The sequence below is a fragment of the Citrobacter sp. Awk 4 genome, assembly GCF_028069725.1.
GTDB lineage: Bacteria > Pseudomonadota > Gammaproteobacteria > Enterobacterales > Enterobacteriaceae > Citrobacter_D.
The window spans coordinates 57672-115342 of the sequence record NZ_JANEWG010000007.1; the positions used below are offsets into that span (position 1 = coordinate 57672).

The 57671-nt window shown below is 51.3% G+C and carries 56 protein-coding genes and 7 tRNA genes (1 of these 63 only partly in view); 51 read left to right on the forward strand and 12 right to left on the reverse strand.

Annotated features, from left to right (window positions below; genetic code table 11):
- Positions 1 to 174: 174 nt before the first annotated feature.
- The 12 genes from nagB (at position 175) to NNO04_RS04460 (ending at position 7101) form a co-directional block, all read left to right on the forward strand.
- Positions 175 to 975: a glucosamine-6-phosphate deaminase gene (gene nagB / locus NNO04_RS04405; protein WP_271443647.1), complete on the forward strand. Its 801-nt coding sequence runs from the start codon at positions 175 to 177 to the stop codon at positions 973 to 975.
- A gap of 60 nt (positions 976 to 1035) precedes the next feature.
- Positions 1036 to 2184, forward strand: coding sequence for an N-acetylglucosamine-6-phosphate deacetylase (gene nagA / locus NNO04_RS04410; protein WP_271443648.1), 1149 nt, complete (start codon positions 1036 to 1038; stop codon positions 2182 to 2184).
- 8 nt (positions 2185 to 2192) lie between these two features.
- Positions 2193 to 3413 (forward strand): DNA-binding transcriptional regulator NagC, encoded by a 1221-nt coding sequence (gene nagC, locus NNO04_RS04415; RefSeq protein WP_271443649.1) that lies wholly within the window; start codon positions 2193 to 2195, stop codon positions 3411 to 3413.
- A gap of 46 nt (positions 3414 to 3459) precedes the next feature.
- Complete coding sequence (gene nagD / locus NNO04_RS04420; protein ID WP_192611555.1) at positions 3460 to 4212, forward strand: ribonucleotide monophosphatase NagD; 753 nt, start codon at positions 3460 to 3462, stop codon at positions 4210 to 4212.
- Between the two features lie 298 nt (positions 4213 to 4510).
- Positions 4511 to 6175, forward strand: coding sequence for an asparagine synthase B (gene asnB / locus NNO04_RS04425; protein WP_271443650.1), 1665 nt, complete (start codon positions 4511 to 4513; stop codon positions 6173 to 6175).
- A gap of 223 nt (positions 6176 to 6398) precedes the next feature.
- Positions 6399 to 6475, forward strand: a tRNA-Met gene (locus NNO04_RS04430).
- A 9-nt stretch (positions 6476 to 6484) separates the two neighbouring features.
- Positions 6485 to 6569, forward strand: a tRNA-Leu gene (locus NNO04_RS04435).
- 23 nt (positions 6570 to 6592) lie between these two features.
- A tRNA-Gln gene (locus NNO04_RS04440) sits at positions 6593 to 6667 on the forward strand.
- 37 nt (positions 6668 to 6704) lie between these two features.
- A tRNA-Gln gene (locus NNO04_RS04445) sits at positions 6705 to 6779 on the forward strand.
- 16 nt (positions 6780 to 6795) lie between these two features.
- Positions 6796 to 6872, forward strand: a tRNA-Met gene (locus NNO04_RS04450).
- Positions 6873 to 6916: 44 nt separating this feature from the next.
- A tRNA-Gln gene (locus tag NNO04_RS04455) sits at positions 6917 to 6991 on the forward strand.
- 35 nt (positions 6992 to 7026) lie between these two features.
- Positions 7027 to 7101 (forward strand) — tRNA-Gln (locus tag NNO04_RS04460).
- 103 nt (positions 7102 to 7204) lie between these two features.
- Here the strand turns inward: NNO04_RS04460 and ubiF are convergent.
- Positions 7205 to 8380 carry a 3-demethoxyubiquinol 3-hydroxylase gene (ubiF, locus tag NNO04_RS04465; RefSeq protein ID WP_271443651.1) on the reverse strand — a complete coding sequence of 392 codons (1176 nt, stop codon included), beginning with the start codon at positions 8378 to 8380 and terminating at the stop codon, positions 7205 to 7207.
- Between the two features lie 146 nt (positions 8381 to 8526).
- Between ubiF and miaB the strand changes: the two genes are divergently transcribed.
- The 9 genes from miaB (at position 8527) to gltL (ending at position 17721) form a co-directional block, all read left to right on the forward strand.
- On the forward strand, positions 8527 to 9951 hold the full coding sequence (gene miaB, locus NNO04_RS04470; protein ID WP_271443652.1) for a tRNA (N6-isopentenyl adenosine(37)-C2)-methylthiotransferase MiaB: 1425 nt from the start codon (positions 8527 to 8529) through the stop codon (positions 9949 to 9951).
- A gap of 151 nt (positions 9952 to 10102) precedes the next feature.
- Entirely contained in the window at positions 10103 to 11149 is a 1047-nt protein-coding gene (locus NNO04_RS04475; RefSeq protein WP_271443653.1) for a PhoH family protein, read from the forward strand.
- Positions 11146 to 11613 (forward strand): rRNA maturation RNase YbeY, encoded by a 468-nt coding sequence (gene ybeY / locus NNO04_RS04480; protein ID WP_192611550.1) that lies wholly within the window; start codon positions 11146 to 11148, stop codon positions 11611 to 11613. The genes NNO04_RS04475 and ybeY overlap by 4 nt, the downstream gene beginning before the upstream one ends.
- A 98-nt stretch (positions 11614 to 11711) precedes the next feature.
- Positions 11712 to 12590, forward strand: a complete 879-nt coding sequence (gene corC, locus NNO04_RS04485; RefSeq protein ID WP_162382563.1) for a CNNM family magnesium/cobalt transport protein CorC — start codon at positions 11712 to 11714, stop codon at positions 12588 to 12590.
- Between the two features lie 19 nt (positions 12591 to 12609).
- Positions 12610 to 14148 (forward strand): apolipoprotein N-acyltransferase, encoded by a 1539-nt coding sequence (gene lnt, locus NNO04_RS04490; protein WP_271443654.1) that lies wholly within the window; start codon positions 12610 to 12612, stop codon positions 14146 to 14148.
- Between the two features lie 365 nt (positions 14149 to 14513).
- Positions 14514 to 15422 (forward strand): amino acid ABC transporter substrate-binding protein, encoded by a 909-nt coding sequence (locus NNO04_RS04495; RefSeq protein WP_271443655.1) that lies wholly within the window; start codon positions 14514 to 14516, stop codon positions 15420 to 15422.
- 159 nt (positions 15423 to 15581) lie between these two features.
- Positions 15582 to 16322, forward strand: a complete 741-nt coding sequence (gene gltJ, locus NNO04_RS04500; protein ID WP_271443656.1) for a glutamate/aspartate ABC transporter permease GltJ — start codon at positions 15582 to 15584, stop codon at positions 16320 to 16322.
- On the forward strand, positions 16322 to 16996 hold the full coding sequence (gltK, locus tag NNO04_RS04505; RefSeq protein ID WP_271443657.1) for a glutamate/aspartate ABC transporter permease GltK: 675 nt from the start codon (positions 16322 to 16324) through the stop codon (positions 16994 to 16996). Before gltJ ends, gltK begins: the two co-directional genes overlap by 1 nt.
- The gene (gltL, locus tag NNO04_RS04510) at positions 16996 to 17721 is read left to right on the forward strand and encodes a glutamate/aspartate ABC transporter ATP-binding protein GltL (RefSeq protein ID WP_162382568.1); all 726 of its coding nucleotides are present in this window, start codon (positions 16996 to 16998) and stop codon (positions 17719 to 17721) included. Before gltK ends, gltL begins: the two co-directional genes overlap by 1 nt.
- Before the next feature lie 130 nt (positions 17722 to 17851).
- On the opposite strand, the gene NNO04_RS04515 is transcribed toward gltL, so the two are convergent.
- Entirely contained in the window at positions 17852 to 18334 is a 483-nt protein-coding gene (locus NNO04_RS04515; RefSeq protein WP_162382569.1) for a zinc ribbon-containing protein, read from the reverse strand.
- Positions 18335 to 18569: 235 nt separating this feature from the next.
- Between NNO04_RS04515 and leuS the strand changes: the two genes are divergently transcribed.
- From leuS to nadD, 4 genes are read left to right on the forward strand one after another with little or no spacing between them, the layout of a single operon-like run.
- Positions 18570 to 21152 (forward strand): leucine--tRNA ligase, encoded by a 2583-nt coding sequence (gene leuS / locus NNO04_RS04520; protein WP_271443658.1) that lies wholly within the window; start codon positions 18570 to 18572, stop codon positions 21150 to 21152.
- A 14-nt stretch (positions 21153 to 21166) separates the two neighbouring features.
- A complete protein-coding gene (lptE, locus tag NNO04_RS04525; RefSeq protein WP_271443659.1) occupies positions 21167 to 21760 on the forward strand; it encodes an LPS assembly lipoprotein LptE in 594 nt (197 codons plus the stop codon).
- The gene (gene holA, locus NNO04_RS04530; RefSeq protein ID WP_271443660.1) at positions 21760 to 22791 is read left to right on the forward strand and encodes a DNA polymerase III subunit delta; all 1032 of its coding nucleotides are present in this window, start codon (positions 21760 to 21762) and stop codon (positions 22789 to 22791) included. The genes lptE and holA overlap by 1 nt, the downstream gene beginning before the upstream one ends.
- 1 nt (position 22792) lies before the next feature.
- Positions 22793 to 23434 (forward strand): nicotinate-nucleotide adenylyltransferase, encoded by a 642-nt coding sequence (gene nadD / locus NNO04_RS04535; protein WP_271443661.1) that lies wholly within the window; start codon positions 22793 to 22795, stop codon positions 23432 to 23434.
- Here nadD and cobD read toward each other — a convergent pair.
- Entirely contained in the window at positions 23409 to 24503 is a 1095-nt protein-coding gene (cobD, locus tag NNO04_RS04540; protein ID WP_271443662.1) for a threonine-phosphate decarboxylase CobD, read from the reverse strand. The genes nadD and cobD overlap by 26 nt on opposite strands.
- Before the next feature lie 99 nt (positions 24504 to 24602).
- Here cobD and NNO04_RS04545 point away from each other — a divergent pair, with 99 nt between their 5' ends.
- The 11 genes from NNO04_RS04545 (at position 24603) to lipA (ending at position 35310) form a co-directional block, all read left to right on the forward strand.
- The gene (locus NNO04_RS04545) at positions 24603 to 25214 is read left to right on the forward strand and encodes an adenosylcobalamin/alpha-ribazole phosphatase (protein WP_271443663.1); all 612 of its coding nucleotides are present in this window, start codon (positions 24603 to 24605) and stop codon (positions 25212 to 25214) included.
- Positions 25215 to 25472: 258 nt separating this feature from the next.
- Positions 25473 to 25790: a ribosome silencing factor gene (rsfS, locus tag NNO04_RS04550; protein WP_162382576.1), complete on the forward strand. Its 318-nt coding sequence runs from the start codon at positions 25473 to 25475 to the stop codon at positions 25788 to 25790.
- A 3-nt stretch (positions 25791 to 25793) separates the two neighbouring features.
- On the forward strand, positions 25794 to 26261 hold the full coding sequence (rlmH, locus tag NNO04_RS04555) for a 23S rRNA (pseudouridine(1915)-N(3))-methyltransferase RlmH (protein WP_003022725.1): 468 nt from the start codon (positions 25794 to 25796) through the stop codon (positions 26259 to 26261).
- A 31-nt stretch (positions 26262 to 26292) separates the two neighbouring features.
- Positions 26293 to 28194 (forward strand): peptidoglycan DD-transpeptidase MrdA, encoded by a 1902-nt coding sequence (gene mrdA / locus NNO04_RS04560; protein WP_271443664.1) that lies wholly within the window; start codon positions 26293 to 26295, stop codon positions 28192 to 28194.
- 2 nt (positions 28195 to 28196) lie between these two features.
- A complete protein-coding gene (mrdB, locus tag NNO04_RS04565) occupies positions 28197 to 29309 on the forward strand; it encodes a peptidoglycan glycosyltransferase MrdB (protein WP_162382578.1) in 1113 nt (370 codons plus the stop codon).
- Positions 29310 to 29319: 10 nt separating this feature from the next.
- Complete coding sequence (gene rlpA / locus NNO04_RS04570; protein ID WP_271443665.1) at positions 29320 to 30420, forward strand: endolytic peptidoglycan transglycosylase RlpA; 1101 nt, start codon at positions 29320 to 29322, stop codon at positions 30418 to 30420.
- Positions 30421 to 30561: 141 nt separating this feature from the next.
- A complete protein-coding gene (gene dacA / locus NNO04_RS04575; protein WP_192611535.1) occupies positions 30562 to 31773 on the forward strand; it encodes a D-alanyl-D-alanine carboxypeptidase DacA in 1212 nt (403 codons plus the stop codon).
- Positions 31774 to 31880: 107 nt separating this feature from the next.
- Positions 31881 to 32144 carry a DUF493 family protein YbeD gene (gene ybeD, locus NNO04_RS04580; protein ID WP_000850547.1) on the forward strand — a complete coding sequence of 88 codons (264 nt, stop codon included), beginning with the start codon at positions 31881 to 31883 and terminating at the stop codon, positions 32142 to 32144.
- A gap of 100 nt (positions 32145 to 32244) precedes the next feature.
- On the forward strand, positions 32245 to 32886 hold the full coding sequence (gene lipB, locus NNO04_RS04585; RefSeq protein WP_271443666.1) for a lipoyl(octanoyl) transferase LipB: 642 nt from the start codon (positions 32245 to 32247) through the stop codon (positions 32884 to 32886).
- 296 nt (positions 32887 to 33182) lie between these two features.
- The gene (locus NNO04_RS04590; protein ID WP_271443667.1) at positions 33183 to 34157 is read left to right on the forward strand and encodes a YbeF family transcriptional regulator; all 975 of its coding nucleotides are present in this window, start codon (positions 33183 to 33185) and stop codon (positions 34155 to 34157) included.
- Positions 34158 to 34344: 187 nt separating this feature from the next.
- Positions 34345 to 35310, forward strand: coding sequence for a lipoyl synthase (gene lipA, locus NNO04_RS04595; RefSeq protein WP_271443668.1), 966 nt, complete (start codon positions 34345 to 34347; stop codon positions 35308 to 35310).
- Positions 35311 to 35407: 97 nt separating this feature from the next.
- On the opposite strand, the gene tatE is transcribed toward lipA, so the two are convergent.
- Positions 35408 to 35611 (reverse strand): twin-arginine translocase subunit TatE, encoded by a 204-nt coding sequence (tatE, locus tag NNO04_RS04600; protein ID WP_271443669.1) that lies wholly within the window; start codon positions 35609 to 35611, stop codon positions 35408 to 35410.
- Positions 35612 to 35739: 128 nt separating this feature from the next.
- Entirely contained in the window at positions 35740 to 36528 is a 789-nt protein-coding gene (locus tag NNO04_RS04605) for a deaminated glutathione amidase (RefSeq protein ID WP_271443670.1), read from the reverse strand.
- Between the two features lie 90 nt (positions 36529 to 36618).
- Here NNO04_RS04605 and crcB point away from each other — a divergent pair, with 90 nt between their 5' ends.
- Positions 36619 to 37002, forward strand: a complete 384-nt coding sequence (gene crcB / locus NNO04_RS04610) for a fluoride efflux transporter CrcB (RefSeq protein WP_271443671.1) — start codon at positions 36619 to 36621, stop codon at positions 37000 to 37002.
- 53 nt (positions 37003 to 37055) lie between these two features.
- Here crcB and cspE read toward each other — a convergent pair whose 3' ends face one another.
- Complete coding sequence (gene cspE, locus NNO04_RS04615) at positions 37056 to 37265, reverse strand: transcription antiterminator/RNA stability regulator CspE (RefSeq protein WP_000034826.1); 210 nt, start codon at positions 37263 to 37265, stop codon at positions 37056 to 37058.
- Between the two features lie 187 nt (positions 37266 to 37452).
- Complete coding sequence (pagP, locus tag NNO04_RS04620) at positions 37453 to 38016, reverse strand: lipid IV(A) palmitoyltransferase PagP (protein WP_442870727.1); 564 nt, start codon at positions 38014 to 38016, stop codon at positions 37453 to 37455.
- Positions 38017 to 38425: 409 nt separating this feature from the next.
- Between pagP and dcuC the strand changes: the two genes are divergently transcribed.
- Positions 38426 to 39808: an anaerobic C4-dicarboxylate transporter DcuC gene (gene dcuC / locus NNO04_RS04625; RefSeq protein WP_271443672.1), complete on the forward strand. Its 1383-nt coding sequence runs from the start codon at positions 38426 to 38428 to the stop codon at positions 39806 to 39808.
- A gap of 53 nt (positions 39809 to 39861) precedes the next feature.
- On the opposite strand, the gene dpiA is transcribed toward dcuC, so the two are convergent.
- Both dpiA and dpiB read right to left on the reverse strand, forming a co-directional pair.
- Positions 39862 to 40542 carry a two-component response regulator DpiA gene (gene dpiA, locus NNO04_RS04630; protein ID WP_271443673.1) on the reverse strand — a complete coding sequence of 227 codons (681 nt, stop codon included), beginning with the start codon at positions 40540 to 40542 and terminating at the stop codon, positions 39862 to 39864.
- The gene (gene dpiB, locus NNO04_RS04635) at positions 40511 to 42172 is read right to left on the reverse strand and encodes a sensor histidine kinase DpiB (protein ID WP_271443674.1); all 1662 of its coding nucleotides are present in this window, start codon (positions 42170 to 42172) and stop codon (positions 40511 to 40513) included. The genes dpiA and dpiB overlap by 32 nt, the downstream gene beginning before the upstream one ends.
- Before the next feature lie 388 nt (positions 42173 to 42560).
- Here dpiB and citC point away from each other — a divergent pair, with 388 nt between their 5' ends.
- From citC to rna, 8 genes are all read left to right on the forward strand, one after another.
- Positions 42561 to 43637, forward strand: coding sequence for a [citrate (pro-3S)-lyase] ligase (citC, locus tag NNO04_RS04640; protein ID WP_271443675.1), 1077 nt, complete (start codon positions 42561 to 42563; stop codon positions 43635 to 43637).
- Entirely contained in the window at positions 43634 to 43930 is a 297-nt protein-coding gene (gene citD / locus NNO04_RS04645; protein ID WP_271443676.1) for a citrate lyase acyl carrier protein, read from the forward strand. Before citC ends, citD begins: the two co-directional genes overlap by 4 nt.
- The gene (gene citE / locus NNO04_RS04650) at positions 43927 to 44835 is read left to right on the forward strand and encodes a citrate (pro-3S)-lyase subunit beta (protein ID WP_271443677.1); all 909 of its coding nucleotides are present in this window, start codon (positions 43927 to 43929) and stop codon (positions 44833 to 44835) included. The genes citD and citE overlap by 4 nt, the downstream gene beginning before the upstream one ends.
- 10 nt (positions 44836 to 44845) lie before the next feature.
- A complete protein-coding gene (gene citF / locus NNO04_RS04655; protein ID WP_271443678.1) occupies positions 44846 to 46378 on the forward strand; it encodes a citrate lyase subunit alpha in 1533 nt (510 codons plus the stop codon).
- 3 nt (positions 46379 to 46381) lie between these two features.
- Complete coding sequence (gene citX, locus NNO04_RS04660; RefSeq protein ID WP_271443679.1) at positions 46382 to 46918, forward strand: citrate lyase holo-[acyl-carrier protein] synthase; 537 nt, start codon at positions 46382 to 46384, stop codon at positions 46916 to 46918.
- Positions 46905 to 47801, forward strand: a complete 897-nt coding sequence (gene citG, locus NNO04_RS04665; RefSeq protein ID WP_442870728.1) for a triphosphoribosyl-dephospho-CoA synthase CitG — start codon at positions 46905 to 46907, stop codon at positions 47799 to 47801. The genes citX and citG overlap by 14 nt, the downstream gene beginning before the upstream one ends.
- Before the next feature lie 37 nt (positions 47802 to 47838).
- Positions 47839 to 49302, forward strand: coding sequence for a citrate/succinate antiporter CitT (gene citT, locus NNO04_RS04670; RefSeq protein WP_271443680.1), 1464 nt, complete (start codon positions 47839 to 47841; stop codon positions 49300 to 49302).
- A gap of 108 nt (positions 49303 to 49410) precedes the next feature.
- A complete protein-coding gene (gene rna, locus NNO04_RS04675; RefSeq protein WP_271443681.1) occupies positions 49411 to 50217 on the forward strand; it encodes a ribonuclease I in 807 nt (268 codons plus the stop codon).
- A 103-nt stretch (positions 50218 to 50320) separates the two neighbouring features.
- Here the strand turns inward: rna and NNO04_RS04680 are convergent, their stop codons facing one another.
- A complete protein-coding gene (locus tag NNO04_RS04680; RefSeq protein WP_271443682.1) occupies positions 50321 to 51151 on the reverse strand; it encodes an alpha/beta fold hydrolase in 831 nt (276 codons plus the stop codon).
- Between the two features lie 285 nt (positions 51152 to 51436).
- Between NNO04_RS04680 and rnk the strand changes: the two genes are divergently transcribed.
- The 3 genes from rnk (at position 51437) to uspG (ending at position 52632) form a co-directional block, all read left to right on the forward strand.
- A complete protein-coding gene (rnk, locus tag NNO04_RS04685; protein ID WP_271443683.1) occupies positions 51437 to 51847 on the forward strand; it encodes a nucleoside diphosphate kinase regulator in 411 nt (136 codons plus the stop codon).
- A 143-nt stretch (positions 51848 to 51990) separates the two neighbouring features.
- The gene (gene yldA / locus NNO04_RS04690) at positions 51991 to 52080 is read left to right on the forward strand and encodes a small membrane protein YldA (RefSeq protein WP_271443684.1); all 90 of its coding nucleotides are present in this window, start codon (positions 51991 to 51993) and stop codon (positions 52078 to 52080) included.
- Between the two features lie 123 nt (positions 52081 to 52203).
- A complete protein-coding gene (uspG, locus tag NNO04_RS04695; protein WP_271443685.1) occupies positions 52204 to 52632 on the forward strand; it encodes a universal stress protein UspG in 429 nt (142 codons plus the stop codon).
- 139 nt (positions 52633 to 52771) lie between these two features.
- On the opposite strand, the gene ahpF is transcribed toward uspG, so the two are convergent.
- Together ahpF and ahpC are read right to left on the reverse strand one after the other, a co-directional pair.
- Complete coding sequence (gene ahpF, locus NNO04_RS04700) at positions 52772 to 54337, reverse strand: alkyl hydroperoxide reductase subunit F (protein WP_271443686.1); 1566 nt, start codon at positions 54335 to 54337, stop codon at positions 52772 to 52774.
- Between the two features lie 210 nt (positions 54338 to 54547).
- Positions 54548 to 55111: an alkyl hydroperoxide reductase subunit C gene (gene ahpC, locus NNO04_RS04705; protein ID WP_008501015.1), complete on the reverse strand. Its 564-nt coding sequence runs from the start codon at positions 55109 to 55111 to the stop codon at positions 54548 to 54550.
- Positions 55112 to 55497: 386 nt separating this feature from the next.
- Here ahpC and dsbG point away from each other — a divergent pair, with 386 nt between their 5' ends.
- On the forward strand, positions 55498 to 56244 hold the full coding sequence (gene dsbG, locus NNO04_RS04710) for a thiol:disulfide interchange protein DsbG (protein WP_271443687.1): 747 nt from the start codon (positions 55498 to 55500) through the stop codon (positions 56242 to 56244).
- A 353-nt stretch (positions 56245 to 56597) separates the two neighbouring features.
- Positions 56598 to 57671, forward strand: the 5' portion of a protein-coding gene (locus NNO04_RS04715) for a phosphoadenosine phosphosulfate reductase (RefSeq protein WP_271443688.1). It continues 150 nt past the right edge of the window; 1074 of the gene's 1224 nt are visible here — the first part of the coding sequence; the start codon lies at positions 56598 to 56600; its stop codon lies beyond the right edge, outside the window.

A 57671-nucleotide genomic window follows, 5' to 3' on the forward strand; every position in this document is an offset into this window, starting at 1 on the left:
TTTGTGAGTCCAGTCACCAAATATCGCTATAACCACTCCCTTTTACTGGCTAACTGCGAAAACTTATTTTATCATTCAAAAAATCAAGACGGATTGCCTCTTGCTGATACAAAACGCTTGTCTATGTACCCATGTTCAATCCGCCAACGTCTACATAAACTTTTGAGGTGAAGAATGAGACTGATCCCCCTGAATACCGCTGAACAAGTCGGCAAATGGGCTGCTCGCCATATCGTGAACCGTATTAACGCATTCAAGCCGACGGCGGATCGTCCGTTTGTTCTGGGTCTGCCTACTGGCGGCACACCATTAACCGCCTACAAAGCATTAGTTGAAATGCACAAAGCGGGCCAGGTCAGCTTCAAACATGTTGTGACGTTCAATATGGACGAATATGTTGGCCTTCCGAAAGAGCATCCAGAAAGCTATCATAGCTTCATGCACCGTAATTTCTTTGATCACGTTGATATTCCAGCAGAAAATATCAACCTTCTCAATGGCAACGCTGCGGATATTGATGCTGAATGTCGTCAGTATGAAGAAAAAATTCGCGCTTACGGTAAAATCCACCTGTTTATGGGCGGCGTAGGCAACGACGGTCATATCGCGTTTAACGAACCGGCCTCTTCTCTGGCTTCCCGCACACGTATCAAAACATTGACCCATGACACTCGCGTGGCAAACTCTCGCTTCTTTGATGGCGACGTAAACCAAGTGCCTAAATACGCGCTGACGGTAGGTGTGGGTACGCTGCTTGACGCAGAAGAAGTGATGATTCTGGTGCTGGGCCATCAGAAAGCGCAGGCGCTCCAGGCGGCGGTAGAAGGCAACGTTAACCACATGTGGACCATCAGCTGTCTGCAACTGCACCCGAAAGCCGTTGTGGTGTGCGATGAGCCTTCCACCATGGAGCTGAAAGTTAAGACGCTGAAATACTTCAACGAGTTAGAAGCCGAAAATATTAAAGGTCTGTAATAGTATCCCCGCCCTGGCGAGCGTGTTGCAGGGCGGTATTTTTTGAAATCGGGGGTCGGAATGTATGCTTTAACCCAGGGCCGGATTTTTACCGGTCACGAAATTCTTGATGACCATGCGATTGTTGTCGCCAATGGCCTGATTGAAAGAGTCTGTCCAGTGGCTGAACTGCCGCCGGAAATCGAGCAACGCTCGCTGAATGGGGCCATTCTCTCCCCCGGTTTTATCGACGTACAGTTAAATGGTTGTGGTGGCGTGCAGTTCAACGATACCGCAGAAGCGGTGACCGTTGAAACGCTGGAAATAATGCAAAAAGCCAATGAACGTTCTGGCTGCACCAGCTATCTGCCAACGCTTATCACCACCAGTGATGATCTGATGAAACAGGGCGTTCGCGTCATGCGTGAATACCTGGCGAAATATCCGCATCAGGCATTAGGTCTGCATCTTGAAGGCCCGTGGTTGAACCTGGTCAAAAAAGGGACGCATAATCCGGGTTTTGTCCGCAAGCCTGACGCTGCGCTGGTTGATTTCCTGTGCGATAATGCCGACGTCATCACCAAAGTCACCCTGGCGCCAGAAATGGTTCCTGCAGACGTGATCACAAAACTAGCAGACGCGGGGATTGTGGTTTCTGCCGGGCATTCCAACGCAACGTTAAAAGAAGCGAAAGCCGGTTTCCGCGCTGGAATTACCTTCGCCACTCATCTGTTTAACGCCATGCCGTACATTACCGGTCGTGAACCAGGACTGGCGGGTGCGATTCTGGATGAAGCCGACATTTTTTGTGGCGTGATCGCCGATGGCTTGCATGTTGATTATGCCAATATCCGTAATGCCAAACGCCTGAAAGGCGACAAGCTTTGTCTGGTCACCGATGCAACAGCACCGGCAGGCGCAAACATTGAGCAGTTCATTTTTGCTGGTAAAACAATATACTACCGCAATGGACTCTGTGTGGATGAGAACGGTACGCTGAGCGGTTCATCTTTAACCATGATTGAAGGTGTCCGTAATCTGGTCGAACATTGCGGTATCGCGCTGGATGAAGTACTGCGCATGGCGACCCTCTACCCTGCCCGCGCGATTGGCGTCGACCAACAGCTCGGGAGCATTGCACCGGGTAAAGTGGCTAACCTGACCGCATTCACACACGACTTTAAAATCATCAAGACCATCGTTAATGGCAACGAGGTCGTTACAGAGTAAGAACAAGTATGACACCTGGCGGACAAGCTCAAATCGGTAATGTTGATCTCGTAAAACAGCTTAATAGTGCGGCCGTTTACCGCCTGATTGATCAACATGGCCCCATCTCGCGAATTCAGATTGCCGAGCAAAGCCAGCTTGCCCCCGCCAGCGTAACGAAAATTACGCGTCAACTTATTGAACGCGGGCTGATCAAAGAAGTTGATCAGCAGGCCTCCACCGGGGGCCGCCGCGCCATCTCTATCATCACGGAAACCCGTAACTTTCATGCGATCGGCGTACGCCTGGGTCGTCACGACACTACGCTAACGCTCTACGACCTGAGCAGTAAAGTCGTGGCGGAAGAGCATTACCCTCTCCCTGAACGTACTCAGGAAACGCTGGAATATGCCCTGCTCAATACCATTGAGACTTTTATTGAAAGCTGCCAGCGTAAAATCCGCGAACTGATCGCTATTTCGGTGATCCTGCCGGGGCTTGTCGACCCCGAAAGCGGCGTCATCCGTTACATGCCACATATTCAGGTCGAAAACTGGGGACTGGTTGAAGCGCTGGAAAAACGTTTTCACGTCACCTGTTTTGTCGGCCATGACATCCGTAGCCTGGCTCTGGCTGAGCACTATTTTGGCGCAAGCCAGGATTGTGAAGACTCCATTCTGGTGCGCGTACACCGGGGCACCGGGGCGGGTATCATCTCCAATGGCCGAATTTTTATAGGCCGCAATGGGAATGTTGGCGAGATCGGCCACATTCAGGTCGAACCGCTCGGCGAGCGCTGCCACTGCGGCAACTTTGGTTGCCTGGAAACCATCGCCGCCAACGCCGCCATTGAACATCGCGTGCATAATTTGCTCAAACAAGGCTATCAGAGCCGCGTTCCGCTGGATGACTGCACCATCAAAACCATCTGCAAGGCTGCCAATAAAGGTGATAGCCTGGCCGCAGAGGTGATCGAGCACGTGGGTCGCCATCTGGGAAAAACCATCGCCATTGCGATAAACTTGTTTAATCCGCAAAAAATTGTCATTGCCGGTGAGATAACCGAAGCCGACAAAGTTCTGCTGCCGGCGATTGAAAGCTGCATTAACACTCAGGCATTGAAAGCATTTCGTAAGAATCTGCCGGTTGTGCGTTCGACGCTGGATCACCGCTCCGCCATTGGCGCATTTGCGCTGGTAAAACGCGCCATGCTGAACGGCATTTTGCTTCAACATTTGCTGGAAAATTAATGCGCTTTTATAGTATCGGATTCATAACCATTTCCCTGGGTAGTTCATGACCATCAAAAATGTCATTTGTGATATTGACGGCGTGCTAATGCACGACAACATTGCCGTACCCGGTGCGGCAGAATTTTTGACGGGTATTCTGGAAAAAGGCCTGCCGCTGGTGCTCCTGACCAATTACCCCTCCCAAACCGGACAAGACCTGGCGAACCGCTTTGCCACTGCGGGTGTGAATGTCCCTGACAGCGTCTTTTATACCTCCGCAATGGCAACGGCTGATTTCCTGCGTCGTCAGGAAGGCAAGAAAGCCTACGTAGTGGGTGAAGGCGCGCTGATTCACGAATTGTATAAAGCGGGCTTTACCATCACCGACGTTAACCCGGACTTCGTGATCGTCGGTGAAACCCGTTCCTATAACTGGGAAATGATGCATAAAGCGGCCTTCTTTGTTGCCAATGGCGCCCGCTTTATCGCCACCAATCCGGACACCCACGGTCGCGGCTTCTACCCTGCCTGTGGCGCGCTCTGCGCAGGCATTGAGAAAATTTCGGGTCGCAAGCCGTTTTATGTGGGCAAACCCAGCCCGTGGATCATCCGTGCCGCGTTAAACAAAATGCAGGCACATTCCGAAGAAACGGTCATTGTCGGCGATAATCTGCGTACCGATATCCTTGCCGGTTTCCAGGCGGGGCTCGAAACGATTCTGGTGTTATCTGGCGTCTCCACGCTTGACGATATCGACAGCATGCCGTTCAGACCAAGCTGGATCTACCCTTCTGTGGCAGAGATCGACGTTATCTGAAAACGACGCCATTCCTGATGGCACTTTGCATATCCGGCCTACGGTCCGCACCTCGCAGTAGGCCAGATAAAGCAGTTTATGCAGCAATCCGGCAGGGCTCCATTTAATAAAATGGCTATAAAATTGCTGATTCATCAATAAAGACGCCCTGTACGTAATCTTTTTTCACTAATCCACAACGCCTATTGCATTTTTTCTTTTCTGACCGGCAATTCACTTGCGCCCTCTCCTGCTTTGCGGCATTTTCTTTATCAAGCAAACACAACAAGCACCACGCAACAGATTAACGGAGAAGGTTATGTGTTCTATTTTCGGCGTATTCGATATCAAAACAGACGCGGTTGAACTGCGTAAAAAAGCCCTTGAACTGTCACGTCTGATGCGTCACCGCGGGCCGGACTGGTCCGGCATTTACGCCTGTGACAACGCGATCCTGGCGCATGAACGTCTGTCAATTGTTGACGTAAACGCCGGTGCCCAGCCGCTGTATAACGAGAAGAAAACGCACATCCTGGCGGTAAACGGTGAAATTTATAACCATCAGGCGTTGCGTGCGGAATATGGCGATCGCTATACCTTCCAGACCGGTTCCGACTGTGAAGTGATCCTCGCTCTGTATCAGGAGAAAGGGGCGCAATTCCTCGACTCCCTGCAGGGCATGTTTGCCTTTGCGCTGTACGATAGCGAGAAAGATGCCTACCTAATTGGTCGTGACCATCTTGGCATCATCCCCCTCTATATGGGGTACGACGAACACGGCAACCTGTACGTCGCCTCCGAAATGAAAGCGCTGGTTCCGGTATGCCGTACCATCAAAGAGTTCCCGGCGGGCAGCTATCTGTGGAGCCAGGACGGCGAAATTCGTTCTTATTACCAGCGTGACTGGTTTGAATATGACGCGGTGAAAGACAACGTCACCGACAAAGCGGAACTGCGCCAGGCACTGGAAGATGCCGTCAAAAGCCATCTGATGTCAGACGTACCTTATGGCGTACTGCTCTCCGGTGGTCTGGATTCATCGGTCATTTCCGCTATCACCAAGAAATATGCCGCGCGTCGTGTGGAAGATCAGGAGCGTTCCGAAGCCTGGTGGCCACAGCTGCACTCATTTGCAGTCGGTCTCGAAGGCTCTCCGGACCTGAAAGCCGCGCAGGAAGTGGCGAATCATCTGGGGACTGTACACCACGAAATCCACTTCACGGTACAGGAAGGACTGGATGCGATCCGCGATGTGATTTACCACATCGAAACTTACGATGTCACCACCATTCGCGCTTCGACGCCGATGTATTTAATGTCGCGTAAAATCAAAGCGATGGGAATTAAGATGGTGCTGTCTGGTGAAGGGTCTGACGAAGTATTCGGCGGCTATCTCTACTTCCATAAAGCGCCGAATGCCAAAGAATTGCATGAAGAGACGGTTCGCAAACTGCAAGCGTTGCATATGTTTGACTGCGCGCGAGCCAACAAAGCGATGTCAGCATGGGGCGTAGAAGCGCGTGTCCCGTTCCTGGATAAGAAATTCCTTGATGTGGCAATGCGCATCAACCCACAGGATAAAATGTGCGGCAACGGTAAAATGGAAAAACATGTCCTGCGCGAATGTTTTGAGTCTTACTTACCGGCAAGCGTCGCGTGGCGTCAGAAAGAGCAATTCTCTGATGGCGTCGGTTATAGCTGGATCGACACGCTGAAAGAAGTGGCCGCCGAACAGGTTTCTGATCAACAACTGGAAACAGCCCGCTTCCGTTTCCCGTACAACACGCCGTCCTCTAAAGAAGCGTACTTGTACCGCGAGATCTTTGAAGAGCTGTTCCCGGTTCCCAGCGCCGCAGAATGTGTGCCTGGCGGCCCGTCCGTCGCCTGTTCCTCTGCGAAAGCTATCGAGTGGGATGAAGCGTTTAAAACCATGAACGATCCCTCCGGTCGTGCGGTTGGCGTCCACCAGTCCGCCTATAAATAAGCGAAAAGTGGAAAAAGGGCCCTCCGGGGCTCTTTTTTATATTGTAATAATCCTTACAAAAACGATTAATAACCAATAATTGCCTAATATTGCGTCACGCTGTTCGCAACCTAACCAAACAGTCACATTCCGGCCATTTTCAATGAAAAAGGGGTTGACGCTTCAAGGCTCAATACGCATAATGCGCCCCGCAACGCCGATAAGGTAACGCGAAAAAAAAGATGGCTACGTAGCTCAGTTGGTTAGAGCACATCACTCATAATGATGGGGTCACAGGTTCGAATCCCGTCGTAGCCACCATCTTTTTTTGCGGGAGTGGCGAAATTGGTAGACGCACCAGATTTAGGTTCTGGCGCCGCAAGGTGTGCGAGTTCAAGTCTCGCCTCCCGCACCATTCACCAGTAAGCGTTGCACGGATGGGGTATCGCCAAGCGGTAAGGCACCGGTTTTTGATACCGGCATTCCCTGGTTCGAATCCAGGTACCCCAGCCATTTTTTCTTCGATATCGCGGTTCACCGCAACGGTCATTGGGGTATCGCCAAGCGGTAAGGCACCGGTTTTTGATACCGGCATTCCCTGGTTCGAATCCAGGTACCCCAGCCATCGAAGAAAAAAATCTGGCTACGTAGCTCAGTTGGTTAGAGCACATCACTCATAATGATGGGGTCACAGGTTCGAATCCCGTCGTAGCCACCATATTAAAGATGTACTGATTCAGTTCGGTAAATCAAAAAAATTGTTGGGGTATCGCCAAGCGGTAAGGCTCTGGTTTCTGATACCAGCATTCCGAGGTTCGAATCCTCGTACCCCAGCCAATTTCGAAAGACGTTTACGTTGTAGACGCACCTGTTGGGGTATCGCCAAGCGGTAAGGCTCTGGTTTCTGATACCAGCATTCCGAGGTTCGAATCCTCGTACCCCAGCCACATAAAAAAGCTCGCTTCGGCGAGCTTTTTGCTTTCTGCGCTTATTGCCTGATGGCGCTACGCTTATCAGGCCTACGGCGAGTCGCGCAGGCCTGCATTAAAATTACAACCCTAACGCATATTTCAGCGCCTGGCGCTTAAGTATTCCGGCACGCTCTGCCGCCATCAGCCCAATATTGCGCATGATCCTCAGCGGTTGCAGATTATTGCTGAACCCGGCATAGAAGAGATCCATCCCACTCTGCATGACGAAGTTATCGGTCATGCGGCGCGTCTGATAGCGTTTCAGCACCTGATGGCTGGACCAGGATTCACCGTAGCTACGCGCATTCGCCAGTACGTCGATCAACGCATCAACGTCCCGATAACCTAAATTCACCCCCTGCCCTGCAAGCGGATGAATGGTGTGCGCCGCATCCCCTACCAGCGCCAGTCCTGGCTGAACGTACTGCAAAGCATGTCGGCGCGTGAGCGGAAATGCCCCTGCCGCTATCGGTGTGACGCTGCCCAAACGCGAAGGGAAATGTTTTTCAATCTCGACCTGCAACTGCGGCATACTCAGGCTCTGCAACTGGCGAATTCGGGCTGGCGTGTCATACCACACCAGCGACGCCCAATTATCGAACAAGGGCAGAAATGCGCGCGGGCCGTCTGGCGTAAATTGCTGCCAGGTGCTGTCACCGGGATCGCTGTCACATTGCACGCTGATCAGCATGCAGGATTGATCATATTGCCAGGCGTGAATACCAATGCCCGCCATTTGCCGAATACGCGAGTTAGCGCCATCTGCGCCCACAACCAGTTTTGCCGTGATTATCTCGCCATCGGTCAGTTCCAGTTCGTGACGGTCATTATTTCGATGCAAAGCAATGAGGGAAGCGGGAACTCGTAGCGTCACTTTCGGATGCGCTTCCAGCGCCTGCCAGAGTGCGCGTTGCAGAACGTTGTTCTCCACCATATATCCCAGCAGTGGTAATTTAAGCTCGGCAGCATCGAACATCACATGAGCATTTTCCCACTCCCAGGTTTCCAGACGGCGGTAAGGGTGGCTACGCATCCCTTGTACGGTATCCCAGACGCCCAAACCTTTGAGTAACGACACTGATGCAGCGCTTATCGCCGAGATACGCACATCAGGTTGGCTGTCAGTAACAAATGGCGCAGGAACGGCATGTTCTATCACCGTCACCGAAAATCCTTGTTGCGCCAGCCCCAGCGCCAGCGCGCCGCCGACCATCCCAGCGCCGACAATGGCTACTTCCGTTGGTTGATTTGTCATGGTCAATCATCCTGTTATCAATATGCTTTAAGTTTACAGGATTTTTTACCCCTTGAGGCTGATAACGGTCATACTGGTCACAACCGCGCCAAAGCATTACACTATGCGCCCTGCATTCCTGGCTACTATTTCGCAAGAGCAAGTCGATGACCAAAAAACTCCATATTAAAACCTGGGGCTGTCAGATGAACGAGTACGATTCATCGAAGATGGCCGATCTGCTGGACGCTACCCACGGGTATCAACTGACCGATGTGGCGGAAGAAGCGGATGTGCTGCTGCTGAATACCTGCTCAATCCGCGAGAAGGCTCAGGAAAAAGTCTTCCATCAATTAGGCCGCTGGAAGCTCTTAAAAGAGAAAAACCCGGAGCTGATTATCGGCGTCGGCGGTTGCGTAGCGTCCCAGGAAGGCGATCATATTCGTCAACGTGCGCACTATGTCGACATCATTTTTGGGCCGCAGACACTGCATCGCCTGCCTGAAATGATCAACTCCGTACGCGGCAACCGTAGTCCGGTCGTCGATATCAGCTTCCCGGAGATCGAAAAGTTTGACCGTCTGCCGGAGCCGCGTGCCGAAGGTCCAACAGCATTCGTCTCCATCATGGAAGGCTGCAACAAATATTGTACTTACTGCGTGGTGCCCTACACCCGTGGTGAAGAAGTCAGCCGTCCGTCTGATGACATTCTGTTTGAAATCGCCCAGCTGGCTGCCCAGGGCGTCCGCGAAGTGAATCTGCTCGGTCAGAACGTTAACGCGTGGCGTGGCGAGAACTATGACGGCACCACCGGTTCATTCGCCGATTTGCTGCGTCTGGTCGCTGCGATCGATGGCATTGACCGCATTCGTTTTACCACCAGCCATCCGATCGAGTTCACCGATGATATCGTGGAAGTCTACCGTGATACCCCTGAACTGGTGAGTTTCCTGCATCTGCCAGTACAAAGTGGGTCAGATCGCATACTGAATTTGATGGGACGTACCCACACTGCGCTGGAGTACAAAGCGATCATCCGTAAACTGCGCGCAGCGCGTCCGGACATTCAGATAAGTTCCGATTTCATCGTCGGCTTCCCAGGCGAAACAACGCAAGATTTCGAGCAGACTATGAAGTTGATTGCCGACGTGAACTTCGACATGAGCTATAGCTTTATCTTCTCCGCCCGCCCGGGTACACCCGCTGCCGATATGGTTGACGACGTCCCGGAAGCCGATAAAAAACAGCGTTTGTATATCCTGCAAGAGCGTATCAATCAGCAGGCGACAGCCTGGAGCCGCCGTATGCTCGGCACCACGCAGCGTATTCTGGTAGAAGGAACATCGCGCAAGAGCATTATGGAGCTGTCAGGTCGCACCGAAAATAACCGGGTTGTGAACTTTGAAGGAACCCCGGACATGATCGGTAAGTTTGTCGATGTGGAAATCACTGACGTCTGGACAAACTCCCTGCGCGGTAAAGTTATCCGCACAGAAGACGAAATGGGCCTGCGTATTGCAGAAACCCCGGAATCAGTCATTGCCCGTACCCGTAAAGAGAACGACTCTGGCGTTGGTTTCTACCAGCCTTAATCCTCAAGGCCTGCCATCGGGCAGGCCTTGTAATTCCCCTCTTTGTCCCCATCTTCATTGCAATGCTTGCGCCTTTATCCTGTGGCGTGAATAATTTCCTTACAGGCCGGGAATGTTCATCTTCCGGCGCCCTATGCATAAGAGGAACAGTTTGAACATAGACACTCGCGAAATCACCCTTGAACCTGCAGACAATGCCCGTCTGCTGAGTCTTTGCGGCCCGTTTGATGACAACATTAAACAGCTGGAGCGCCGTCTCGGCATCGAGATTAACCGTCGTGACAACCACTTTAAACTGACCGGTCGCCCAATTTGCGTAACGGCTGCGGCAGATATTTTGCGCAGTCTGTATGTCGATACCGCGGTGGTGCGTGGTCAAACGCAGGATATTGAGCCGGAACAGATCCACCTCGCCATCAAAGAAGCGCGGGTGCTGGAACAGAGCGCGGAGAGCGTGCCGGAGTACGGCAAAGCGGTAAATATCAAAACCAAACGCGGTGTGATTAAGCCACGTACGCCAAACCAGGCGCAATACATCGCCAATATACTTGATCACGATATCACCTTTGGGGTTGGCCCCGCCGGTACAGGCAAAACATACCTTGCCGTCGCCGCTGCCGTCGATGCCCTTGAGCGTCAGGAAATTCGCCGTATTCTGCTGACCCGCCCAGCGGTGGAAGCCGGTGAAAAACTGGGATTCCTGCCAGGCGACCTGAGCCAAAAAGTCGATCCGTATTTGCGCCCCTTGTATGACGCCCTGTTCGAAATGTTAGGTTTTGAAAAGGTCGAAAAACTGATTGAACGCAACGTGATTGAAGTCGCACCGCTGGCCTATATGCGTGGTCGTACCCTGAACGACGCCTTTATCATTCTCGATGAAAGCCAGAACACCACCATCGAACAGATGAAAATGTTCCTGACACGTATCGGTTTTAATTCAAAAGCCGTAATCACCGGCGATATCACGCAGATTGACCTGCCGCGTAGTACCAAGTCAGGGTTGCGCCACGCCATCGAAGTGCTCTCTGAAGTCGATGAGATCAGTTTTAATTTCTTCCACAGTGAAGACGTTGTACGCCACCCGGTGGTCGCGCGGATCGTTACCGCCTATGAGGCCTGGGAAGAAGCAGAACAAAAACGAAAAGCAGAACTGGCTGCCGTTCGTAAGCATGAAGCCCAGGAGCAAGGACAAAAATGAGTCAGGTTATTCTCGATTTACAGCTCGCCTGTGAAAACAACACGGGCTTACCGGAAGAAAGTCAGTTTCAGACATGGCTAAATGCGGTGATCCCACAGTTTCAGGAAGAGTCAGAAGTCACCATTCGTCTGGTGGATGAAGCCGAAAGCCACGATCTTAACCTGACATACCGTGGCAAAGATAAGCCGACTAACGTGCTCTCTTTCCCCTTTGAAGCGCCACCGGGTATTGAGATGCCGCTGCTGGGAGATTTGATAATCTGCCGTCAGGTGGTTGAGCAAGAAGCGAAAGAACAGGGCAAACCGCTGGATGCCCACTGGGCGCATATGGTGGTGCACGGTAGCCTGCATTTATTGGGCTACGATCATATCGAAGATGACGAAGCGGAAGAGATGGAATCCCTTGAAACAGAGATTATGCTTGCTCTGGGCTATGAGGATCCGTACATTGCCGAGAAGGAATAAGCGTCCGGGCTGATGCCCGGTCGTTTCCCGCAATGCCGTACGCTGAAGATACGCGTGACGGGCGCCCCATTAACTCACATGAGAACCCATACGACGCCATGAGCGACGACAATTCACACAGTAGTGACACATTAAACAGCAAAAAGGGATTTTTCTCCCTGTTACTGAGCCAACTGTTCCACGGTGAACCGAAAAACCGTGACGAACTGCTGGCGCTGATCCGTGATTCCGGGCAGAACGAGCTTATCGATGAAGATACGCGCGACATGCTCGAAGGGGTGATGGACATTGCGGACCAACGCGTTCGTGACATCATGATCCCCCGTTCCCAGATGATTACCCTGAAACGCAACCAAACCCTGGACGAGTGCCTTGATGTCATCATCGAGTCTGCTCACTCGCGTTTTCCGGTAATTAGCGAAGACAAAGATCACATTGAAGGGATTCTGATGGCGAAGGATTTGCTGCCATTTATGCGCAGCGATGCCGACGCGTTCAGCATGGAAAAAGTGTTACGCCAGGCAGTTGTCGTACCTGAGAGTAAGCGTGTTGACCGCATGCTGAAGGAGTTTCGCTCTCAGCGTTACCATATGGCGATCGTCATTGACGAATTCGGTGGTGTTTCGGGTCTGGTGACCATTGAAGATATTCTCGAACTGATTGTCGGTGAAATTGAAGACGAGTACGACGAAGAAGACGATATCGACTTCCGTCAACTCAGTCGCCACACCTGGACCATTCGCGCGCTGGCGCCAATTGAAGACTTCAACGAGGCCTTCGGCACCCACTTTAGCGATGAAGAGGTCGACACCATTGGTGGACTGGTCATGCAGGCGTTTGGTCATCTGCCAGCGCGTGGTGAAACCATCGACATTGATGGTTACCAGTTCAAAGTGGCGATGGCCGATAGCCGTCGTATTATTCAGGTTCATGTCAGAATTCCGGATGACTCACCTCAGCCGAAACTGGACGAATAAAACCAGGATTGGACTTAACATGGCATTTGCCTCATTGATTGAACGCCAGCGCATTCGCCTGCTGCTGGCGTTATTATTCGGCGTCTGCGGGACGCTGGCCTTTTCTCCGTATGACCTCTGGCCTGCCGCGATAGTATCGCTCATGGGTTTGCAGGCTCTAACCTTAAATCGCCGCCCGCTTCAGTCTGCCGCCGTAGGGTATTTCTGGGGACTGGGGCTCTTCGGCTCCGGTATCAACTGGGTTTACGTTAGCATTGCGCAGTTTGGCGGCATGCCCGGTCCAGTCAACGTCTTTCTCGTGGTGCTGCTGGCCGCTTATCTCTCGCTTTATACAGGGCTTTTTGCCGGCGTACTATCACGCTTGTGGCCAAAAACCACCTGGCTGCGCGTGGCGATTGCCGCCCCCGTTGTCTGGCAAATAACGGAATTCCTGCGCGGCTGGGTATTAACCGGCTTCCCGTGGCTGCAGTTCGGTTATAGCCAGATTGACGGTCCGCTGAAAGGGCTGGCGCCGGTCATGGGTGTGGAAGCCATTAACTTCCTGTTGATGATGGTTAGCGGTCTGTTGGTACTGGCTATCGCCACTCGCCACTGGCGTCCCTTTGTCGTGGCTGCGGTGCTTTTCGCCCTTCCCTTCCCACTGCGCTATATCCAGTGGTATACCCCTGAGCCGGAAAAAACCATTCAGGTTTCCATGGTTCAGGGCGATATCCCTCAATCGCTGAAGTGGGATGAGAATCAGTTGGTCAACACGCTAAAAATCTATCTTGATGCCACACAGCCAGAGCTAGGGAAATCACAGTTGATTATCTGGCCAGAGTCCGCCATTCCGGATCTGGAAATGAATCAGCAGCGTTTTCTTGGCATGATGGATGACCTGCTGAAATCGAAAAACAGTACGCTGATTACCGGTATTGTTGATGCGCGTCTGAACAACAAAAACCGTTACGATACGTACAACACCATCATCACGCTGGGCAAAGACAGTCCGTATAGCTACGACTCCACCAATCGCTATAACAAAAACCACCTTGTCCCGTTTGGCGAGTTTGTGCCGCTGGAATCTATTCTGCGCCCGCTTGCACCGTTCTTTGACCTGCCGATGTCGTCATTCAGTCGTGGGCCATATGTGCAGCCACAGCTGCATGCGCACGGCTTCAAACTGACTGCCGCCATTTGCTACGAAATTATTCTCGGCGAACAGGTTCGTGACAACTTCCGCCCTGATACCGATTACCTGCTGACCATCTCGAATGACGCCTGGTTTGGTAAATCGATTGGTCCGTGGCAGCACTTCCAGATGGCGCGGATGCGTTCACTGGAGCTGGCGCGTCCGCTGCTGCGCAGTACCAATAACGGTATTACGGCAGTCATTGGGCCGCAGGGTGATATCCAGGCGATGATCCCGCAGTTTACCCGTCAGGTATTGACCACCAGCGTCACGCCAACGACGGGCCTGACGCCATACGCCCGCACTGGCAACTGGCCGCTGTGGATAATCACCGCATTGTTGGGTTTTGGTGCTGTGGTAATGAGTCTGCGCCAGCGTCGTAAGTAATCCCCATCCCCTATTGCCCGGTGGCGCTTCGCCTACCGGGCCTACAACTCTCCTCCCACATTCCATTCTGGCACGCCTATTGCTTTGTTATGCAAAGCAAATGCGTTTTTGGCCGATTGTGCAACCCGGTCGCACCAACTTCATTCTCTGGTAGCGCCAAAATAGTGCAATGACAAATTTTTGCCTCTAAACGGTGCGGCGCACTTCGCAAAAATAAACAATAACGCAGCAATATCTTTACATTAAGCCAGACTAAATGTTAACAAACAATCATAACACTGCACATTAAAGTTGCAGGTGATAACAACACAGACACTCACAATGGGTATCAATGCGTTTTTGACGCAGACGATAAGGAGTTGGATATGCAATTACGTAAGCTGGCCACAGCAATGCTGGTGATGGGAATGTCTGCCGGTCTGGCGCATGCAGAAGATGCAGCACCCGCCGCAGGTAGCACGCTGGAAAAAATCGCGAAAAACGATGTCATTGTCGTCGGTCATCGCGAATCTTCTGTTCCGTTCTCTTATTACGATAACCAGCAGAAAGTGGTGGGTTATTCACAGGATTACTCCAACGCTATCGTTGAAGCCGTGAAGAAAAAGCTCAACAAGCCTGACCTGCAGGTGAAGCTGATCCCAATCACCTCTCAGAACCGTATTCCGCTACTGCAAAACGGCACATTCGACTTTGAATGTGGCTCCACCACCAACAACCTTGAGCGTCAGAAACAAGCGGCCTTCTCCGATACCATTTTCGTAGTCGGTACCCGTCTGCTGGCGAAAAAAGGCGGTGATATTAAAGATTTCCCGGACCTGAAAGGGAAAGCGGTCGTCGTCACCTCCGGTACAACCTCCGAAGTGCTGCTGCATAAACTGAACGAAGAACAAAAAATGGATATGCGCATCATCAGCGCGAAGGACCATGGCGACTCCTTCCGTACCCTGGAAAGCGGTCGCGCGGTTGCCTTTATGATGGATGACGCGTTGTTGGCAGGCGAACGCGCGAAAGCGAAGAAACCGGACAACTGGGAAATCGTCGGCAAGCCGCAATCTCAGGAAGCTTACGGCTGTATGCTGCGTAAAGACGATCCCGAGTTTAAAAAGCTGATGGATGAGACGATCGCTAAGGCACAGACCTCAGGTGAAGCGGAGAAATGGTTTGCCAAATGGTTTAAAAACCCGATCCCACCGAAGAACCTGAATATGAATTTTGAACTGTCTGAGCAGATGAAAGCTCTGTTCAAAGAACCGAATGATAAAGCGCTTAACTAACTAAAATAAATGGGAGGTTTTCCCTCCCTCTCGATTGCTGCTCAGCACGGACAGACTATATGTCAGGTGGTCGTTCCCCACCTGGCCTGAAAACCGCAAATCGCTGAGCAACAATCTTCGAGGGTAGCGCTGCTACCCTTTTTTTTCAGGAGTAGATTTATGTCTATAGACTGGAACTGGGGAATTTTTTTACAACAAGCCCCGTTCGGCAACACCACCTATCTCGGCTGGCTCTGGAGCGGCTTTCAGGTCACCGTCGCGTTATCCATTAGCGCCTGGATTATTGCTTTCCTGGTCGGATCCTTATTCGGTATCCTGCGCACCGTTCCTAACCGCTTCCTCTCCAGCCTCGGCACGCTGTATGTAGAACTGTTTCGTAACGTTCCGCTGATTGTTCAATTTTTTACCTGGTATCTGGTGATCCCTGAACTGCTGCCCGAAAATATCGGCATGTGGTTCAAGTCTGAGCTGGACCCCAACATTCAATTCTTTCTCTCTTCCCTGTTTTGCCTGGGGTTGTTTACTGCCGCACGTGTTTGCGAACAGGTTCGTGCCGCTATCCAGTCACTGCCGCGCGGGCAAAAAAATGCTGCGCTGGCCATGGGCCTGACACTGCCGCAGGCGTATCGCTATGTTTTGCTGCCGAATGCGTATCGCGTGATTGTGCCGCCAATGACGTCAGAAATGATGAACCTGGTGAAAAACTCAGCCATCGCCTCCACGATTGGTCTGGTGGATATGGCCGCCCAGGCGGGTAAACTGCTGGATTACTCCGCTCACGCCTGGGAATCGTTTACCGCCATTACGCTGGCGTATGTATTGATTAACGCCTTCATCATGCTGGTGATGAATCTGGTGGAACGCAAAATCCGCCTGCCTGGCAATATAGGAGGCAAATAATGTACGAGTTTGACTGGAGTTCCATTGTTCCCTCCATGCCTTATCTGCTGGAAGGACTGGTCATTACCCTGAAAATTACCGTGACTGCCGTTATCATCGGGATTGTCTGGGGAACCGTGCTCGCGGTAATGCGACTTTCCAGCTTTGCGCCTGTTGCCTGGTTTGCCAAAGCCTACGTCAACGTATTCCGCTCCATCCCACTGGTGATGGTTCTGCTGTGGTTTTACCTGATTGTACCGGGGCTGCTACAGGATGTTCTTGGGCTCTCGCCGAAAGCCGATATTCGGCTGATTTCAGCGATGGTCGCGTTTTCCATGTTTGAAGCGGCATATTATTCAGAGATTATCCGTGCTGGTATCCAGAGTATTTCACGCGGTCAGTCCAGTGCGGCACTGGCATTAGGAATGACGCACTGGCAGTCGATGAAACTGATCATACTGCCGCAGGCGTTTCGCGCGATGGTGCCATTGCTGCTCACCCAGGGGATTGTGCTCTTCCAGGATACCTCCCTGGTCTACGTATTGAGTCTGGCGGACTTCTTCCGTACCGCCTCTACCATTGGCGAACGCGACGGTACGCAGGTCGAAATGATCCTGTTCGCGGGCGCCGTCTATTTTGTGATTAGCCTGAGCGCGTCGTTGTTGGTCAGCTATCTGAAGAAAAGGACAGTTTAATGATTACCCTGAAAAATGTTTCTAAATGGTATGGTCACTTTCAGGTGCTGACCGACTGCTCTACCGAAGTGCAAAAAGGGGAAGTGGTGGTCGTGTGCGGCCCTTCGGGTTCCGGCAAATCGACGCTGATCAAAACGGTAAATGGGCTGGAGCCTGTTCAACAGGGGGAAATTACCGTAGACGGCACCGTCGTTAACGATAAAAAAACGGATCTGGCGAAACTACGCTCTCGTGTAGGGATGGTTTTCCAGCACTTTGAACTGTTCCCGCACCTGTCCATCATTGAAAACCTGACGCTGGCGCAAGTCAAAGTCCTCAAGCGCGAGAAAGAACCGGCCCGCAAAAAGGCGCTGAAACTACTTGAACGTGTGGGTCTTTCTGCACATGCCGATAAGTTTCCGGCGCAGCTTTCCGGGGGGCAGCAGCAGCGTGTGGCGATCGCCCGTGCCTTGTGTATGGATCCCATCGCGATGTTGTTTGATGAGCCGACTTCCGCACTCGATCCGGAAATGATCAATGAAGTGCTGGATGTCATGGTAGAGCTGGCACATGAAGGCATGACCATGATGGTGGTGACTCACGAGATGGGATTTGCCCGCAAAGTGGCCAATCGGGTCATCTTTATGGATGAAGGCAAAATCGTCGAAGACTCGGAAAAAGAGGCCTTCTTCGCCAACCCGAAATCAGAACGCGCCAAAGATTTCCTCGCCAAAATCCTGCATTAATCTTGCTGGCAGAGAGGTTCACTTTTTACGCCTGAACGATGCCGGATGGCGCTAACGCTTATCCGGCCTACGCAACAGTTCATTTGTAGGCCGGATAAGACGCGTCAGCGTCGCCATCCGGCACAATGCATTACGGCTCAAACGGTCTACGCTGGAACTGGTCGTGACCACATTTCGGACACAGCGGCAGCACATCCGGGGTGTAGACCGCTAAATGGAAATGGCATTTTTCACAGACCAGATTGCCAAGCCCCACCACCTCTCCGCTGTGATAGACGCCGTGGTGACTCAAATCCTGAAAAACTTCACGCCATTCAAGCTGCGTTTTGTCGGTAATATCGGCCAGTTCCTGCCAGATGCTCTCTTTGATAACCCGCATAAAAACGCTGTCGGTTTCCTCGCTCTGGCTCTCCTCGTAACTCATGGCGAACTCTTCCAGGTCTCGTCTGACCGCACGCGTGAGTTCGTCCACCTCCGTTCGTGTTAACTCCCCTGCCTGCAAAACACGTTGGCGCGCCTGTGCTACCAACGCGTCAATATCTCGTTCGCCATTTCGCAAGCGTTCGCTTAATGACGCCACCAGTTCACGGTAATATTGAGCAACCTTGTTCATCACTTCGCCTCCTGGGTCGTTAACTGTCTATAATAATAGACGTTATTTGTGCTTCACTCTGCAAGAGTGCCCACAGAGTATGTAAATTCGTGCAAGAATTATCCTTACGGGAATTCAGAGCAGAATGCGCGAAAGGCTGTTTTGACGCGGGCGTTTGGGCTATGCTATGCGGATCTGAAACACCACCTCTAAGGCTACGTTTGTAGCTGTATTGAAAACAGGACCACTGGCTGCCATGCAAGAGCAATACCGCCCGGAAGAGATAGAATCCAAAGTACAGCTTCACTGGGATGAGAAGCGCACATTTGAAGTAACCGAAGACGAGAGCAAAGAGAAGTATTACTGCCTGTCTATGCTTCCCTATCCTTCTGGTCGACTACACATGGGCCACGTACGTAACTACACCATTGGTGACGTGATCGCCCGTTACCAGCGCATGCTGGGCAAAAACGTCCTGCAGCCTATCGGCTGGGATGCGTTCGGTCTGCCTGCAGAAGGCGCGGCGGTAAAAAATAACACCGCCCCGGCCCCGTGGACGTATGACAACATCGCCTACATGAAAAACCAGCTCAAAATGCTGGGCTTCGGCTATGACTGGAGCCGTGAACTGGCGACCTGCACCCCGGAATACTACCGTTGGGAGCAAAAATTCTTCACCGAGCTGTACAAAAAAGGGCTGGTGTATAAGAAAACGTCGGCGGTGAACTGGTGCCCTAACGACCAGACCGTACTGGCGAACGAACAGGTGATCGACGGCTGCTGCTGGCGCTGTGACACCAAAGTTGAGCGTAAAGAGATCCCGCAGTGGTTTATTAAAATCACCGCTTACGCCGACGAACTGCTGCGCGATCTGGACAACCTGGATCACTGGCCAGATACCGTTAAGACCATGCAGCGTAACTGGATTGGTCGCTCTGAAGGCGTAGAAATCACCTTCAACGTGACAGGCTATGACAACACACTGACCGTTTATACCACCCGTCCAGACACCTTTATGGGCGCGACGTATCTGGCGGTTGCTGCAGGTCACCCACTGGCGCAGAAAGCGGCCGAGAATAACCCACAACTGGCGTCCTTTATCGACGAATGCCGTAATACCAAACTTGCCGAAGCAGATATGGCGACCATGGAGAAGAAAGGCGTTGATACTGGCTTTAAAGCGGTTCATCCGTTAACGGGTGAAGAGATCCCGGTATGGGCGGCAAACTTTGTCCTGATGGAATACGGTACTGGCGCCGTGATGGCGGTTCCTGGTCACGACCAGCGCGATTACGAGTTTGCATCAAAATACGGTCTGAATATCAAACCGGTTATCCTGGCGGCTGATGGTTCCGAACCGGACCTGTCTGAGCAAGCGCTGACCGAGAAAGGCGTTTTGTTTAACTCTGGTGAATTCAGCGGCCTGAGTTTTGAAGAAGGTTTCAATGCTATCGCCGACAAATTGACGGCGATAGGCATGGGTGAGCGTAAAGTTAACTACCGTCTGCGCGACTGGGGCGTTTCCCGTCAGCGTTACTGGGGTGCACCGATCCCAATGGTGACACTGGAAGACGGTACTGTACTGCCGACCCCGGAAGATCAACTGCCAGTGATTCTGCCAGAAGATGTGGTAATGGACGGTATCACCAGCCCGATCAAAGCCGACCCTGAGTGGGCAAAAACCACCGTTAACGGTCAGCCAGCGCTGCGCGAAACGGACACCTTCGACACCTTTATGGAGTCCTCCTGGTACTACGCGCGCTACACCTGTCCGCAGTACAACGACGGGATGCTGGATCCGGAAGCGGCAAACTACTGGCTGCCGGTCGACATCTACATCGGTGGTATTGAACACGCCATCATGCACCTGCTCTATTTCCGCTTCTTCCACAAGCTGATGCGCGATGCAGGGATGGTCAACTCTGACGAACCGGCTAAGCAGTTGCTGTGTCAGGGGATGGTGCTGGCAGACGCCTTCTACTATGTTGGCGAGAACGGCGAGCGTAACTGGGTTTCTCCGGTTGATGCTATCGTTGAGCGTGACGAAAAAGGTCGTATTGTTAAAGCCAAAGATGCTGCGGGTCATGAGCTGGTGTATACCGGCATGAGCAAAATGTCCAAGTCCAAGAATAACGGTATCGACCCGCAGGTGATGGTTGAACGTTACGGCGCGGACACTGTGCGTCTGTTTATGATGTTTGCGTCCCCGGCTGATATGACGCTGGAGTGGCAGGAATCCGGTGTTGAAGGCGCAAACCGCTTCCTGAAACGTGTCTGGAAACTGGTTTACGAACATACCTCTCAGGGCGATGTTGTTGCACTGAATGTCGGCAGTCTGAGTGAAGATCAAAAAGCGCTGCGCCGTGACGTGCATAAAACCATTGCGAAAGTGACCGATGATATTGGTCGTCGTCAGACCTTCAACACCGCGATTGCAGCGATTATGGAGTTGATGAACAAACTGGCGAAAGCACCGACAGAAAGCGAGCAAGACCGTGCCCTGATGCAGGAAGCGCTGCTGGCGGTTGTCCGTATGCTCAACCCGTTCACACCGCATGCAAGCTTTACCTTGTGGCAGGCGCTGAAAGGCGAAGGCGATATCGATAACGCTCCGTGGCCAGTGGCTGACGAAAGCGCTATGGTTGAAGACTCCACGCTGGTTGTGGTTCAGGTCAATGGCAAAGTCCGTGGCAAAATCACCGTTCCGGTGAATGCAACTGAAGAACAGGTTCGCGAACGTGCTGGCCAGGAACATCTGGTGGCAAAATATCTTGATGGGGTTACCGTACGTAAAGTGATTTACGTTCCGGGTAAACTTCTCAATCTGGTCGTTGGCTAAGCGCGGGAGGAAGCGTGCGATTTCTGACAACATTGGTGTTATCTCTGGCGGTGCTGGCCACCGCCGGATGTGGCTGGCACCTGCGTAATACCACGCAGGTACCAACCACGATGAAAACCATGATTCTGGACTCAGGCGATCCAAACGGTCCGTTAAGCCGTGCGGTGCGTAATCAGTTACGTCTGAATGATATCGAATTGCTTGATAAAGATACGATGCGTCAGGATGTTCCGTCGTTGCGCCTGGGCCGGGTGAGTATCGCAAAAGATACAGCCTCTGTTTTCCGGGATGGTCAAACGGCGGAGTATCAAATGGTAATGACCGTTAACGCCAGCGTATTGGTTCCCGGGAATGACATTTATCCTATCAGCGTGAAGGTATATCGCTCGTTCTTCGATAACTCTCAGATGGCGCTGGCGAAGGATAACGAAGAGGAGATGATCATCAAAGAGATGTACGACAAGGCTGCCGAACAACTGATTCGTAAACTGCCAAGCGTTCATGTTGCTGATGTTCAGTCATCCAAAGAAGACGACAAGACTGTTGAGAGTTCAACCGTCGCTCCGGCAACCTCATCGTCACGCGTCACTACCACGCTGGGTAACTGATGCTTAAGTTGTACCCTGAACAACTCCGCGCACAGCTCAACGAAGGGCTGCGCGCGGCGTATTTATTACTGGGCAACGACCCGCTTCTGTTGCAGGAAAGCCAGGATGCTATCCGTCAGGTTGCTGCCGGAAAAGGATTTGAAGAACACCACACCTTCACGATCGATACCAGTACCGACTGGGATTCACTTTTCTCGTTATGTCAGGCCATGAGTCTGTTTGCCAGTCGGCAAACACTCCTTTTACTGCTCCCCGAGAATGGCCCCAACGCCGCCATCAACGAGCAACTCGCGACGCTAACGACTCTGCTGCATGACGATCTCCTGCTGATCGTTCGGGGCAATAAACTTACCAAAGCCCAGGAAAATGCAACATGGTATACCGCGCTGGCAGCGACAGGCGTGCAAGTCAGTTGCCAGACGCCGGAGCAAGCCCAGCTTCCGCGCTGGGTTGCCGCCCGGGCAAAGCAAAATGGTCTACAACTGGATGACGCGGCAAACCAACTGTTGTGTTACTGCTACGAAGGTAATCTGTTGGCGCTGGCGCAGGCACTGGAACGTCTGTCATTGTTGTGGCCCGACGGGAAACTCACGCTGCCGCGCGTGGAGCAAGCCGTTAACGATGCTGCCCATTTTACCCCTTTCCATTGGGTGGACGCCTTGCTGATGGGCAAAAGCAAACGCGCACTGCATATCTTGCAGCAGCTACGGCTCGAAGGCAGCGAACCCGTGATTCTGCTACGCACAATACAGCGTGAGTTACTGTTACTGGTTAACCTGAAACGACAATCTGCGCATACGCCGCTACGCGCCTTATTTGATAAGCATCGGGTATGGCAAAATCGCCGGGGCATGATTGGCGATGCGCTGAATCGCCTGAGCCAGACGCAACTCCGCCAGGCGGTACAGTTACTGACACGTACAGAAATTACGCTTAAACAAGATTATGGTCAGTCGGTGTGGGCTGAGCTGGAGGGACTCTCTCTCCTGCTCTGTCATAAAGCACTGGCCGATGTATTTATTGATGGTTGATATGAAATCACTGCAGGCTCTGTTTGGCGGCACCTTTGATCCGGTGCATTATGGTCATCTTAAACCCGTAGAGACACTGGCCAATTTGATCGGCTTATCCCGTGTCATTGTTATGCCCAACAACGTGCCGCCACATCGCCCGCAACCAGAAGCCTCTGCAATCCAACGCAAGCACATGCTTGAACTGGCTATCGCCGACAAACCGTTATTTGCACTGGATGAGCGTGAACTGAAGCGCCCCACCGCCTCTTACACCGCGCAAACGCTGCGCGAGTGGCGGATTGAGCAGGGCCCTGAATGCCCTCTGGCCTTTATCATCGGCCAGGACTCACTGCTCACCTTTCCCTCGTGGTATGACTATGAAACCATTCTGGACAATACTCATTTGATCGTCTGCCGGCGTCCGGGATACCCGCTACAGATGGCGAATGAGCAACATCAACAATGGCTGGAACGCCATCTGACGTCAGTGCCAGACGATTTACACCAGCAACCTGCGGGCAAAATCTATCTGGCAGAAACGCCATGGTTCAATATCTCCGCAACATTAATTCGCGAACGTCTGGAAAAAGGTGAGTCCTGCGATGATCTGATGCCAGAGTCGGTGCTGAACTACATCAATCAGCAGGGGCTGTATCGCTAAACACGCAGCTAAGCGCAGTGAGTACCCGATTATTCTCCTCGCAGCTACGAATCGCCACCCGATAAAAACGGGCATCAAGCCCCGGATAGTTGGCGCAACTGCGAATCAAAATATGTTGCTCCAGCAAAGCCTGTTGTAAATCAATGTCCTTTCGATCACACCGTAACAGAAGATAATTTGCCTGACCGGGATACACCGTCAGTCCCGGTAATGCTTGTAAAAGCGCATAAAATCGCTGCCCCTCTTGTGCCAGCCACTTCCATGTCGCCTGCTGATAAGCGGTATCCTGCAAAATAATCTCTCCGGCAAGCGCCGCAAACGCATTGATAGTCCACGGCATTTGCTGATGACGCATCTTCGCCACGGCACTTTCGTCGCTGTTGACCAGATACCCCAGACGCAGGCCCGGTATGGCGTAAAATTTGGTGAGCGAGCGTAGTACCCAGATATGCGGATGTTTTTCCAGCAGCGGAATAAATCCCTGTTGCTCAGGAATAAAATCAATGAACGCTTCGTCCAGGATCAGGGTGATCCCCAACGCTTTACAGCGTTCGGCGATCGACAAGATCAAATGGGGATCAGGCAGCAGCCCGGTCGGGTTGTTGGGCGTACAAAGAAAGAGGCAATCCAGTTCAGGCGTCAATGCGTCGAGGATCGCGTCAGTCAACTGCCAGCCATCGGCTTCGCGAAGCGCAAACTCATGAATCTGGCAATCCCCCCATTGTAGCGCCCGACGGTATTCGGCAAATCCAGGGGTCACAATCATCGCGTGGCGCGGTTTGAGTCCTTTCACCAGCGTAAAGATAGATTCCGTTTCGCCATTGCCCGCCAGAATCCACGCAGCAGGAATGCCGTGATGACGCGCCAGCGCCTGATGCAAACTGAAATATTCCACATCAGGATATTTCTCTGCACTGGCAAGATTGTCGATGATCGCGCGTTTTAGGCTTTCAGGCATACCCAGGGGATTGATATTTGCGCTAAAATCCAGCAGCTGTTCAGGCAAGATGCCCAACAATGCGGCGGCTTCCCGGGTGTTACCGCCATGTTCACTCTTCAGTAGAGACATCGTGCCGCTCCGGCTAAAAGCGTCTAGTTTATTGAAAAAAACCTTACGCAATCAGGGCGAATATCATGTTTTGCGTGAATAGGTATCAAGAGGTTAAAAATGCGACTCTGGTTAGTACGTCATGGGGAAACCGAAGCTAACGTAGCCGGGCTATACAGTGGCCATGCACCCACACCACTGACAGACAAAGGAATAGCGCAGGCCAGCACGTTGCATACATTGCTGCGTGATGTGCCTTTCGAGAAAGTGTTTTGCAGTGAACTGGAGCGCGCCCGCCACACCGCGCGGTTGGTCCTGCACGAACGCGACGTTCCGGTACGTATTTTACCCGAGCTTAATGAGATATTTTTTGGCGACTGGGAAATGCGACACCATCGCGATCTGGCACGTGAAGACGCGGAAAGCTACGCCGCCTGGTGCGCAGACTGGCAAAACGCCATTCCCACCAATGGCGAAGGTTTCCAGGCATTTTCGCAGCGAATCGAACGTTTCATCGCACAATTATCTGATTATAAAGAATATAATAACCTACTGGTGGTCAGCCACCAGGGCGTATTGAGCCTGCTGATTGCGCGGCTATTATCGATGCCCGCGACCTCGATATGGCATTTTCGGGTCGATCAGGGCTGCTGGAGCGCCATTGATTTCTGTGAAGATTTTGCCACCTTAAAGGTTTTGAACAGTCGGGCAGTCTGGAAGCAGGGTGAGTAAATCTCTCTTTTTTCACCTCAGAGGCATCGCTATCATTGACACCCCCTGACAGGCTGATATCCTCCGCAGCCAGACTTTTTTCGTCATTCAGAGCTTCGCAGAAATTGTTTTACAAAAATGGCGATGCATTCTGTTGCGTGGGGTGGGATGATAGCCCACTTTCTAAAGCCTGTTCGGTGACTTTTGTCCCGACATCGCCTCTGGTTCAGGTATACTAACGGGCCTTTTTATCTCTATTCATACACCCAGGGGGAAAACTTGCAGGGTAAAGCACTCCAGGATTTTGTTATTGACAAAATTGATGACCTGAAAGGTCAGGACATCATCGCCTTAGACGTTCAGGGTAAATCCAGTATTACCGACTGCATGATTATCTGCACCGGTACATCCAGCCGTCATGTTATGTCCATCGCCGATCACGTGGTACAGGAATCTCGCGCTGCCGGTATGCTGCCGCTCGGCGTTGAAGGTGAAAACGTCGCGGACTGGATCGTCGTTGACCTGGGCGATGTCATCGTTCATGTCATGCAGGAAGAGAGCCGTCGTCTGTACGAACTGGAAAAACTCTGGAGTTAATGCGTGAAGCTTCAACTTGTCGCTGTTGGAACGAAAATGCCGGACTGGGTACAAACGGGGTTTACGGAGTACCTTCGGCGTTTTCCAAAAGACATGCCTTTTGAGCTGATAGAAATTCCAGCGGGAAAGCGCGGCAAGAACGCGGACATTAAACGCATACTCGATAAAGAGGGTGAGCAGATGCTGGCCGCCGCAGGCAAAAACCGCATCGTCACCCTTGATATCCCTGGCAAACCCTGGGATACACCGCAACTGGCGACAGAACTGGAACGCTGGAAGCTGGATGGTCGCGACGTTAGCCTGCTGATTGGCGGCCCGGAGGGATTATCGCCAGCCTGTAAAGCGGCGGCAGAACAAAGCTGGTCCCTCTCTGCATTAACGCTTCCCCACCCTCTTGTTCGGGTGCTGGTCGCAGAGAGTCTGTACCGGGCGTGGAGCATTACCACCAATCACCCTTATCACCGTGAGTGATCGTTTAAGCCTTGAGTAGATTAAGCAGCGGATGAAACTACAGAATTCTTTTCGCGACTATACGGCTGAGTCCGCGCTGTTTGTGCGCCGGGCGCTGGTTGCCTTTTTGGGTATATTGCTGCTGACCGGCGTGCTCATCGCCAACCTTTATAATCTGCAAATCGTGCGTTTTACCGATTATCAGACCCGTTCAAATGAAAACCGTATAAAACTGGTGCCTATTGCCCCCAGTCGCGGGATTATATACGACCGTAACGGTATCCCCTTAGCCCTTAACCGCACCATTTATCAGATAGAAATGATGCCGGAAAAAGTGGATAACGTTCAGGAAACACTGGATGCGCTGCGTAATGTCGTCGATTTAAACGATGACGATGTCGCAGCCTTCAAAAAAGAGCGCGCACGCTCCCACCGCTTTACCTCTATTCCCGTTAAAACGAACCTGACAGAAGTTCAGGTGGCGCGTTTTGCCGTCAATCAGTACCGTTTTCCCGGCGTGGAAGTTAAAGGCTACAAACGTCGCTACTACCCGTATGGTTCTGCGCTGACCCACGTCATTGGCTACGTCTCGAAGATTAACGACAAAGATGTCGAGCGCCTTGATAAAGACGGTAAACTGGCCAACTATGCTGCAACGCATGATATCGGTAAGCTCGGTATTGAGCGTTATTACGAAGAGGTTCTTCACGGTCAGACGGGTTACGAAGAAGTTGAAGTCAACAACCGTGGTCGCGTGATCCGCCAGCTCAAAGAGGTGCCGCCGCAGGCCGGGCATGACATCTACCTGACGTTGGATCTTAAACTTCAACAATATATCGAAACGCTGCTGGCAGGCAGTCGTGCCGCTGTCGTGGTGACCGATCCCCGAACGGGCGGCGTACTGGCGATGGTCTCCATGCCAAGTTACGATCCTAATCTCTTTGTCGATGGCATCTCCAGCAAAGATTATTCAGGTTTGCTCAACGATCCGAATACCCCGCTGGTTAACCGCGCCACTCAGGGCGTTTATCCTCCCGCCTCAACGGTAAAACCGTATGTGATTGTCTCTGCGCTCAGCGCTGGCGTGATCAACCGCAATACCGGTCTGTTTGACCCAGGCTGGTGGCAATTGCCAGGTTCCGAGAAACGCTACCGCGACTGGAAAAAATGGGGTCATGGCCACCTTAACATCACAAAATCACTGGAAGAGTCGGCGGATACATTTTTCTATCAGATCGCCTATGACATGGGGATAGACCGCCTCTCCGAGTGGATGAGTAAGTTTGGTTACGGTCATTATACCGGGATCGACCTTGCCGAAGAGCGTTCCGGCAACATGCCTACCCGCGAGTGGAAGCAAAAGCGCTTTAAGAAGCCGTGGTATCAGGGTGATACCATTCCGGTGGGTATCGGTCAGGGATACTGGACCGCGACGCCAATCCAGATGAGTAAAGCGCTGATGATCCTTATCAACGACGGTGTGGTGAAGGTTCCCCATCTCCTGATGAGTACGACAGAAAATGGTAAACAGGTTCCCTGGGAGCAACCGCCAGAAAAACCTGTCGGCGATATCCATTCGGGTTACTGGGAACTGGCTAAAGATGGGATGTATGGCGTGGCAAACCGTGGGAACGGTACTGCGCATAAATACTTTGCCAGCGCGCCTTACAAAATTGCCGCAAAATCCGGTACCGCGCAGGTCTTTGGTCTGAAAGCCAACGAAACCTACAATGCGCACAAAATTGCCGAGCGTTTACGTGACCATAAACTGATGACGGCATTCGCACCGTACAACAATCCCCGGGTTGCCGTCGCCATGATCCTTGAAAACGGCGGTGCAGGTCCGGCGGTGGGTACAATCATGCGTCAAATCCTCGACCATATTATGTTGGGTGACAACAACACCAATTTGCCAGCGGAAAACCCAGCGGTTACAGCGGCGGAGGACCAATAATCATGACGGATAATCCGAACAAACGAACATTCTGGGACAAGATTCATATCGATCCCACTATGATGCTTATTCTGTTAGCGCTGCTGGTATACAGCTCACTGGTTATCTGGAGCGCCAGCGGCCAGGACATTGGCATGATGGAGCGAAAAATAGGGCAAATCGCCATGGGTCTGGTGGTCATGGTGGTGATGGCGCAGATCCCTCCCCGTGTCTACGAAGGCTGGGCGCCCTACCTGTATATTTTCTGTATTATTTTGTTGGTGGCGGTCGATGCCTTTGGCGCAATATCCAAAGGGGCGCAACGCTGGCTTGATCTTGGCATCGTACGCTTTCAACCCTCTGAGATTGCCAAAATAGCGGTCCCCCTGATGGTCGCGCGTTTTATCAACCGTGATGTCTGCCCGCCGTCATTAAAGAACACGGCGATCGCGCTGGTATTGATCTTCATGCCTACGCTGCTGGTTGCCGCACAGCCCGACCTTGGCACCTCAATTCTGGTCGCGCTTTCTGGTCTGTTTGTGCTTTTCCTTTCCGGCCTGAGCTGGCGACTGATTGGTGTTGCCGTGGTGCTGGTCGCCGCGTTTATTCCCATCTTGTGGTTCTTCCTGATGCATGACTATCAGCGCCAACGCGTGATGATGCTTCTCGATCCGGAAACCGACCCTTTAGGCGCGGGTTATCACATTATCCAGTCTAAAATTGCTATTGGCTCTGGTGGGCTGCGCGGTAAGGGCTGGTTACACGGTACTCAATCGCAATTGGAATTCTTGCCCGAACGCCATACCGACTTTATCTTCGCTGTACTGGCGGAAGAGCTCGGGCTGGTCGGAATCTTAATTCTGCTGGCACTATACATTCTGCTGATCATGCGCGGGTTGTGGATTGCCGCCAGAGCGCAAACCACCTTTGGCCGGGTCATGGCTGGCGGTTTGATGTTGATATTATTCGTTTATGTTTTCGTAAATATTGGTATGGTGAGCGGTATTCTGCCCGTTGTCGGAGTTCCACTCCCGCTGGTCAGTTATGGTGGCTCCGCACTGATAGTGCTGATGGCCGGGTTCGGGATTGTTATGTCGATCCACACCCACAGAAAAATGTTGTCGAAAAGCGTGTAAGGGGTACGCAATGCGTAAGCAGTTGCCTGGAGTCTGCGTCGCAGCAGGAATTATGCTGCTCGCAGCATGTACGAGTGATGATGGTCAGCAACAAACGACCGTCGCACCGCAGCCTGCGGTATGTAATGGGCCAGTTGTTGAAATCAGCGGGGCCGATCCGCGTTTTGAACCGCTCAACCCAACGGCAAATCAGGATTATCAGCGCGACGGTAAAAGCTACAAAATCGTGCAGGATCCTTCTCGCTTTAGCCAGGCTGGGCTCGCCGCTATTTATGATGCCGAACCGGGCAGCAACCTGACCGCCTCAGGCGAAGCGTTCGATCCTATGCAGCTTACCGCAGCGCACCCAACGTTGCCGATCCCCAGCTATGTGCGAATCACTAACCTGGCTAACGGTCGCATGATTGTCGTTCGCATCAACGATCGCGGTCCTTACGGTAATGATCGGGTGATTTCACTCTCCCGTGCCGCTGCTGACCGACTGAACACGTCGAACAATACCAAAGTGCGGATTGACCCTATTATCGTGGCTCAGGATGGCTCGCTCTCCGGCCCCGGTATGGCGTGTACGACCGTGGCGAAACAAACTTACGCCCTGCCCTCTCGCCCTGACCTTAGCGGCGGCATGGGAGGCGCGTCTTCCGCTCCAGAACCAACACAGCCACAAGGTGATGTTCGCGCGATCAGTAATTCGACGTTAAAAAGCGATGACGCGGCAGGTGCGCCAGTCAGCAGCAGCGGTTTCCTCGGTGCGCCGACCACGTTAGCGCCGGGCGTACTGGAAGGTAGCGAACCTACGCCTGCACCTGCGCCCGCCACGACGACGCCCCCCATCACCACACCCGCAACAAGCGCGGCTGTAACGCCAGTCTCATCGGCGTCTACCAGCGGCCGCTTTGTGGTTCAGGTCGGCGCCGTGAGCGATCAGGCTCGCGCGCAACAGTATCAACAGCGCTTAAGCCAGCAGTTTGGTGTGCCGGGCCGCGTGGTGGCAAACGGTGCCGTCTGGCGTATTCAACTCGGGCCATTCGCCAGTAAAAATGAAGCCAGTACTTTGCAACAACGTTTGCAATCCGAAGCTCAATTACAGTCCTTTATTACCGGCGCGTAGCGCTGTAAAGCAGGCATCTGAACAGTCAGTTCTGTCAATGACGCTAACAAAGTCATGCCGAAAGTCAGATGCCTGCGGGTATAGCATTTGCTATAGTAGGGCACTTTTTTTAATTTCATCACGGATGTCGTAGTTCAGACCATGAAGACCACTTTTTCCGCTCGTTTCCTGCAGCGCATGGCGCTCACCACGGCTCTTTGCGCAGCCTCCATTTCCGCTGTGCATGCCGATGACCTGAATATTAAAACCATGATCCCGGGTGTTCCGCAGATCGATGCGGAGTCATACATCCTGATCGATTACAATTCCGGAAAAGTCCTGGCAGAGCAGAACGCTGACATGCGCCGCGACCCGGCAAGCCTGACGAAGATGATGACCAGCTATGTCATCGGCCAGGCAATGAAAGCCGGGAAATTTAAAGAAACGGATCTGGTGACTGTCGGTAACGACGCCTGGGCGACAGGCAACCCGGTATTTAAAGGTTCATCCCTGATGTTCCTGAAACCCGGTATGCAGGTTCCGGTTTCACAGTTGATCCGTGGTATTAATCTGCAATCCGGTAACGATGCCTGCGTCGCGATGGCTGATTTCGCCGCGGGAAGCCAGGACGCCTTTGTCGGCCTGATGAACAGCTACGTTAGCGCTCTGGGCTTGCAAAACACCCATTTCCAGACGGTCCATGGTCTTGATGCTGACGGTCAATACAGCTCTGCGCGCGACATGGCGCTAATTGGTCAGGCCCTAATCCGCGACGTTCCTAACGAATATTCTATCTACCGGGAAAAAGAGTTTACCTTTAACGGTATCCGTCAATTAAACCGTAACGGTCTGCTGTGGGATAACAGCCTGAAAGTCGACGGCATCAAAACGGGCCATACTGACAAAGCAGGTTATAACCTTGTCGCCTCTGCAACCGAAGGCCAGATGCGTTTGATTTCTGCAGTGATGGGCGGTCGTACTTACAAAGGGCGTGAAACAGAAAGCAAAAAACTGCTGACCTGGGGCTTCCGGTTCTTTGAAACCGTCAACCCATTGAAAGTCGGCAAAGAGTTTGCTTCTGAACCCGCCTGGTTTGGTGATACCGATCGTGCCTCGTTAGGTGTAGATAAAGACGTCTACCTGACGATCCCACGCGGCCGAATGAAAGACCTGAAAGCCAGCTATGTTCTGAACACGACCGAATTACATGCTCCGCTGCAGAAAAACCAGGTGGTCGGCACAATCAACTTCCAGCTTGATGGTAAAACCATTGAACAGCGCCCGCTGGTGGTGTTGCAGGAAATTCCTGAAGGTAACTTCTTCGGTAAAATCGTTGATTACATTAAGTTAATGTTCCATCACTGGTTTGGTTAATAATTGAGCACTTGAAAGTGTGATTTCCATCCCCATATACTAAGCATCAGTAAAACTCCCGCCCTTTGGCGGGAGTTATTATTTATTTACGTTACGCCGGAGCTGACATGAAAACCAAACTTAACGAACTGCTTGAATTCCCTACACCATTTACTTACAAAGTAATGGGGCAGGCGTTGCCTGAGCTGGTTGATCAGGTGGTTGAAGTGGTACAGCGCCATGCGCCAGGTGATTACTCCCCGACGGTAAAACCAAGCAGCAAAGGCAATTACCACTCGGTCTCCATCACCATCAATGCCACCCACATTGAGCAAGTAGAAACACTGTATGAAGAATTAGGCAATATCGACATCGTTCGTATGGTGCTGTAAGTCGTATTACCGTGGTTACCCGGCATCGTCCGGGTAACAGCGTTCCCCTCTGTGTTATACTCTTCCCCCTCATTTATTCATTCTCTACGGAGATGCCGTTTTGTATCAGGATAAAATTCTTGTCCGCCAGCTCGGCCTTCAGCCTTACGAGCCCGTTTCCCAGGCTATGCACGAATTCACCGATACCCGCGATGAAAACAGCAATGATGAAATTTGGCTGGTTGAACACCATCCTGTCTTCACGCAGGGTCAGGCTGGTAAAGCGGAGCACGTATTAATGCCGGGAGATATTCCCGTAATCCAGAGCGATCGCGGCGGGCAAGTCACTTACCACGGCCCTGGCCAGCAGGTGATGTATGTCCTGTTGGATCTTAAACGCCGTAAGCTGGGCGTACGTGAGCTGGTCACGTTGCTGGAACAAACTGTCGTGAATACCCTTGCAGAGCTGAATATCGACGCGCATCCGCGTGCCGATGCGCCCGGTGTATATGTTGGCGAAAAGAAAATTTGCTCATTGGGTTTACGCATCCGTCGCGGCTGTTCATTTCATGGTCTGGCCCTTAACGTAAACATGGATCTCTCGCCTTTCTTACGTATCAATCCTTGTGGATATGCGGGAATGGAAATGGCCAAAATATCTCAATGGGATAGCGAAGCGACAACTGATAACGTGCGTCCACGATTACTGGCGAACATGTTAGCTTTACTTAATAATCCAGAGCATGAATATATCCAGGCTTAATCCGTAAAATATAATGACCCGGATATTCATGGGTCATTAGTCATATACTCGTTGAATACTTTACTTCTCCGCCTGCTTTCTATATTTTCAACCAATAAACCATAACATCTTTATGGGTTATCCCTCATCCAATCGCATGATGGAATGACGGGCTATATGGAAAAATAATATTCCCTCAGCTATCTTATTGAAATAAATGCAGAATAAAACATTGATTAACTTTCACTCTAAAATATAAATCAAGAATATTACACTTATTACATCATTCATATAACGAATGATTTCGGAGCAAAAAAGTGAATGACAATAATCTGTCTGAAAAACGTTCCCCTACACATCAGTTAGAAGAAAAGCCTCAAATATTCAAGACGCTAAGAAATATCGACCTGAATCTTTTGACTATTTTTGAAGCGGTCTATGTCCATAAAGGCATTGTTAATGCCGCCAAAATTCTCAACCTGACGCCGTCTGCAATTAGCCAATCTATTCAAAAACTACGGACGATATTCCCGGACCCCTTATTTATTAGAAAGGGTCAGGGCGTAACGCCCACCACTTACGCCACCCACCTGCACGAGTATATTAGCCAGGGGCTGGAATCGATTCTTGGGGCACTGGATCTGACGGGTAGTTACGATAAGCAACGCACGATTACCATAGGCACAACCCCTTCGGTCGGCGCGCTGGTGATGCCAGAAATCTACAACGCCATCAGAGCGCGTTACCCGCAACTTCTGCTGCGCAACATTCCCATCAGCGACGCGGAAAACCAACTGACCCAGTTTCAGACTGACCTGATCATCGACAACCACACCTATAGCAATCAGGCAATACACCGCCACGTCTTGTTTACAGACACTATGGAGCTCGTCTGCCGTCAGGATCACCCGTTGTTTTCAGCATCACCTGGCGAAGACAACCTGAAGAATGCAGAGCATACCCTGCTCATGCTGGAAGGTCAGAATATGCACCCGCTACGCCAACGTCTGCAAGAGATGTTCCCGGAACGGCAGGTCAGCTTTAGCAGCTACAACATCTTTACTATCGCGTCGATGATTGCGAACAGCGACGTAATTGGCATGATGCCAACACGCTTTTACTCGTTGTTTAGCCATTGCTGGTCGCTTAAAAATATTCCTTACACTGCTCTTAACAATGAAAAAATCGCATTTTCATTGCATTACAACAAAGTGAGCCTGCGCGATCCTATTCTTGAGAACGTTATCGACATCATACGCGATGCTTTCCGCTGTGAAGATGTTGCAGCTTAGCCATCAGCAAGGGTGGATGAAGAGCACAAAACAACAACTATTTTACATTTTGCCGACCACTCAGGCTGCTTTATGGCCCGTTTCAATGATATACTGCGTATAGATAATTCAAAAATAGTTGATAAATACAACATTTCCTTGAATTGAAACGCTTTCCTTCGTTATTCGCAACTGGAACACGCACGCTATGAGTAAACCCATTGTGATGGAACGCGGTGTTAAATACCGCGATGCCGATAAGATGGCCCTTATCCCGGTTAAAAATGTGGCAACAGAGCGTGAAGCCCTGCTGCGTAAACCGGAATGGATGAAAATAAAGCTTCCAGCGGACTCCACTCGTATTCAGGGCATCAAAGCAGCAATGCGCAAGAATGGCCTGCATTCTGTCTGCGAGGAAGCCTCCTGCCCTAACCTGGCTGAATGTTTCAATCACGGTACCGCGACGTTCATGATCCTCGGCGCAATTTGTACCCGCCGTTGTCCGTTCTGTGACGTTGCGCATGGACGACCGGTCGCCCCGGACGCCAACGAACCGTCAAAACTGGCGCAGACGATTGCTGATATGGCATTACGCTATGTTGTCATCACCTCCGTCGATCGCGACGATCTGCGTGATGGCGGTGCTCAGCACTTTGCTGATTGTATTACGGCGATTCGCGAGAAAAGCCCGACGATCAAAATTGAGACGCTGGTACCGGACTTCCGTGGCCGTATGGATCGCGCGCTGGAGATCCTCACAGCAACGCCGCCGGATGTATTTAATCATAACCTTGAAAACGTTCCGCGTATCTATCGTCAGGTGCGCCCGGGGGCTGACTACAATTGGTCCCTGAAGTTACTGGAACGCTTCAAAGAAGCGCATCCGGAGATCCCAACTAAATCGGGCCTGATGGTCGGTCTGGGTGAAACTAACGCTGAAATCATTGAGGTTATGCGTGATTTACGTCGTCATGGCGTGACCATGCTGACGCTGGGTCAGTATCTGCAGCCAAGTCGTCACCATCTGCCAGTGCAGCGTTATGTCAGCCCCGATGAGTTTGAGGAGATGAAAGCGGAAGCAATGGCGATGGGCTTTACCCATGCCGCATGCGGACCGTTTGTTCGTTCCTCTTACCATGCAGACCTGCAGGCAAAAGGGCTGGAAGTTAAGTGATCGCGTAACACTCACTTACATTTCAGACAAAAAAAACCGGCAAATCGCCGGTTTTTTTCTCTGTAGAGTATAACGTACGGACATCCTGCTCCGGGTATTACTCTTTATGAGAGAGTTTCTCTGCATGAACGTCGCCGCTTGCGTCTTTCTTCGCTCCGGCATCTTCATCGTTCATCGCTTTCTTGAAGCCTTTAATTGCCGATCCCAGGTCTCCACCCAGCGTACGTAACTTCTTGGTACCAAACAGCAGAACAACCAGTGCGGCAACCACCAGCAGTTTGGTAATACTAATCTCACCCATAGATACCTTCTTAACTTAAAACAGGCTGCGTAACGCGCCGTATTAACCAGAAAATTGTAACGGTCTTTTGGCGCGCGCACACAATAGCAATCTGTAACAAGGTGAATCAAGCATTGTTTAAAAAAACGTCATAATAATTGCGGTGGCGCAAATCGTCGGTTATGTAACACCGGGAGTTGCGCCCGGACCTGGCGAACCCGTTGCGCGGAAACCTCCGCCATAATCAATGTCGGCGTCTCGGCGGCGGCGGCTATCGTGACGCCAAACGGATCAATAATACGGCTTTGACCAATATTTTTGTTGCCGCACTCCCCTGCAGCAACCATATAGCATGTTGTGTCCAGCGCTCTGGCAGCCAATAACGTTGACCAATGATGCTCTTTAAGCGTTCCTCTGACCCACGCCGCAGGAAGCACCAGCATTTCTGCGCCCTGAAGCGCCTGAGCCAGTGCCAGCTCAGGAAAGCGCAAATCATAACAAGTCATTAAACCAACTTTCATATCATCAACCTCCAGCAGCGGCGCAATGACGTCTCCTGCGTCCACATTGCGGGATTCTTGTATCGCGAAGGCATCGTAAAGATGAAGCTTTGCGTAATGCGCAACAATCTTGCCTGCTCGTAGGGCGACCAGCATGTTAAATGCCCGTCCCGGTGTGGAGGGAACATGAAGGGTCAGAATGGTCGTCATGGCATTTTTGGCGCTTTCCCGTAGTAAGCAGGTCAAAAAGCCCCCTTCCAAAAGTTGTGCCGATTTTACCGACAAGTCGGGGTCAAGATCGTCACGAGCCAATAACGCCTCAGGCAACACCAGCAACGCCGCCCCATTTTCTGCCGCCTGAGACATCAAGGAGACGCATGTTTGTGCATTTTTCTCCCACAAGGGACTCACCGCAAACTGCCCTGCTGCAACGAACATATTCCCTCCACTTACGTTTGTTGAACTCGCCAAAGAGGATTATTCAGCGTTACACTCACCCCTATACCAATCAAATAGCAGGATTGTGTTGTGTTACAACTTCTTTTAGCAGTTTTTATCGGTGGTGGTACAGGTAGCGTTGCTCGCTGGTTGTTGAGTATGCGGTTTAACCCGCTGCATCAGGCGATCCCGGTTGGCACACTCGTGGCGAACTTATTGGGTGCTTTTATCATTGGTATGGGGCTTGCGTGGTTCAATCGCATGACGAATATCGACACGATGTGGAAAGTACTCATCACCACGGGTTTTTGCGGTGGCTTAACGACATTCTCTACTTTCTCAGCTGAAGTCGTTTTTCTACTACAGGAAGGGCGTTTCGGCTGGGCTATGCTCAACATGCTGGTCAACCTGTTAGGGTCTTTTGCGATGACGGCAATGGCTTTCTGGCTTTTTTCAACGTCTCCAGCACACTAAAGACGAAAAAAAACCCGCAATTAAGCGGGTTTTGAATTCTTGCTGTCGTATGCTTACAGAGCGGTTACGTTTGCAGCAGAAGGGCCTTTGGCACCGTTAGTGATTTCGAACTCTACGCGCTGACCTTCAGCCAGAGTTTTAAAACCATTGGTCTGGATTGCAGAGAAGTGTACGAACACGTCTTTGCTGCCATCTTCCGGAGTAATGAAACCGAATCCTTTGGACTCATTAAACCACTTAACGTTACCTTTAATCTTAGACATCAAAATTACCTTTACATGAAAAATAGACACAAATGCTGTGTCGGGTATCAGTACATCAATTGTGGTGCATTTTGTCCAGTCGAACTTTGCCAAAAAGTGATAAATGTCGCGTTATTTTTTAGAGTGATGTCGTTACACTTTGTTTTTGTTGATCTTTTTTACCTGGGAAAAGTCCGAGATTCAGGCATCAGAACTGAAAGCGCATCCATGCAAAGTAGACATTCCCGTTGTTATAGGTCCCAGGGATGTAAGTCATCTGGAACGTCGCGGGTCCATAGCCAATAGAAGCCAACGGTAATAAAACGGGAACAGGGATATACTTCCAGTTATCACGCGCCGTGGCACCCGCCGTAAAACCTAACCCCATATGAAAATTCTCATCTGCTAATGGTCGCCAGGTTTTTTCCCAACCATAGCCCCCGATCGGCTCCCATTTATTGTAAGAATCCTTAAAGGCCATAATATAAAGACCGTGCCAGTTACCTTTATCATCCCAGCGAGATTGGCCAAACCCTGCGCCCCACGGACGTTCATTGTAACGATCCGTTTTCTCTTTATCGTAGGCGAATCGCGCATGCCAGGTAATCGCTGGGACATAAAGATCATAATGTTCAGGCTGTTGCCAGGTTTGCGCAACATTATCCTTCAGTGTATCAAACCACCCTTTATCTTCTGCAAAGACCTGAGGCAGGAGAGTCAGTTGAGCAAACAGCAATGAATAAATAAGAAGATATTTTTTAGCGACAATCACAATATAATTACCATTCTTGGGTTCGATGGCGATCTTAGCAAAGCCAACTCAAATGAAACCTTAACAAAAATGGAACTGAGAAAAATCGCAAAGTGCTGGATCTCGATTGTCTACAATAGTATTTCCTCGCAGGAATAACGCTCAGAAATAACCTTTTTAATCACATGGAAATAGACTTAACTTTATTTAAATCCAATCGTTATTTTAAAATTAACAAAAACACATCAATTTTGCATCAAATTAAAAACAAACGCAGTTTTGTCTAAAAAAAAGGTTACCCAGCGTTGAATTCGTCTTTTTATTGATTTCAATCAGCAAGAGAATGCCGTTTATTCGGCACATTTTTACACTATTTTGAAATCATTTACTTCGTTTTCACTTTCTGGGTGTCCATGCGACAGGGGAAATAATGTTGACATTTATTGAACTCCTTATAGGGGTTATGGTTATTGTGGGTGTAGCGCGCTACATCATTAAAGGCTACTCAGCCACCGGTGTATTATTTGTTGGTGGGTTGGTACTGCTGATTATTAGTGCGATCATGGGGCATAAAGTTTTACCCGCCAGTGAAACGGGTACAGGCTATACAGCTACAGATATCGTTGAATATATTAAAATTCTGCTGATGAGTCGCGGCGGCGATCTCGGCATGATGATCATGATGCTGTGTGGTTTCGCCGCGTATATGACACATATTGGTGCCAACGATATGGTCGTCAAATTAGCGTCTAAACCTTTGAAGTATATCAACTCGCCCTATTTACTGATGATCGCCGCTTATTTTGTTGCCTGCCTGATGTCGCTGGCCGTGTCCTCCGCAACAGGGCTTGGCGTACTGCTGATGGCGACCCTCTTCCCTGTGATGGTCAACGTCGGTATCAGCCGTGGCGCAGCCGCCGCAATTTGTGCCTCCCCGGCTGCGATTATCCTCTCACCGACCTCTGGTGATGTTGTATTGGCCGCAAAAGCAGCGGAAATGCCGTTAATCGATTTTGCATTTAAAACGACGCTGCCTATCTCAATCGCCGCCATTATCGGCATGGCGATCGCCCATTTTTTCTGGCAGCGTTATCTGGATAAAAAAGAGAATATTTCACATGAAATGCTCGATGTGAATGAAATCACCACCAGCGCCCCTTCTTTTTACGCGATACTGCCCTTTACCCCGATCATTGGCGTTCTGGTATTTGATGGCAAATGGGGCCCACAACTGCACATTATTACTATCCTGGTTGGCTGCATGTTATTCGCGGCCTTGCTGGAATTTGTTCGTGGTTTCAATACCCAAAAAGTATTTTCCGGGCTGGAAGTGGCATATCGGGGAATGGCGGACGCCTTTGCCGGCGTGGTTATGCTGTTAGTGGCGGCAGGTGTTTTCGCTCAGGGTCTGAGCACCATCGGTTTTATTCAGAGTCTGATCTCTATCGCCACCTCCTTTGGCTCAGCAAGCATTATTCTGATGCTGGTCCTCGTGATTTTGACCATGCTCGCGGCCATGACAACGGGTTCCGGTAATGCGCCTTTCTATGCCTTCGTGGAGATGATCCCGAAACTGGCGCACTCTTCCGGCATTAACCCGGCTTATCTGTCGATTCCCATGCTGCAGGCGTCAAATCTGGGACGTACTATTTCTCCGGTATCCGGCGTGGTCGTTGCGGTTGCCGGTATGGCGAAAATCTCTCCCTTTGAAGTGGTTAAGCGGACATCTGTCCCGGTGATGGTAGGATTGCTGATCGTTATCGTCGCCACGGAAATCATGGTACCAGCCTCATCCGCGATCATTGGCGGCTAACGCATAAATGCCGGGTAGCGACGCTCATTGCACCGCTATCCGGTATAGCCGAATCAACCACCGTGGTAGATGCGTTGCGGCCTGCCAATCTTACCGTGAACAATCTCTGCAATAATCAGATGGCGACCTGCGCAGTATTCCAGATAGCGCCTGGAGGTCGTCCGGCTGATGGTCAGCGTCTGCGCTACGGTTTCTGCGGTATGTTGAACCGTCGGATCGCTGAACAGCTTGAGTACCGCATTAAGTGTTAATGCATCAATACCCGTAGGCAGATCGCCTTTAGGTTCTCCCCGGGCATAGGCATTAAACATTTCGTCAATTTGCCTCTGACTGGCACTGTCGTTACCCGCCAGCATGCGTCTGCGTTGCTGATACCGCGTCAACGTTTGACCAAGTCGCTCATAGGCAATCGGTTTGATCAGATAATCAAACGCCCCACTGCGTACGGCCTCAGAGACCGTATCCATATCGCTGGCCGCCGTGGTAAAGACGACGCCGCCAGGATAGCGTGACTGCATCAATTCATGGAGTAACGTGATGCCCTTTCCGTCTGGCAGATAGTTATCCAGCAAAATTAACCCTGGCTTAAAACGCTCAATCATCATCCGGGCCTGCGCCAGATTCCCTGCAAGCCAGATCTGGTTAAAACCCGGAATATGGCGAATATATTCCGCATGCATTTCCGCCAGCAGCGTTTCATCCTCAACGATCAGTATGCTTAATGGTTCCGTCATTGTTTTTTTTCACTTTCGGAAGAAATAGAGAAAACAAGGTGCCGCAAGGATCATTATCTTCCAGCGTAATGATCCCCCCACAGCGCCCCACATAACTTGCAATCAAATACAGTCCAATGCCATGCTCTCCAGGCTCGTCAGTTCGCGTACTGACCCCCTGTTCGAATATTTTTTCGCGCAATGTCTCAGGAACGCCACAGCCCTGATCGGCAACTTCGATGACGACTTCATCCCCTTCATCACTCAAAAAGAGCTCAACGACATTATTTCCTTGCGGAGTTCGCAAACTGGCTTCAAAAGCATTATCGAGCAGATTCCCGACAATCGCCGCAAACTCCGTGCTATCAAGCCCTTCCGGAAGCTGGTGTAGCTGGCTACCGGGGACAATCGTCATCTGGAGTCCCAACTCCCGCGCACGCTGCACTTTACCAAACAGTAAACCGGCGACCTGACGATCGGCAAACGCGCTACGCAAGCTGTCGATAAGCTGCTGCTGCGCCTGCGATTCCCCCTGCACCATCTCCCGGACGCGATCATACTCCTTCATTTGCAGCAAACCATTGAGCGTGGACATCCAGTTGAGATGTTCATGGCGCAGAGTTCTGAGGCTCTCGACATACTGTTTAATTTGGGTCAACTGTGCGTTAAGAGTAGCAATCTCATCTTTGCTGCGAAAGCTGATGATCGCCCCAAGCAGTTCATCACCAGAGCGAATCGCCTCGCGGTTAGCAATCACACTGAGCCCATTAAAATTGGCCATCACATCCTGGCGTTTCTCCGCAATCTCCTGAGTGAAGAAATCCGCAGGTTTCACAACGTCTTCAATCGGTTTTCCCAGCCACTGCCTCCCGGGAGAAGCCAACCCCAGCATTTTCCGGGCGCTGCGGTTAATGGCGGTGATAAACCCATCAGGGTCAACGGCAATCAGCCCTTCATAAACGGAACTAAACAGCGCCTCCTGCTGACGAACCACGCGCGCGATTTGCTTTGGCTCCATCCCCAACATCTGGCGGCGAATATGGGAAGCAAAAAGCCACGAAAGTAACATCAATAGCAGCAATAACAGGACAAATACGCCCGCCATTGGTAATAAAAAGTCCAGTCGCCAGCTGTCGATTTTGCTGACCAGATAACCAATCGACACAACACCGATCACCTGACCGCTATCATTGAATATCGGTGTCTTGGCGCGCATCGCCATCCCGATAGATCCCTTCCCCATAATGAAATAGCTTTCACCTTTTTCAAGTGCGCCGGGTTTGGTGAACTGCATCGGTTGACCAATTTTTTCCGGGTTCGGATGGTAGAGACGGATCGAATTGCGATCGCCGATCACCACATAATCAAAATCGGTATCGCTCTGCAGTTTATCCGCAATGCTGGCTAACCGTGAGTAATCACGATGTTCGACGGCAGAGATAATGCTGTCATTCGAGGCAATGATCTTCGCCTGGTTCATTGCCATATCCCTGACATGGGTGACCAGATAGTCCTCGAAACTTGCAGAAAAATACCGGGCCAGAGCCGCGATGATAAAAACTGAAACCACCAGAATAAGGAGAAAAATACGTAACGGGAACGCAAGGCGCTGAAAAAAAAGAAACCGCTTTTTATTTTTATGAACTGGCATTATTGTTCCTTACGTATGTCAACCGGTACATTTAACGCATAGTTGTAATAAAAATGTTTTCTTCCGGAAGAAGAGAGTAATTGAAGATCGTTACAGATTCCCCACCTTAAATCAATTAAACAAATTAAAACCACGCCTTAAAAGACAGTAAGATTAATTAAATAACTTAAAACCATAAAACACATAAAAACCATCTAACTCTTTGTGAAATAAATCAAAATTTATCTATTAAATACTCCTTACGATGTATGCGTCAGGGTAAAAGTGAACTCACAGATAATAAAAAATGCCAAAACCCGTGACGTGAACAAAATGTTGCCAATTAGCAACATTGCACAACAAATGCAGAAATCCAGCAACAATATATATCTTCAGGACTCTTTTCACTATGTTTGGAAATAATGTATTCACGCAAGTAAAACGCTCTGAAAATATAAAAATGGCGGCAATCACGCAATTTTTGAAAGAGAATGATCTCAGCGTGGATACCACCGTTGAAATATTCATTACTGTTATGCGCGACGATCGTCTGATCGCCTGCGGTGGTATTGCTGGAAATATCATAAAATGCGTAGCCATCAGCGAATCCGTTCGTGGCGAAGGTTTAGCATTAACGCTGGCGACTGAGCTTATCAATCTCGCCTATGAAAGACACTGCACGCATCTCTTCATCTATACAAAAACCGAATACGAAGCACTGTTTAAGCAGTGTGGTTTCTCTACGCTGACCCGCGTACCAGGCGTGATGGTGCTGATGGAAAACAGCACCACACGGTTAAAACGCTACGCTGAATCACTGGCAAAACAGCGGCAGGACGGAAAAAAAATTGGCTGCATCGTGATGAATGCCAATCCGTTCACAAACGGCCACCGCTACCTGATCCAACAAGCGGCAGCACAATGCGACTGGCTCCATGTATTCTTAGTCAAAGAAGATACATCCCGTTTCCCATACGAAGACCGATTTGATTTAGTGCTCAAAGGGACTGCGGATATCCCACGATTAACCGTCCATCGTGGCTCCGAATACATCATCTCTCGCGCCACCTTCCCGTGCTATTTCATCAAAGAGCAGAGTGTTATCAACCACTGCTACACCGAAATCGACCTGAAGATTTTCCGTCAGTACCTGGCGCCCGCACTGGGCGTCACCCACCGTTTCGTGGGTACTGAACCGTTTTGTACCGTCACCTCTCAGTACAACCACGATATGCGTTACTGGCTGGAGACGCCCACGCTTCCCGCCCCACCCATTGAGTTGGTGGAAATTGAGCGGCTGCGTTTTCAGGAGATGCCGATTTCCGCCTCCTGGGTACGCAAGCTGCTGGTTAAAAAAGATCTCACGGCTATCGCGCCGCTGGTGCCTGAAGCCACTCTGCACTATCTGCAGAACATGCTTGAGCGCAGTCCATCCAGCGCGACAGTCCGCCAAAAGACCCCCGCATTAGAAACAGGTGAAAAATGAAAATAAACCAGGCAGCCGTCGCCGGCACACTTGAGTCTGGAGATGTGATGATACGCATCGCTCCGCTCGACACGCAGGAAATCGACCTGCAAATCAGCAGCAGTGTTGAAAAACAGTTTGGCGATGCTATCCGCACGACCATTCTGGAGGTGCTCTCACGCTACGATGTGCGCGGCGTACAGCTGAATGTCGATGATAAAGGCGCGCTGGACTGCATTTTACGCGCCCGACTGGAAACACTGCTGGCGCGCGCCAGCGGTATTCAGGCTCTGCCCTGGGAGGATCGCCAATGATTTCCGCCTCCTTACAACAACGTAAATCCCGCACCCGTCGCAGCATGCTGTTCGTGCCTGGCGCCAATGCCGCCATGATCAGCAATTCGTTCATCTATCCGGCAGATGCGCTGATGTTCGATCTGGAAGACTCCGTTGCACTGCGTGAAAAAGATGCCGCGCGTCGTCTGGTGTACCACGCCCTGCAACATCCGCTTTATCGCGATATTGAAACCATTGTGCGCGTCAATGCCCTGGAGTCTGAATGGGGTATCAACGACCTGGAAGCCGTTGTCCGCGGCGGCGCCGATATTGTGCGTTTACCAAAAACCGATACGGCTCAGGATGTTATCGATATTGAAAAAGAGATCCTGCGTATTGAGAAAACCTGTGGTCGTGAAGCTGGCAGCACTGGCCTGCTGGCCGCAGTGGAATCGCCGCTGGGCATCACCCGCGCGGTCGAAATTGCGCATGCTTCTGAACGCTTGATCGGTATTGCGCTAGGCGCGGAAGACTACGTACGTAACCTGCGTACCGAGCGTTCGCCAGAAGGTACCGAGCTTCTGTTTGCCCGATGCTCCATTTTGCAGGCCGCGCGTTCCGCCGGTATTCAGGCGTTTGACACTGTCTATTCCGATGCCAATAACGAAGCGGGTTTCCTGCATGAAGCTTCGCATATCAAGCAGTTGGGTTTTGATGGCAAATCGCTCATTAACCCACGTCAGATTGAACTGCTGCACAACCTGTATGCCCCGACTCAGAAAGAAGTGACCCACGCCCGTCTGGTGGTAGAGGCCGCTGAAGCCGCTGCCCGTGAAGGCCGTGGCGTCGTTTCTCTGAACGGCAAAATGGTAGACAGCCCGGTCATTGAACGTGCTCGTCTGGTGCTTTCCCGCGCAGAACTTTCCGGCATCCGCGAAGAATAAGGCAAATAAAATGACGCAGAAAATCGAACAACTTCAACGACAAGAACGGGTAACGACCTGGAGTCGCCGCGCTGAAAGTGAACTTTCCACTTACCAGAGCAGCTCAAAACAGAACTTGCAGGCGCAAAAACCGCGCAACAAAAAACTGTGTGCCGATCTCGAAGAAGCCATTCGCCGTTCCGGTTTGCAAGACGGTATGACCATCTCTTTCCATCACGCTTTCCGTGGCGGTGACCTGACGATCAATCTGGTCATGGAGACGATCGCCAGAATGGGCTTTAAAAATCTGACTCTGGCCTCCAGTTCGCTGAGCGACTGCCACGCGCCGCTGGTCGGTCATATCCGCAAAGGTGTGGTCAGCCGTATTTATACCTCCGGTCTGCGCGGGCCGCTGGCGGAAGAAATTTCCCGCGGGTTGCTAGAAGAACCCGTGCAAATCCACTCACATGGCGGTCGTGTACACCTCGTACAAAGCGGTGAATTGAGTATTGATGTGGCATTCCTCGGGGTTCCCTCCTGCGATCCTTTCGGTAACGCCAATGGTTATACCGGTAAAGCCTGTTGCGGTTCTCTCGGCTATGCGAAAGTCGATGCCGAAAATGCGAAACAGGTCGTGCTGCTGACTGAAGCGTTACTGCCCTATCCACATAACCCGGCCAGCATTGCTCAGGATCAGGTAGATCTCATCGTGCAGATCGACCAGGTTGGCGATGCCGATAAAATCGGCGCTGATGCGACCCGCATGACGACCAATCCGCGCGAACTGCTGATTGCCCGCAGCGCGGCAGAAGTGATCGCCAATTCTGGCTACTTCAAAGAAGGATTCTCCCTGCAAACCGGAACCGGCGGCGCTTCTCTTGCCGTCACCCGTTTCCTGGAAGACAAAATGCGCAGCCGCGATATTCGCGCCGATTTCGCGCTGGGAGGGATCACCGCCACTATCGTTGATCTGCATGAGAAGGGGCTTATCCGCAAGCTGCTGGATGTACAAAGCTTTGACCGTAATGCCGCCGAATCACTGGCCCGCAACCCGAATCACATCGAAATCAGCGCCAACCAGTATGCCAATTGGGGTTCTAAAGGTGCCTCGGTTGATCGCCTGGATGTCGTGGTACTGAGCGCGCTGGAAGTGGATACCCACTTCAATGTTAACGTGCTGACCGGTTCTGACGGCGTCTTACGTGGTGCATCCGGTGGTCACTGCGATACCGCCGTTGCCGCAGCGCTGTCTATTATCGTCGCTCCGCTGGTACGTGGTCGTATCCCGACGCTGGTAGACAATGTGACCACCTGTGTAACCCCGGGTTCCAGCGTTGACATTCTGGTGACAGACCACGGTATCGCCGTCAACCCGGCCCGTCCGGAACTGGCCGAACGTCTGAAAGAAGCAGGAATGAAAGTGGTGTCGATCGAATGGCTGCGCGAGCGCGCGCAACTGCTCACTGGTCAGCCTCGCCCGATTGAATACACCGACCGTGTTATTGCCGTGGTGCGTTACCGCGACGGTTCGGTCATTGATGTCGTTCATCAGGTGAAGGAATAAACCATGCACCTGCTCCCGGTTAACGCCACCCATCATGCAGTTTCTATTCCCGAGTTGCTCGCCAGCCGTGATGAGAGACAAGCAAAGCAACACGCCTGGCTCACGCGCCACGCTACACCACTGATTTCCTTTACCGTGGTCGCGCCGGGGCCGATTAAAGACAGCGACGTCACTCGCGGCATCTTTAATCACGGCGTGAATGCTCTGCGCACAATGATGCAGAAATCTGGCTGGGTTATCAGGGAGCAGTCCATCGTAGTTTCCGCCAGCGGGCCGGAAGCGCTGTTTGCGCTTGAAGGTCCGGCCCGCGACATCAAGCTTGCCACGATCGAACTTGAACATCAGTCACCGCTGGGACGTTTGTGGGACATCGATGTGTTGACCCCAGAAGGTGAAATATTGTCCCGTCGCGATTTTGCGCTTCCGCCCCGCCGCTGTCTGCTGTGCGAGCAAAACGCCGTTGAATGCGCGAGGGGTAAAACCCATGCGCTTTCCGATCTTCTCATTCAGATGGAGGCGTTGCTGCATGATGCCCAATAACGCAACGTCGACCACAATCCCCGCCCTGTCCCCTTCATTACTGGAGGGCTGGGCTACGCTTGGATGGCGCGCCATGATGACCGAGGTGAATTTATCGCCCAAACCCGGTCTGGTGGATCGCCTCAACTGTGGCGCGCACAAAGATATGGCGCTGGAAGATTTCCACCGTAGCGCACTGGCGATCCAGGCCTGGCTGCCACGCTTTATCGAGTATGGTGCTTACAGCGCGCAGATGCCGCCAGAAGACGTACTGCAAGGTTTGCGTCCGATTGGAATGGCTTGCGAAACGGACATGTTCCGCGCGACCGCCGGGGTGAACACGCACAAAGGCAGCATTTTTTCACTCGGATTGCTGTTTGCCGCTCTGGGTCGCCTCCATCAACAACAATCCCCGGTAACACCTGAGACGCTCTGTCATACCGCCGCCGCATTTTGCGCGGGCATGACACAGCGCGAACTGCGCCACAACAATCAACAACTCACAGCAGGTCAGCGTCTCTATCAACAACTGGGATTAACTGGTGCACGAGGTGAAGCGGAAGCAGGCTACCCGCTGGTGATTCATCATGCACTGCCGCACTACCGTGCTCTGCTGGCTCAGGGGCGAGATCCTGAACTGGCGTTACTCGATACCTTACTGCTGCTGATGGCGATGAATGGAGATACCAACGTCGCGTCTCGCGGTGGGGAGCAGGGGCTGCGCTGGTTACAGCAGCAGGCAACGAGTCTGCTGCAAAACGGGGGAATACGCACCCCCGCCGATCTTCATTTACTACGGCAGTTCGACCAGCAGTGTATTGAACGCAACCTCAGCCCCGGGGGCTGCGCCGATCTACTGATTGTCACCTGGTTTTTAGCTCAAATTTCGCAAGTTAACCATTAACACAATTACATAAAAGATCCTTTCCGGAGAATCACTCATGTCTTTATCTAAAGATAATATATGGAAGTTGTTGGCCCCATTGATAGTCATGGGCGTCATGTTTCTTATCCCTGTCCCTGATGGAATGCCCCCGCAAGCCTGGCACTATTTCGCCGTTTTTGTGGCGATGATTGTCGGTATGATTCTGGAGCCGATTCCGGCGACAGCCATCAGTTTTATTGCCGTTACCATTTGCGTGATTGGCAGCAACTACCTGCTGTTTGATGCCAAAGAGCTGGCGAACCCCAGTTTTGATGCCGGTAAACAGGCGTTGAAATGGGGGCTTGCCGGTTTCTCCAGTACCACGGTATGGCTGGTATTTGGTGCCTTTATCTTCGCACTGGGTTACGAAGTGACTGGCCTGGGACGTCGAATCGCGCTGTTCCTGGTGAAATTCATGGGTAAGCGTACCCTGACGCTGGGCTATGCCATTGTTATCATTGACATCATGCTGGCGCCGTTTACTCCCTCTAACACGGCGCGAACCGGTGGGACTGTATTCCCGGTAATCAAAAACCTGCCGCCGCTGTTTAAATCATTCCCTAACGATCCTTCCGCACGCCGTATCGGTGGGTATCTGATGTGGATGATGGTGATCAGTACCAGCCTCAGCTCTTCCATGTTCGTCACCGGCGCGGCGCCGAACGTACTGGGTCTGGAATTCGTCAGCAAAATTGCGGGTATCCAAATTAGCTGGCTGCAATGGTTCCTGAGCTTCCTGCCGGTCGGTATCATCCTGCTGATCGTTGCCCCGTGGCTCTCATACGTACTCTACAAACCGGAAGTCACCCACAGCGCGGAAGTTGCCACCTGGGCCGGTGAAGAGCTGAAAACCATGGGCAATCTGACCCGCAAAGAGTTAACACTGATCGGTCTGGTACTGCTGAGCTTAGGTCTGTGGGTCTTTGGCGGTGAAATGATCGACGCGACCGCCGTTGGTCTGCTGGCCGTCTCCCTGATGCTGGCTCTGCATGTGGTGCCGTGGAAAGACATTACCCGCTATAACAGCGCGTGGAACACGCTGGTCAACCTCGCGACGCTGGTGGTAATGGCGAATGGTCTGACCCGCTCCGGCTTCATCGACTGGTTCGCTTCCACCATGAGTTCTCACCTGGAAGGTTTCTCGCCTAACGCAACGGTGATTGTTCTGGTGCTGGTGTTCTATTTTGCACACTACCTGTTCGCCAGCCTCTCCGCACATACCGCAACCATGCTGCCGGTTATTCTGGCGGTAGGTAAAGGTATCCCAGGCGTGCCGATGGAACACCTTTGTATTCTGCTGGTTCTGTCCATCGGTATCATGGGCTGTCTGACGCCTTACGCGACAGGCCCTGGCGTCATCATTTACGGCTGTGGCTATGTGAAATCCAAAGACTACTGGCGTCTGGGCGCGATTTTTGGTGTCATCTATATCGCGATGCTGCTGTTGGTAGGGTGGCCGATTCTGGCTCTGTGGAGCTAATCTTCTTCCCGATCGCCGTCTGAAAATGATGCCAGTCAGATAAACCTGACTGGCATTTTTTATGGTTAAATAGAAGATATACAGTATTTCTATATATCAGAATTAATCATGAAACCAATATGGCGCTACAGTCCCCTACTGGCCGCATTTCTGCTTCCGGTATCTACAGTGAAAGCCGACGAACTTCAGGCGAAACAATACGGAGATTTCGACCGCTATGTGTTGGCGCTCTCCTGGCAAACCGGTTTTTGCCAAAGCCAGCATGAACGCCAGCGTCAGGAGCCTGACGAATGCCGCCTGCAAAAAGAAACGCAGGACAAAGCCGATTATCTGACCGTGCATGGACTGTGGCCAGGTTTGCCTAAATCCATCGCCGTCAGAGGCGTGGATGAACGCCGATGGATACGATACGGCTGCGCGACCCGCCCAATCCCAAACCTGCCGGAAGCCCGCGCCAGCCGTAAATGTGCCGCCCCCCAAACAGGGCTGTCGCTGGAAAGCGCCGCGAAGTTGAGCGCGGTAATGCCCGGTGCGGGAGGAAGCTCTTGCCTTGAACGCTACGAATACGCCAAACACGGCGCCTGTTTTGGTTTTGACCCGAATGCCTATTTCAACACAATGGTGCGCCTGAATAACGAGGTTAAGCGCAGCGCGCTGGGTGATTTTCTGAGAAATCATTATGGCAAAACCGTCAGCCGCGCTGACGTTGATGCTGCCGTGGCGGCAAGCTGGGGCAAAGAGAGCGTCAAAGCGGTGAAGTTGAGCTGCCACGGCAATCCTGCTTACCTGACGGAAATACAATTTTCGTTACATGCAAACGCCATCAACAAGCCGCTGGCTGCCGCCTCTTTTGCACCGCAACCGCATCCCGGCAACTGTGGCAAACGGTTGATACTGGATAGCGTCGGATATTAAGACCATGAAACCGGTGCATAAGCCGCACCGGTTTAACGCCAATTGCGCTTCGCTCATCTCCCTGTTGAGTTAAGAGGATCAGCGCAGAACAATCCGTCAGCCATTATGACTGGATAAACGTCAGCAGATCCTGATTAATCTGGTGTTTATGGGTGGTACAAATACCGTGCGACCCCCCTTCGTAGATTTTCAATTGCGCGTCAGGCAACATCGCCGCCGCCGCTTTACCGCATGTTTCAAGCGGGACGATTTGATCATCATCGCCATGAATAACCAGCGTCGGAATCGTCATTCTTTTGAGATCGTCCCGCAGGTCGGTTTCTGAAAACGCCTTAATACAGTCGTACAGGGCTTTGATTGACCCTTGTAACCCCTGCTCGACAAAACTCTCGCGCACCGCTTTTGACTCTTTTTCTCCGGCCCGGTTGTAGCCATAAAACGCTGCGGTAAGCTCATAGAAAAAGGCAGCGCGATCGTTGACGACACCTTGTCGGATGCCATCGAACACCTCTTTCGGTACGCCGTTGGGGTTAAAATCTGTCCTGACCATGATGGGCGTTACGGCACCGATAAGTACAGCTTTTGCGACTCGCTGTGTCCCGTGGCGGCCAATGTAGCGCGCGACCTCGCCACCGCCAGTCGAATGCCCAACATGCACGGCATCTTTTAAATTCAGATATGACGTCAGCTCGGCCAGGTCATCGGCATATTGATCCATATGATGACCGTCCCAGGGTTGCGCCGACCGGCCATGACCCCGACGATCGTGAGCAATCACGCGAAACCCTTTCGAACCCAGAAAAAGCATCTGATCTTCGAACGCATCTGCCGTCAGCGGCCAGCCGTGGCTAAAGACGATGGGCTGTCCGCTGCCCCAATCTTTAAAGTACAGGTAACTGCCATCTTTTAACGTGAGTTTGTCGTACAGGCTCATGAGGTCTCCTTTAAGGGAACGCTGAGTGTATGGACCCGCCAGCGGCGAGCGCTTAAAAAGCATAATGCAAATTTGAGAACGATCCCGTTTTTCGACTAAAATTCACTCAGTGATATAATCACCATCAATGTTAAGGATTTGCCTGAATGTGAACTAAATCACTTCAAAGAAGGGGTAAGTCTCAGTATCATCAGGAAAGCTAAACCCTCGCCGCCAGACGGTGAGGGTTTTCTTTTGGGATTATTTACCTGCGCTACTCGCAGTATCGACGACATGGAGTAATAAATGTCCAGACCAACTATTATCATCAACGACCTCGACGCCGAACGCATCGACCGCCTGTTGGAGCAACCTGCGTTTGCCGGTTTACCGATTGCTGATGCGTTAAACGCAGAGCTGGATCGCGCCCAAATGTGTTCTCCAGAAGAGATGCCGCATAACGTCGTGACCATGAACAGTCGAGTGAAATTCCGTAACCTTACCGACGGCGAGACGCGCGTCCGCACGCTGGTCTATCCGGCGAACATGACAGACAGCAGCAGCCAATTGTCGGTGATGGCTCCGGTTGGCGCTGCCCTGTTAGGTCTGCGCGTTGGCGACACCATTCACTGGGAGCTGCCAGGTGGCACCTCCACGCACCTTGAAGTGCTGGAGCTTGAATACCAGCCAGAAGCTGCGGGCGATTACCTGCGCTAACACAGTCTTTTCAAAGCCAACCGCGTTATCTTGCAGAGGATGCATATGCATCCTCTTCCCGGTTAAATATCAACCAAATTTATCATTCCTGCTTTTTTTACGACCAACTAACCTGATTGGGGTATCTGTCGGCGGAAAAGCGTATGGCTGAAGTTCTCGGTATCACGGTAGTGTATATCCTGATAGCAGCGATTCTCGTTGCCGCGGTGCTATTTCTCGAACAGCACTGGTAATCCCTTATCCCGGAATTGTCTCCTCTCTAATCCTTTAATAAACTAAATCTGTGCCGTGACTGACAGAATCATATTCATTAGTATGATGTTATATGTTCATGCGATAACAAGGAGAGACTGCTTATGTACAAAACAATCATTATGCCGGTTGATGTTTTCGAAATGGAACTGAGTGACAAGGCCGTACGCCACGCTGAATTTTTGGCGCAACAGGATGGCGTCATTCATCTGCTGCATGTCCTGCCGGGTTCCGCCAGTTTGAGTTTGCATCGGTTCGCCGCCGATGTTCGCCGCTTTGAAGAGCATCTGCAGCACGAAGCGGAAACCCGTCTGCAAACGATGGTCGGTCATTTCAGTCTTGATCCTTCGCGGATTAAGCCGCATGTTCGATTTGGCAGCGTGCGGGACGCCGTCAACGAGTTAGCGGAAGAGCTGAAGGCAGATGTGGTGGTTATTGGGTCGCGAAACCCGTCAATCAGCACACATCTTCTCGGTTCTAATGCGTCAAGCGTTGTTCGCCATGCCAACCTGCCCGTGTTAGTCGTGCGTTAATTCGCCCGAGTCTGATACTGAAAAGCCCTGCCAGGAATCTGTCCGGCAGGGCTTTTTGTTGTTACTGAGAACAATAAAAAAACCGCCTGGAATTTCACAGGCGGTTTGAGCTTGCAGGTGACAGTCTTACTGTCTTTTTTTATGCGGTCTTGGTGCGAATCAGATAATCAAACGAACTCAGGGAAGCTTTGGCGCCCTCACCCGTCGCAATAATTATCTGCTTGTACGGTACGGTGGTGCAGTCACCGGCGGCGAATACGCCCTTCACGCTGGTTTCACATTTCGCATCAATGATGATTTCACCCATGCGGTTACGTTCAACAGCGCCTTCCAGCCAGTTAGTGTTCGGTAACAGACCAATCTGCACAAAGATACCCGACAGCGCAACGTTGTGGACATCGCCACTGACACGGTCACGATACTCAAGCCCTGTGACTTTGCTGCCATCGCCTTTCACTTCAGTAGTCTGCGCGTTCAGGATGATATCGACGTTTTTCAGGCTACGGACTTTATCCTGCAGTACCTGATCGGCTTTCATTTCAGGCGCAAATTCCAGCAACGTCACGTGCTCCACAATACCGGCCAAATCGATAGCCGCTTCGACACCGGAGTTACCACCGCCAATGACGGCGACACGTTTGCCTTTAAACAACGGGCCATCGCAGTGCGGGCAATAAGTGACGCCTTTAGTACGATATTGGTCTTCCCCCGGCACATTCATATTGCGCCATTTGGCCCCCGTCGCAATGATAATGCTTCGGGCTTTCAGCACCGCCCCGGATGCCGTTTGAATCTGGTGCAGACCGCCTTCTTGCGTGGCTGGAACCAGTTTGCTGGCGCTCTGGCTATCAATCACATCCACATCGTAATCATCGACGTGCGCTTTTAAGGCACCCGCCAGCTTTTGCCCTTCGGTTTTCGGCACCGAAATGTAGTTTTCGATATCCACGGTATCGAGTACCTGACCGCCAAAGCGTTCACCCATCAATCCCGTGCGAATGCCTTTACGCGCAGAATAAACAGCTGCCGCCGCGCCCGCCGGGCCTGAGCCGACAATCAGCACATCGTACGCATCACGCTTGTTCAACTCTTCTGCTGCGCGTTTTTCTGCACCAGTATCGACTTTCGCGACGATTTCCGTCAGGGTCATACGCCCCTGGCCGAACTCTTTGCCGTTAACGTAAACCGCCGGAACGCCCATCACATTACGTTCGGTGATTTCGTTCTGGAATGTTCCGCCGTCGATTGCCGTATGCTTAATACGTGGGTTCAGCACCGCCATCAGGTTCAGCGCCTGCACCACATCCGGGCAGTTGTGGCAAGAGAGCGAGTAATAGGTTTCAAACTCAAAATCACCGTCGATTTCGCGGATCTGCTCAAGAAGCGATTGCGCTTCTTTCGACGGATGACCGCCAGTCCACAACAGCGCCAGAACCAGAGAGGTAAATTCATGCCCCAACGGGGAACCAGCAAAACGCGGACCCTGGGTTGAACCTGGGTTGGTTATCAGGAAAGACGGCGTGCGTACAGCCAGGCTATTGTCTTCTTTAAAGGTGACTTTCTCTGACAGTTCAGCAATTTCAGTCAGCAGTTCCTTGATTTCCGCCGATTTGGCGCTGTTATCCAGCGTGGCAATCAGCTCAACAGGTTTCGTCAGCTTCTCAAGGTAAGCCTTGAGCTGGGTTTTCATGTTAGTGTCGAGCATCGTTAATCTCCTGCTTTAAAAACATCATCATGCAAGCGGCCTCATTCGGCTGCCTGGATGCGGCTTGCATCATGGGGTTTGAATGAAATGGGCGCTGATGCGCCCATTAATTGCCGGGTGGCACTTCGTTTACCCGGCCTACGATGTTGTAGGCCCGATTAGTAGGCCGGATAAGCGTAGCGCCATCCGGATTCGAAGCACCTTAAAGGCTTAGATTTTACCAACCAGGTCTAAAGAAGGAGCTAAAGTCGCTTCGCCTTCTTTCCATTTCGCCGGGCAAACTTCACCTGGGTGAGAAGCAACATACTGAGCCGCTTTCACTTTACGCAGCAGGTCAGACGCATCACGGCCAATGCCTTCAGCGGTAACTTCGATAGCCTGAATGATACCCTGCGGGTCAACAACGAAGGTTGCACGGTCAGCCAGACCTTCGTCTTCACGCATGTTGTCGAAGTTACGGGTCAGGGCGCCAGTCGGGTCGCCGATCATCGCATATTTGATTTTCGCGATGGTTTCAGAGCTGCTGTGCCATGCTTTGTGAGTGAAGTGGGTGTCGGTAGATACAGAGTAAACGTCTACGCCCAGTTTCTGCAGTTCATCGTAATGGTCAGCAACGTCGCCCAGTTCAGTCGGGCATACGAAAGTGAAGTCAGCCGGATAGAAGAAGAAGACGCTCCAGCGGCCTTCGGTATCTTTTTCGGTAACTTCGATGAATTCACCGTTTTTGAACGCCTGGTTTTTGAAAGGTTTAATTTTAGTGTTAATCAAGGACATCTATACTTCCTCCGTGTTTTCGTTGGGTTGTAAGTTAACGAAATTTTTCCGATTCGGCTAATGCGTTTCCATTATCAAATCAATAAGCGTTATCTAACAACCGACGCAAGACAACTTTGTGAACCCTAAGCCGCCAACCGGCGACAAAAAGTAAAAAGGCCCCCTTTTCAGGCGGCCCCATTACCTGAACTACCCGTAGGTAACTTCAGTGCCAGTGAAACTGGCTATGTGTTGCGCTCTACATTACCTTAACAAAGGCTGTAACAGCGAAGGGGATTACAACACCCCACTGAAGAAAGGGCAATCATCCGGCTTAAGGTCTTCTCTATGGCTGCGATAGGTTTGATCATCGACCTTTCTTTCGCACTGATTTTTAAGGAAAAACAATGCTAAAACGAACACTACTGCTCGCTCTCCTCCCTCTCATCGCTCAGGCGGAAGAACTGCCAGCGCCGGTCAAAGCCATCGAAAAACAAGGTATTACAATTCTGAAATCCTTTGACGCACCGGGCGGGATGAAAGGTTACCTGGGAAAATACCAGGACATGGGCGTCACCATTTATCTCACCCCGGACGGCAAACAGGCGATATCCGGGTACATGTATAATGAAAAAGGTGAGAACCTCAGCAATGCGTTGATAGAAAAAGAGATCTATGCACCCGCCGGGCGAGAACTGTGGCAGCGCATGGAAAAGTCATCCTGGCTGTTAGACGGTAAAAAGGATGCGCCCGTTGTACTTTATGTGTTTGCCGATCCTTTCTGCCCTTACTGCAAGCAGTTCTGGCAACAGGCACGCCCCTGGGTAGAATCCGGCAAAGTACAATTGCGAACCCTGCTGGTTGGCGTGATAAAACCGGAAAGTCCGGCAACTGCGGCTGCGATTCTGACCACAAAAGATCCGGCAAAAACCTGGCACGACTATGAAGCCTCGAATGGCAAACTCAAGCTGGAAATCCCGACATCTGTTCCTCCTGAGGCGATGCGTATCCTGAACGCCAATCAAAAAATCATGGACGATCTGGGGGCCAACGTTACCCCCGCTATCTACTATATGAATAAAGAAAATACGTTGCAGCAGGTTGTGGGATTACCAGAAAAAGCGCAACTGGATGCCATGATGAATAGTCGTTAACGTCAATATAAAGGGTGATTGTTCTCATTCCAGTCACCCGGCTAAATAAATCACTTCCCTTACCGCCGTGAGCCAGTTGTTGCAAAAACTGTGCGTTCAACGCAATGAAATGTATAACCGCACATCGTTAAGCAATAAATAGTTTTCAGAATATATATCCTGATTAAATCAGGAGTAATAAATAACAAATATTACCTCTCTTATCCTAATTAAATTAATTCACGCCCTTTATTGGTGGTTATTGTATATTCATAAACACAATGCTTTTAACTGTTGCATGTTTAAATATTTAGCATATCTTATATTAAAACATTTCGAGTAAAATCAAATTGCTATTATGAGTCACTACCAAAATGTCCATCTATAAATATCCGCTTGATCAAAATGTCCTGGAGGCCGCGCAAGAGCGCATTATGTGGACGCTTGAAACGCTCCCACGGGTCTGTGTGTCATTTTCTGGCGGTAAAGACTCTGGTCTTATGCTGCATCTGACCGCAACTCTTGCCCGCCAATTAAAGAAAAAAATATGCATATTATTCATTGACTGGGAAGCGCAATTCTCTTGTACCATTGAGTATGTCCAGGCGCTGAAAAATGATTATTCCGATGTCATCGACGATTTTTATTGGGTTGCCCTGCCTCTGACGACACAAAATTCATTATCCCAATACCAACCAGAATGGCAATGCTGGGCCCCCAATACAGACTGGGTGCGTCAACCGCCAGCGGATGCTATTACTGATCCTGGCTATTTTCCTTTCTATCAACCGAATATGACCTTTGAGCAATTTGTTCGTTTTTTTGCTGACTGGTTTTCTAACAAGCGCCCTGCCGCCATGTTGATCGGTATTCGTGCCGACGAGTCTTACAATCGGTTTGGCGCTATCGCCTCCTTACAGAAGCAGCGTTTTGCTGATGACAAACCCTGGACAACGTCCGCGCCAGGCGGACACACCTGGTACATTTATCCAATATATGACTGGAAAACCGCAGACATCTGGACCTGGTTCGCGAAAACGAACAAGCGCTGTAATCCATTGTATAACCTGATGTACCAGGCTGGCGTACCTACCCGCTACATGCGGATTTGCGAACCCTTCGGCCCGGAACAACGCCAGGGGCTGTGGTTGTACCATGTCCTCGAACCCGAACGCTGGGCTGCCATGTGCGCGCGCGTGAGCGGTGTGAAAAGCGGTGGTATCTATGCCGGTCACGACAACCATTTTTATGGTCATCGAAAACTCTTAAAGCCCGATCATCTCAGCTGGAAGGAGTACGCTTTACTGCTGCTGAACAGCATGCCGGAACAGACCGCTGATCATTACTGCAATAAAATCGCCGTCTATTTACAGTGGTATAAAAAGAGAGGTCTGGACGATATTCCCCAAACGCAGGAGAGCGATATTGGAACAAAAGATATCCCGTCA

Coding starts and splice junctions, on each gene's coding strand:
- nagB (WP_271443647.1), top strand. CDS start 175: ATGAGACTGATCCCCCTGAATACCGCTGAACAAGTCGGCAAATGGGCT.
- nagA (WP_271443648.1), top strand. CDS start 1,036: ATGTATGCTTTAACCCAGGGCCGGATTTTTACCGGTCACGAAATTCTT.
- nagC (WP_271443649.1), top strand. CDS start 2,193: ATGACACCTGGCGGACAAGCTCAAATCGGTAATGTTGATCTCGTAAAA.
- nagD (WP_192611555.1), top strand. CDS start 3,460: ATGACCATCAAAAATGTCATTTGTGATATTGACGGCGTGCTAATGCAC.
- asnB (WP_271443650.1), top strand. CDS start 4,511: ATGTGTTCTATTTTCGGCGTATTCGATATCAAAACAGACGCGGTTGAA.
- ubiF (WP_271443651.1), bottom strand. CDS start 8,380: ATGACAAATCAACCAACGGAAGTAGCCATTGTCGGCGCTGGGATGGTC.
- miaB (WP_271443652.1), top strand. CDS start 8,527: ATGACCAAAAAACTCCATATTAAAACCTGGGGCTGTCAGATGAACGAG.
- ybeY (WP_192611550.1), top strand. CDS start 11,146: ATGAGTCAGGTTATTCTCGATTTACAGCTCGCCTGTGAAAACAACACG.
- corC (WP_162382563.1), top strand. CDS start 11,712: ATGAGCGACGACAATTCACACAGTAGTGACACATTAAACAGCAAAAAG.
- lnt (WP_271443654.1), top strand. CDS start 12,610: ATGGCATTTGCCTCATTGATTGAACGCCAGCGCATTCGCCTGCTGCTG.
- NNO04_RS04495 (WP_271443655.1), top strand. CDS start 14,514: ATGCAATTACGTAAGCTGGCCACAGCAATGCTGGTGATGGGAATGTCT.
- gltJ (WP_271443656.1), top strand. CDS start 15,582: ATGTCTATAGACTGGAACTGGGGAATTTTTTTACAACAAGCCCCGTTC.
- gltK (WP_271443657.1), top strand. CDS start 16,322: ATGTACGAGTTTGACTGGAGTTCCATTGTTCCCTCCATGCCTTATCTG.
- gltL (WP_162382568.1), top strand. CDS start 16,996: ATGATTACCCTGAAAAATGTTTCTAAATGGTATGGTCACTTTCAGGTG.
- NNO04_RS04515 (WP_162382569.1), bottom strand. CDS start 18,334: ATGAACAAGGTTGCTCAATATTACCGTGAACTGGTGGCGTCATTAAGC.
- leuS (WP_271443658.1), top strand. CDS start 18,570: ATGCAAGAGCAATACCGCCCGGAAGAGATAGAATCCAAAGTACAGCTT.
- holA (WP_271443660.1), top strand. CDS start 21,760: ATGCTTAAGTTGTACCCTGAACAACTCCGCGCACAGCTCAACGAAGGG.
- nadD (WP_271443661.1), top strand. CDS start 22,793: ATGAAATCACTGCAGGCTCTGTTTGGCGGCACCTTTGATCCGGTGCAT.
- cobD (WP_271443662.1), bottom strand. CDS start 24,503: ATGTCTCTACTGAAGAGTGAACATGGCGGTAACACCCGGGAAGCCGCC.
- NNO04_RS04545 (WP_271443663.1), top strand. CDS start 24,603: ATGCGACTCTGGTTAGTACGTCATGGGGAAACCGAAGCTAACGTAGCC.
- mrdA (WP_271443664.1), top strand. CDS start 26,293: ATGAAACTACAGAATTCTTTTCGCGACTATACGGCTGAGTCCGCGCTG.
- mrdB (WP_162382578.1), top strand. CDS start 28,197: ATGACGGATAATCCGAACAAACGAACATTCTGGGACAAGATTCATATC.
- rlpA (WP_271443665.1), top strand. CDS start 29,320: ATGCGTAAGCAGTTGCCTGGAGTCTGCGTCGCAGCAGGAATTATGCTG.
- dacA (WP_192611535.1), top strand. CDS start 30,562: ATGAAGACCACTTTTTCCGCTCGTTTCCTGCAGCGCATGGCGCTCACC.
- ybeD (WP_000850547.1), top strand. CDS start 31,881: ATGAAAACCAAACTTAACGAACTGCTTGAATTCCCTACACCATTTACT.
- lipA (WP_271443668.1), top strand. CDS start 34,345: ATGAGTAAACCCATTGTGATGGAACGCGGTGTTAAATACCGCGATGCC.
- tatE (WP_271443669.1), bottom strand. CDS start 35,611: ATGGGTGAGATTAGTATTACCAAACTGCTGGTGGTTGCCGCACTGGTT.
- NNO04_RS04605 (WP_271443670.1), bottom strand. CDS start 36,528: ATGTTCGTTGCAGCAGGGCAGTTTGCGGTGAGTCCCTTGTGGGAGAAA.
- cspE (WP_000034826.1), bottom strand. CDS start 37,265: ATGTCTAAGATTAAAGGTAACGTTAAGTGGTTTAATGAGTCCAAAGGA.
- dcuC (WP_271443672.1), top strand. CDS start 38,426: ATGTTGACATTTATTGAACTCCTTATAGGGGTTATGGTTATTGTGGGT.
- dpiA (WP_271443673.1), bottom strand. CDS start 40,542: ATGACGGAACCATTAAGCATACTGATCGTTGAGGATGAAACGCTGCTG.
- dpiB (WP_271443674.1), bottom strand. CDS start 42,172: ATGCCAGTTCATAAAAATAAAAAGCGGTTTCTTTTTTTTCAGCGCCTT.
- citC (WP_271443675.1), top strand. CDS start 42,561: ATGTTTGGAAATAATGTATTCACGCAAGTAAAACGCTCTGAAAATATA.
- citD (WP_271443676.1), top strand. CDS start 43,634: ATGAAAATAAACCAGGCAGCCGTCGCCGGCACACTTGAGTCTGGAGAT.
- citE (WP_271443677.1), top strand. CDS start 43,927: ATGATTTCCGCCTCCTTACAACAACGTAAATCCCGCACCCGTCGCAGC.
- citF (WP_271443678.1), top strand. CDS start 44,846: ATGACGCAGAAAATCGAACAACTTCAACGACAAGAACGGGTAACGACC.
- citX (WP_271443679.1), top strand. CDS start 46,382: ATGCACCTGCTCCCGGTTAACGCCACCCATCATGCAGTTTCTATTCCC.
- citG (WP_442870728.1), top strand. CDS start 46,905: ATGATGCCCAATAACGCAACGTCGACCACAATCCCCGCCCTGTCCCCT.
- citT (WP_271443680.1), top strand. CDS start 47,839: ATGTCTTTATCTAAAGATAATATATGGAAGTTGTTGGCCCCATTGATA.
- rna (WP_271443681.1), top strand. CDS start 49,411: ATGAAACCAATATGGCGCTACAGTCCCCTACTGGCCGCATTTCTGCTT.
- NNO04_RS04680 (WP_271443682.1), bottom strand. CDS start 51,151: ATGAGCCTGTACGACAAACTCACGTTAAAAGATGGCAGTTACCTGTAC.
- rnk (WP_271443683.1), top strand. CDS start 51,437: ATGTCCAGACCAACTATTATCATCAACGACCTCGACGCCGAACGCATC.
- yldA (WP_271443684.1), top strand. CDS start 51,991: ATGGCTGAAGTTCTCGGTATCACGGTAGTGTATATCCTGATAGCAGCG.
- uspG (WP_271443685.1), top strand. CDS start 52,204: ATGTACAAAACAATCATTATGCCGGTTGATGTTTTCGAAATGGAACTG.
- ahpF (WP_271443686.1), bottom strand. CDS start 54,337: ATGCTCGACACTAACATGAAAACCCAGCTCAAGGCTTACCTTGAGAAG.
- ahpC (WP_008501015.1), bottom strand. CDS start 55,111: ATGTCCTTGATTAACACTAAAATTAAACCTTTCAAAAACCAGGCGTTC.
- dsbG (WP_271443687.1), top strand. CDS start 55,498: ATGCTAAAACGAACACTACTGCTCGCTCTCCTCCCTCTCATCGCTCAG.